Source organism: Streptomyces sp. NPDC058653 (genome assembly GCF_042716895.1).
In the GTDB taxonomy this organism is placed as follows: Bacteria; Actinomycetota; Actinomycetes; order Streptomycetales; family Streptomycetaceae; genus Streptomyces.
Map to the genome: position 1 here is coordinate 21,181 of NZ_JBHXRM010000049.1, position 40,689 is coordinate 61,869.

At 68.0% G+C, this 40,689-nt stretch carries 35 protein-coding genes and 1 pseudogene; 27 read left to right on the forward strand and 9 right to left on the reverse strand.

The annotated features are described in order from the left end of the window. Positions 1-1,739, forward strand: a 1,739-nt coding sequence (locus ACFWU9_RS30930) for a translation initiation factor 2 (RefSeq protein WP_384324311.1), incomplete at its 5' end; no start/stop codon positions are given. Here the strand turns inward: ACFWU9_RS30930 and ACFWU9_RS30935 are convergent. After that, positions 1,736-3,718, reverse strand: a complete 1,983-nt coding sequence (locus ACFWU9_RS30935; protein ID WP_384324313.1) for an NB-ARC domain-containing protein — start codon at positions 3,716-3,718, stop codon at positions 1,736-1,738. The two genes, ACFWU9_RS30930 and ACFWU9_RS30935, sit on opposite strands and share 4 nt — an antisense overlap. A 1,172-nt stretch (positions 3,719-4,890) precedes the next feature. Here ACFWU9_RS30935 and ACFWU9_RS30940 point away from each other — a divergent pair. The 4 genes from ACFWU9_RS30940 (at position 4,891) to ACFWU9_RS30955 (ending at position 11,381) form a co-directional block, all read left to right on the forward strand. Then, positions 4,891-5,667, forward strand: coding sequence for a hypothetical protein (locus ACFWU9_RS30940; RefSeq protein ID WP_384324315.1), 777 nt, complete (start codon positions 4,891-4,893; stop codon positions 5,665-5,667). A gap of 200 nt (positions 5,668-5,867) precedes the next feature. Next, on the forward strand, positions 5,868-7,475 hold the full coding sequence (locus ACFWU9_RS30945; RefSeq protein WP_384324317.1) for a Shedu anti-phage system protein SduA domain-containing protein: 1,608 nt from the start codon (positions 5,868-5,870) through the stop codon (positions 7,473-7,475). 658 nt (positions 7,476-8,133) lie between these two features. After that, the gene (locus ACFWU9_RS30950; RefSeq protein WP_384324319.1) at positions 8,134-10,755 is read left to right on the forward strand and encodes a DEAD/DEAH box helicase; all 2,622 of its coding nucleotides are present in this window, start codon (positions 8,134-8,136) and stop codon (positions 10,753-10,755) included. After that, entirely contained in the window at positions 10,752-11,381 is a 630-nt protein-coding gene (locus ACFWU9_RS30955; RefSeq protein WP_384324321.1) for a 2'-5' RNA ligase family protein, read from the forward strand. The genes ACFWU9_RS30950 and ACFWU9_RS30955 overlap by 4 nt, the downstream gene beginning before the upstream one ends. Positions 11,382-11,391: 10 nt before the next feature. Here the strand turns inward: ACFWU9_RS30955 and ACFWU9_RS30960 are convergent, their stop codons facing one another. The 4 genes from ACFWU9_RS30960 to ACFWU9_RS30975 form a co-directional block, all read right to left on the reverse strand. Continuing rightward, positions 11,392-12,585, reverse strand: a complete 1,194-nt coding sequence (locus ACFWU9_RS30960; RefSeq protein ID WP_384324323.1) for a hypothetical protein — start codon at positions 12,583-12,585, stop codon at positions 11,392-11,394. A gap of 1,217 nt (positions 12,586-13,802) precedes the next feature. Next, positions 13,803-14,153: a helix-turn-helix domain-containing protein gene (locus ACFWU9_RS30965; protein WP_384324325.1), complete on the reverse strand. Its 351-nt coding sequence runs from the start codon at positions 14,151-14,153 to the stop codon at positions 13,803-13,805. 26 nt (positions 14,154-14,179) lie between these two features. Next, entirely contained in the window at positions 14,180-14,533 is a 354-nt protein-coding gene (locus ACFWU9_RS30970; RefSeq protein WP_384324327.1) for a tyrosine-type recombinase/integrase, read from the reverse strand. Beyond that, the gene (locus tag ACFWU9_RS30975) at positions 14,533-15,270 is read right to left on the reverse strand and encodes a hypothetical protein (protein ID WP_384324329.1); all 738 of its coding nucleotides are present in this window, start codon (positions 15,268-15,270) and stop codon (positions 14,533-14,535) included. Before ACFWU9_RS30975 ends, ACFWU9_RS30970 begins: the two co-directional genes overlap by 1 nt. Before the next feature lie 187 nt (positions 15,271-15,457). Between ACFWU9_RS30975 and ACFWU9_RS30980 the strand changes: the two genes are divergently transcribed. After that, positions 15,458-15,580 (forward strand): hypothetical protein, encoded by a 123-nt coding sequence (locus tag ACFWU9_RS30980; protein ID WP_384324331.1) that lies wholly within the window; start codon positions 15,458-15,460, stop codon positions 15,578-15,580. A 40-nt stretch (positions 15,581-15,620) separates the two neighbouring features. Continuing rightward, complete coding sequence (locus tag ACFWU9_RS30985) at positions 15,621-15,881, forward strand: hypothetical protein (RefSeq protein WP_384324333.1); 261 nt, start codon at positions 15,621-15,623, stop codon at positions 15,879-15,881. A 493-nt stretch (positions 15,882-16,374) separates the two neighbouring features. Here ACFWU9_RS30985 and ACFWU9_RS30990 read toward each other — a convergent pair whose 3' ends face one another. Beyond that, the gene (locus ACFWU9_RS30990) at positions 16,375-17,184 is read right to left on the reverse strand and encodes a helix-turn-helix transcriptional regulator (RefSeq protein ID WP_384324335.1); all 810 of its coding nucleotides are present in this window, start codon (positions 17,182-17,184) and stop codon (positions 16,375-16,377) included. 1,436 nt (positions 17,185-18,620) lie between these two features. Here ACFWU9_RS30990 and ACFWU9_RS30995 point away from each other — a divergent pair. The 10 genes from ACFWU9_RS30995 to ACFWU9_RS31040 all read left to right on the forward strand — a co-directional run bounded on the left by ACFWU9_RS30995 (position 18,621) and on the right by ACFWU9_RS31040 (position 26,621). Further along, the gene (locus tag ACFWU9_RS30995) at positions 18,621-19,535 is read left to right on the forward strand and encodes a helix-turn-helix domain-containing protein (protein WP_384324337.1); all 915 of its coding nucleotides are present in this window, start codon (positions 18,621-18,623) and stop codon (positions 19,533-19,535) included. A 2-nt stretch (positions 19,536-19,537) separates the two neighbouring features. After that, positions 19,538-20,236, forward strand: a complete 699-nt coding sequence (locus ACFWU9_RS31000) for a hypothetical protein (protein WP_384324339.1) — start codon at positions 19,538-19,540, stop codon at positions 20,234-20,236. Between the two features lie 76 nt (positions 20,237-20,312). After that, positions 20,313-20,969, forward strand: coding sequence for a WhiB family transcriptional regulator (locus ACFWU9_RS31005; RefSeq protein WP_384324383.1), 657 nt, complete (start codon positions 20,313-20,315; stop codon positions 20,967-20,969). Beyond that, positions 20,966-22,528 (forward strand): hypothetical protein, encoded by a 1,563-nt coding sequence (locus ACFWU9_RS31010; protein WP_384324341.1) that lies wholly within the window; start codon positions 20,966-20,968, stop codon positions 22,526-22,528. Before ACFWU9_RS31005 ends, ACFWU9_RS31010 begins: the two co-directional genes overlap by 4 nt. After that, positions 22,525-22,716: a hypothetical protein gene (locus ACFWU9_RS31015; protein ID WP_384324343.1), complete on the forward strand. Its 192-nt coding sequence runs from the start codon at positions 22,525-22,527 to the stop codon at positions 22,714-22,716. Before ACFWU9_RS31010 ends, ACFWU9_RS31015 begins: the two co-directional genes overlap by 4 nt. A gap of 65 nt (positions 22,717-22,781) precedes the next feature. Further along, on the forward strand, positions 22,782-23,015 hold the full coding sequence (locus ACFWU9_RS31020) for a hypothetical protein (RefSeq protein ID WP_384324345.1): 234 nt from the start codon (positions 22,782-22,784) through the stop codon (positions 23,013-23,015). Positions 23,016-23,311: 296 nt separating this feature from the next. After that, positions 23,312-23,626: a mobilization protein gene (locus ACFWU9_RS31025; protein WP_384324347.1), complete on the forward strand. Its 315-nt coding sequence runs from the start codon at positions 23,312-23,314 to the stop codon at positions 23,624-23,626. Beyond that, positions 23,623-25,317 (forward strand): mobilization protein, encoded by a 1,695-nt coding sequence (locus ACFWU9_RS31030; protein WP_384324349.1) that lies wholly within the window; start codon positions 23,623-23,625, stop codon positions 25,315-25,317. The genes ACFWU9_RS31025 and ACFWU9_RS31030 overlap by 4 nt, the downstream gene beginning before the upstream one ends. A gap of 81 nt (positions 25,318-25,398) precedes the next feature. Further along, a complete protein-coding gene (locus ACFWU9_RS31035) occupies positions 25,399-25,848 on the forward strand; it encodes a hypothetical protein (protein WP_384324351.1) in 450 nt (149 codons plus the stop codon). A gap of 77 nt (positions 25,849-25,925) precedes the next feature. Continuing rightward, positions 25,926-26,621 (forward strand): hypothetical protein, encoded by a 696-nt coding sequence (locus ACFWU9_RS31040; protein WP_384324353.1) that lies wholly within the window; start codon positions 25,926-25,928, stop codon positions 26,619-26,621. A gap of 155 nt (positions 26,622-26,776) precedes the next feature. Here ACFWU9_RS31040 and ACFWU9_RS31045 read toward each other — a convergent pair whose 3' ends face one another. Then, positions 26,777-27,598 carry a DUF317 domain-containing protein gene (locus ACFWU9_RS31045; RefSeq protein WP_384324355.1) on the reverse strand — a complete coding sequence of 274 codons (822 nt, stop codon included), beginning with the start codon at positions 27,596-27,598 and terminating at the stop codon, positions 26,777-26,779. 15 nt (positions 27,599-27,613) lie between these two features. Further along, positions 27,614-27,916, reverse strand: a complete 303-nt coding sequence (locus ACFWU9_RS31050; RefSeq protein ID WP_384324357.1) for a hypothetical protein — start codon at positions 27,914-27,916, stop codon at positions 27,614-27,616. A gap of 332 nt (positions 27,917-28,248) precedes the next feature. On the opposite strand from ACFWU9_RS31050, the gene ACFWU9_RS31055 reads away from it, so the two are divergent. The 7 genes and pseudogenes from ACFWU9_RS31055 to ACFWU9_RS31085 all read left to right on the forward strand — a co-directional run bounded on the left by ACFWU9_RS31055 (position 28,249) and on the right by ACFWU9_RS31085 (position 36,450). Then, the gene (locus ACFWU9_RS31055; RefSeq protein ID WP_384324359.1) at positions 28,249-29,622 is read left to right on the forward strand and encodes a hypothetical protein; all 1,374 of its coding nucleotides are present in this window, start codon (positions 28,249-28,251) and stop codon (positions 29,620-29,622) included. A 472-nt stretch (positions 29,623-30,094) separates the two neighbouring features. Continuing rightward, on the forward strand, positions 30,095-30,859 hold the full coding sequence (locus tag ACFWU9_RS31060; RefSeq protein ID WP_384324361.1) for an NYN domain-containing protein: 765 nt from the start codon (positions 30,095-30,097) through the stop codon (positions 30,857-30,859). Between the two features lie 323 nt (positions 30,860-31,182). After that, positions 31,183-32,000, forward strand: a pseudogene (locus ACFWU9_RS31065) (serine/threonine-protein kinase); the annotation flags it as partial. Positions 32,001-32,110: 110 nt separating this feature from the next. Next, positions 32,111-33,313, forward strand: coding sequence for a tyrosine-type recombinase/integrase (locus tag ACFWU9_RS31070; RefSeq protein ID WP_384324363.1), 1,203 nt, complete (start codon positions 32,111-32,113; stop codon positions 33,311-33,313). After that, on the forward strand, positions 33,310-33,645 hold the full coding sequence (locus ACFWU9_RS31075) for a helix-turn-helix domain-containing protein (protein WP_384324365.1): 336 nt from the start codon (positions 33,310-33,312) through the stop codon (positions 33,643-33,645). The genes ACFWU9_RS31070 and ACFWU9_RS31075 overlap by 4 nt, the downstream gene beginning before the upstream one ends. 17 nt (positions 33,646-33,662) lie before the next feature. Next, complete coding sequence (locus tag ACFWU9_RS31080) at positions 33,663-35,945, forward strand: hypothetical protein (protein ID WP_384324367.1); 2,283 nt, start codon at positions 33,663-33,665, stop codon at positions 35,943-35,945. Between the two features lie 37 nt (positions 35,946-35,982). Continuing rightward, on the forward strand, positions 35,983-36,450 hold the full coding sequence (locus tag ACFWU9_RS31085; RefSeq protein WP_384324369.1) for a hypothetical protein: 468 nt from the start codon (positions 35,983-35,985) through the stop codon (positions 36,448-36,450). Here ACFWU9_RS31085 and ACFWU9_RS31090 read toward each other — a convergent pair. Continuing rightward, positions 36,437-37,309, reverse strand: a complete 873-nt coding sequence (locus ACFWU9_RS31090; RefSeq protein ID WP_384324371.1) for a SigB/SigF/SigG family RNA polymerase sigma factor — start codon at positions 37,307-37,309, stop codon at positions 36,437-36,439. The genes ACFWU9_RS31085 and ACFWU9_RS31090 overlap by 14 nt on opposite strands. Before the next feature lie 312 nt (positions 37,310-37,621). Between ACFWU9_RS31090 and ACFWU9_RS31095 the strand changes: the two genes are divergently transcribed. From ACFWU9_RS31095 to ACFWU9_RS31105, 3 genes are all read left to right on the forward strand, one after another. Continuing rightward, the gene (locus ACFWU9_RS31095) at positions 37,622-37,882 is read left to right on the forward strand and encodes an STAS domain-containing protein (RefSeq protein WP_384324373.1); all 261 of its coding nucleotides are present in this window, start codon (positions 37,622-37,624) and stop codon (positions 37,880-37,882) included. Positions 37,883-38,155: 273 nt separating this feature from the next. Further along, positions 38,156-40,147 carry a GAF domain-containing SpoIIE family protein phosphatase gene (locus tag ACFWU9_RS31100; RefSeq protein WP_384324375.1) on the forward strand — a complete coding sequence of 664 codons (1,992 nt, stop codon included), beginning with the start codon at positions 38,156-38,158 and terminating at the stop codon, positions 40,145-40,147. Between the two features lie 30 nt (positions 40,148-40,177). Next, entirely contained in the window at positions 40,178-40,492 is a 315-nt protein-coding gene (locus ACFWU9_RS31105; RefSeq protein WP_384324377.1) for a hypothetical protein, read from the forward strand. The last annotated feature ends 197 nt before the right edge of the window (positions 40,493-40,689 follow it).

The window sequence follows — 40,689 nt, forward strand, 5'->3', positions numbered from 1 at the left end:
CGGGCGACGGGCGACGGGCGACGGGCGACGGGCGACGGGCGACGGGCGACGGGCGACGGGCGACGGGCGACGGGCGACGGGCGACGGGCGACGGGCGACGGGTTCTGTTCGCGGCCCGGTCCGCGGTTGCCCTGTATCGCCTGCTCGACATACTTCCCGTCTTTTCGGGAGACGCCAGGATCACTCGTCTGTTTGCGCTTGTCCCCGGTTCCGACTTCGGGGCCGATGCCCTCTCTGAGATCGACGCGCTCGGGGGCCGTACTGTGCCTTGGAACGAAGCGCGAGGCAGGTCTTACGACCTGGTCATCGCCGCGAGCCCCAAGGGCAACCTCAGACTCCTGCACGGCCCGCACATCCTCCTTCCTCACGGCGCGGGTTTCAACAAGTCGCTCAGCACCGAGGGTTCGAGGGACTCGCCATCTGGTCTGGATCCGGCATTCCTGCAGCGGCCCGAGGACCATGATCAGGTAGCTTTGCACGCCCTGGCCCACCCGGATCAGGTCGCGAGGCTGGCCGCAGCGGACCCGAGGGCAGCCCGCCGCGCGAAGGTGATCGGCGATCTCACGCTGGAACGCGTCCTCACCTCCGTCCCGCTGCGTGAAAACTACCGCGCGGCGCTGGATACCGGGGCTCGCAAGCTGATCGTCCTGGTCTCCACCTGGGGACCAGAATCCCTCGTACGGCAGCATCCCGGCCTGGCCGCCGAGCTGGCTGGGCAACTTCCCTACGATGAGTATCAGTTGGCGTTCGTGATCCACCCCAATGAGCGCAGTCTGCTGGGGACATACGAGCTGGCCGAACGTCTTGGGCCGGCCCTCGAAGCGGGATTGGTCCTGCCGGATCCGGTCGAGGAGTGGGCCTCGGTTCTGGTCGCCGCCGATGCTCTGGTCACCGACCACGGCTCGACCGCCCTGTACTTCTGCGCCGCCCAGGACCGACCGGTCGTGAGCGTCCACCCAGGTGGCGGCGAGCTGATTCCGGCCAGCCCGATGGGCGTACTTCTGGAGCGGATACCGCAGGTGGAGCGTGCCGAGGACGTGATCCGGGCACTGAGCGCATACCGGCAGGGCCCCGGACACGCCGCCGCTCAAGCGGCGTTCGCGCACACAGGTGATGCCGTGGACCGGCTGCGATCCGAGGTCTATGCCCTGCTCCGCCTTGCGCCCCCCGCTCACGGCGTCACCCCCCGGTTGTTGCCCGTGCCCGCGCCTGCTGTGCGTGTGCCCGCAGCGTTCGATGTCCATGTGGAAACCACTGCGGGCGGTGTACGGATCGAGCGGTATCCCGCCGGTATCGGGCTGCCCGGCCACCACCTAGCCGTTGAACATGGTGCTGCCGGCGAAAAGCTCGCCCGCTCCGCGGGCCTGTTGTACCGTCGCCAACTTCCAGAATCCGCCGCACCCGTGAACCTGGCCTGGACCGCCGGCGGGTGGATCCGGCACACCCTGACCGCATATCCCGGCTGCCGCTCCGCAGCGGCTGTGCTGCCGTCCGGTGTGTGCCTGCTCAGAGTCCGCGGTCAGGAGCAGACGTACGCCCTGCGGGTGGAAGTCCGGCCTGAGGGGGGCCGGATCGTGCAGATCGACCCCGCGATCGCCCTGTCGGCGGTACATGCTCACTTTGTCTCGGGTCAGCCGGCCCCGGACAGCGATTGCGTACTGAGATTCCTCGTGGGAGACCGGATTTTCCGTGTTTCCCTCAGTCCGGCCACGGACGCCGAAGAGGCCCAGGTGATTTAGCCAAGGCCGTTGCGACTCCGGAAGTTCCGGGCCGCGACGCGGTGTTCCTCGGCCTGGTCCTGATGTCCTTCGGCTGTCTCCAACTCGGCAAGGGCATCGTGGACACGTGCCAGATCGATCCCTGAGCGCCGTCTCTCGGCCTGCCCGAGCGCCTTCTGGTAGAATTCATGGGCATCTTCCAGCCGGCCGAGACGGTGCAGGACGCTGGCGAGAGCGAACGCCGAGCGCCCTATGAGCCTCTCACGCTTCTCCTCCACGAACCCGCTGTGCGCCCTGGACAGCAGATGGTGCGCGGCTTCAAGGCTGTCCGCTTTCGCGCTCGCCTCTCCCATCCGATAGGTCTGAAGCAGCACGCCGTACGGGTTGGGGATCGCGCGATGCCGGTCGCGGGCGGCGGTGAAGTCGGCCAGAGCTCCGTTCCAGTCGCCTCGTGCGCCCTTGAGCATTCCGCGGTGTTCGACGGCCGACGCCGCAAGTATCCGCTCTCGCGGGGAGCCGCCGAGAAGCTCGAGGGCAGAGATCGCACGGTCGATCTGTTCCTGGGCCGCGTCCAGTTCCTCCGACTCCCACAGCGGCCTGGCCAGCTGGCAGCGGGTGCGCACCAGCCATCCGGCATTCCCTCCGTGCCGAACTGCCGCGTCAACAGCCCGCCGGAAGACCTCAATGACTCCGGACTGCTGTGGATGGTCCAAGGCATGCGTCCACACAGGCTCGGAAAGCGCCACCACCTCGGTGTCCATCCCCCGGCTGTAGGCGAGACGAGAGCACGCGAACAGCACATGCCGTTCCTCCTCCAGCCAGCGCGCCGCGCGTGCGGCACGTTCAGCCCGCGCGCCGTCGTCGACCGCCTCTTCCGGATCCACCAGAGGAATGTCCGGCACATCGCCCACGGGGTCGAGAAGGTCCACCACGGTCAGCCGGGGTCCGGCCGTGAACCGGTCGGCCAACTGGGCCTGCCGGACAAGCCAGCGCACCAGCCTCATCTCCGCCTCGGCGACATCGCCCTCCACAGCCTCTCGTCGAGACCGGCGCAGGGCATGCGCGCGCAAGGGTCCCGGCAGCCTCATCTGGCCGGCCTCTGTCAGAGCCACCTGACGCAGGTCCAGCAACCCGGCCCGGTCCAGCTCCTCCAGGGCATCCCGGCAGCCCTCAAGGCCAAGTCCCGACAACGCGGTGGCGGAATGGAGCGTGAACGTCTCACCGGGATGGTGGGCCAGCAACTGGTACAGCAGAGCCGCGGAGGGGGAGAGATCGTCATAAGCGGTGTCCCAGAGCCGCTCCACACCGGACACGCCCTTCTCGTCCAGCTCGGTCCTGAGATCAGCAAGGAGACGAGAGAGCGGACGCAGCCGGTGCGTGCGCACCCACCGGCCGGCCACGTGCAACGCCGCAGGAAGCCCGTTGCACAACCGGATCACCGCCCGAGTCGCTTCCGGATCTGCGGCCAGCCGGTCGTCACGGACGATCAGCTCCAGCAGCTCGGTTGCCGCCCGTTCGTCCAGCGGGGGCAGGGCAAGCTCCACCGCAGCGCCGGCCTCGAAATCGCGCAGCGGACCGTGACTCGTCACGATCACCACGCTGGAGCCCGACGCCGGAAGAAGAGGAATCACCTCCGAGGCGTATCGAGCGTTGTCCAGCAGGAGCACCAATTTCACATCGGAGGTCCGGTTCCAGTACTGGCGGCACCGAGCCGCGTACTGCGCCTGCACCTGCTCCGGCGCCACGTCGAGGGATTCCAACAGCTGCGAAAGGACATCACCGGGGTCAAGGACGCTGTCCGCCCGGAATTCATCCAGGTCGACGGAGAGCACACCGTCGGTGAACGGGTAACGGTCGCCCAGAGCACGCGCGATCAGGGCGGCCAACGCCGTCTTTCCCAGCCCGCCGGGCCCACTCAGCACCAGCACCAACGGCCGGGTACGGCTCTGCCAGTGCCCCACGGACTGCAAAGCGCGTTCCCGCTCATCGTCACGGTTCACGAAGTGCACTGGCTCCGGCGGAAGTTCGACCCTCACGACAGCCCCCTCGACCCTCTACTGCGCCCTGCACGAACTATCTGACGATCATGCACTCTAGAGACTTTCACCCCTCACCGTCGGCGTCTGGTGGAACCGCTGTCCCAGCATCCTGGGATACCGCAAGGCGGTCCACGGCATGGCTGCCAGTGGCTCTATTCACGCCTGCTTGACAGCGCTGGAGTACTTGCCAGGCCGGCGTTGGGGTGTTCCTACGCCCGGCGCCGCAGCTTGGAGCGCCCCGTCCGGGTCTAGCGGCACGCCGAACACCATGTCGTCACCGGTCCGGAGGAGGGTGACACCGAAGCCCGTCTCCACCACGGTGCCGGGGGACATCCCACCCAGAGGCCGGCGGCAGGAAGCACTCAGGGCGCGGTGCTTGGGGCCCGTGGGGTTGAGTCCGGCCGCGTGCACGGCGACGAGAATCTCCGGAACGGTACGAGCGGACGTTGCGGCACTCCAGTTGCAAGTCGCTGAGCCGGAGGACGGCCCTCACGTGTCCAGGACGAGTCTGTGCGGATGGTCCGGGGGCGATCTGCCGCCTCAGTGACCCACGCGACGCGGGGCGGGCCGACGAGGGTGCCCCGGGGCTCGTACGCTTACCGGCCGCCGAGCGGGACGGTCGCGAGCCGTTCCCAGGTGATCGTTTTGGCGATGCTGTCCGCGGTGACGTCGACCAGCTGTACCTCGGTGACACGCAGGGGAGCGTGGCTGGGGCGGACCCGGCGCAGGATGCGCTGGGCATCGTCGGAGGACGCCTCCTCACGTGACGGTAGCGTCGGATATTGGAACCCTCGGAAAACGCTGATGTTCGTTGATTGGGCAGTCTCCTGGTGCGGACGGCGGCCTGACGGTTGCTCATCGTTCGAAGCGAAGTGAGGGTGTTCCCTGACCTCGCTCCTACTGTCGACCGATGCAGGGGTGATGACAGCGGACTGGACTGTAGGCGTCTTGGACCAGGTCCTGTGCTCGTCGCCCCTAGTGAAGGTGTGTTTTCGCCTTGTCCTCATGGGTGAGCGTGAACGACGACGGTCCTCGTGACCATGGGCAGAGGCCTTACGCAGCAGGACATCCCTGATGGCGTCGGATCTGGTCCCGCCCCTCATTGTCGGTGGCGGATGGCAGGATGCCCGGCCATGAGCACGAGAGACGAGAGCGACGAGGCGTACGTTGTCGACCTGTGCAACCAGGCGCTCGGTGAGACGGCCTTTACTCAGCACAAGTTCGACTGGCTGCTGGGAGACCCGGGTACCGGCGGGCGGCGGGTGAAGCTGCCCGTCGATGCGTACTGGCCGGGCCACCAGCTCGTAGTCGAGTACCGTGAGTTGCAGCACGACCAAGCGATGCCGCACTTCGATAAGCCGGACCGGCTGACCGTCAGCGGCGTTCACCGAGGCGAGCAACGAGCCCTGTACGACGCCCGACGCGACGTTCAGATCCCCGCTCACGGTCTGCGCCTGGTCGTGATCCGTCCCGCCGATCTCGACGCGGACAGTCGAGGGCGCCTGCGCCGCAACCGGGAAGCGGACCTCGCGGCACTGAGAGCGATCCTGGTACGTGACAGCGACGAGCATCGCGTCACCGACAGCTTCCGCACCTGGTTGCTGGCCCAAGGGTGGACACCGGTCACCCCCATGGACCGCTGGACCGACATCGAGGCAGTACGCGGCAAAGAGCGGCTGATCTGTGAGGCCAAGGGGCGAACCAGTGAGAAGGGAATTGACGCAGACATCGCCTACGGACAGCTTCTGCGCCGGATGACGAGCGAGGCGCCGAACATGCGGTACGCACTGGTCGTGCCCTCCTCGTCCGTCAAGGCCGTTGAGCGCGTCCCCCGGTACGTCCGCAGGTTGCTGCGGATCGATGTGTACGAAGTGACCGACGATAACCAGGTACGTCACCTGTCGGCATAGGTGTTCTGGGTCCGCGGAATGCTCCCGAAGACCACCGGCGTGGGAGTCGTCACCCTGGCATAGCCGTTGGCGCTGGTAGTGAGACCAGGGAGGGCACCGCCCTGGGACGCGCCCCGCGCCATCCCGGCCGCCTGCTCAGCGCTGGAGGAATCGGACGTTCGCATGCCCTGAGACAGAAGCTGAACCGAGAAGGGAGCGGTATGGGGTACTGGCTGATGACCCCCGTGGCCAAGTGGGTTCTGTACGAAAGGGCCAAAAAACTCAAGAAGTGGGAGCCATCGCCGACTGGGTGGACGTCTTCCGACATCGACGCCGGCGATGGTGTTCTCCTCTGGCGCTGCGGGCGAGGCGGCGGGGTAGTCGCCGTCGGGAAGATCGTCAGCGTAGACGGTGCGGCAAGAACAGCCTTCGATCGACTCCTGTTGTCCACCCCGCTCTCCGCCGAGGTCCTGCGCGGGGCGGACCTCGGCTCTGTAGTGGAACAAGCTCCGGCGGCTAACGGGCGGGGCGAACTCACAGCGATCAACCTCACTGATGGACAGTGGCGCGAACTCTGTCAACTGGCCGACGACGCCGAGCCGTCGAACGATTGGCCCGCCATGTGGAACATTCCGCCTGGCTCTGTCGTGAAACGAGCTGAGATACACGCTGTCTACGGGGGGAACCCGCGACTGGCGGCCGGCGCCAGTGGCACGACACACAATGCGTTCCTCTTCCTTGAAGACAGCCGCCCAAGTGAACCGACATGGTCCTGGGATGGGTCTGTGCTGCTGGCTCCCGGGCAGAATCAGCAAGGCGGCGGCGTGTCTATGGACCACCTTGCAGTCCTATCCCATCGCCATTGCGGAATACCAGTACGGGTCTTCCTCGAACGTGGTGAGGATTGCTTGTACCTGGGAGAATTCGCTACCGACCCAGATCGCCCCCTAGAACGTTGGGCGCTGACCGGGCAGCGCGTTCACAAACTCAAGGATGGCGGCCAATACGTAAACGAGGTGCGAACGCCGGTCTTTCGATTGCATCCGCTGGGCGGGTTAACCATTCCCTCGGACAGTGAGAAAGCGTTTCAGCACGGCTTTCGGGTCCGCCTAAAGCTGCAGCCGGTCGCTGACCAGTCGGCTGTCGCAGCCATTCGCGGAGTGCTGAAGGTCCTAGAAGGCGAACCGGCACTCGCTGCATTACTTGGGAAGCTCGATGATGCCCAAGTGCTCGCGACCCTGATGCAAAGGGCCCGTCGACAGTCAGACTTGGCTGAGCTGCGGACGGCAGTTGAGGACCCCGTCACCAGCGAAGGTGACCTTCAAAAGCTCCTGCAGCGAATGACTTGGATCTTCGGCGGCGAGTTCCTCCCGGGCACCGCCCGGCGGAATCTCACGCTCCGCGATCAGCTCGATTTGACGCTGCTGCGCCCAGACGGCAGCCTGCACGGCGTCGAACTGAAACTGGCTAACAATAGACACCTGGTCACCGGCCAACGTAATCACTTGATCGTCGGAAGCGAGGTCAACAAGGCCGTAGGCCAGGTCATGAACTACCTGCGCGAATTGGACGAGAAGCGTGCCCAGATCCTCGTCGATCTAGGCATCGACTCCCGACGTTCCTCGATGACTGTAGTGATCGGGCACAGCCGATTCGTCGCAACGGATGCCACCCAGGAGGAGGTTGCTGAGACAATTCGCACATACAACGCGCATCTGAATCGAGTAACTATCACCACCTACGACCAACTGATCGACAATGCGCAGCGGACCCTCGACTTGACACCAACTGCCAGGAAATCAGCTGACAGCGATCCGTGGAGCGGATGAGTCGCGCGTCATCGGCGATGGTTTGAGCAGGGCATCCTGTACGTGCTCCACAACGTTCGCGCATACGTCCGATGCGGGCCTGGAGGAAATCCGTACGATCAAGTGCAACGGCCGGATTCGCCCGCCGGGCTCACCGGGTACTACTTCGGCGGGGAGGGGGCTGGAGCATGCGGCGACCGCGCAGGGACCTCAGTGGCCAGGCCGCAGCGGGACCGTCTTCCAGGTCTCCCAGGTGATGGTCTTCCCGGCGTCGTTGGCGACGACGTCGACCAGCGCGACGGTGTCGACGTGAACGGGCGCGTGGCTGGGGCGGACTCGGCGCAGGCGGCGGTGGATCTGGTGGTAGTGATCGAGGTCGACCTCGGCAGTTAACGGTAGCGTCGGATATCAGAACCCCGCTAATACCCTCTGCGGAGAGTACGGCGGGCGGTCCGCCAGGGCGGACTCCGGCCAAGTCGTCAGAGAGACACGCCGTGGCCGGGGGATGCCGTCACCTGGCCCCCTCGTCCCGGCACTGATCTCAAAGCGACCCGTGTCGGGCTGAAGCAGGTGCACTCGCCCACGGGCTGCGAGATACTCCAGCTTCCTGGTCGCGCCCTCGCACACCAGCTCAGCGCGTTCAGGTCCAGTTGCCTGAGCGGAAGGAAGCGGAGACTTCGTGGCATTTCAGCGTCGGAGCGGCAGCGGCCCAGTCAGCCAGGCTGATGACCCCGAGCAGTTGTATCGGCTGCTGGCACGGACAAACAACGGACCGGACTCGGTCTGGGGCCACCAATCAAAGGTCTTGGAGAGGTGGCACGCCGAGCACTACTCCGAAGCTGATGTGGCGATTGAGCTTCCAACGGGCGCGGGGAAGACACTAGTCGGAGGATTGATCGGTGAGTTTCTCCGGCGCAAGGAAGGAAGCCGAGTCGCCTACCTGTGCCCCACTAAGCAGCTTGCCCGGCAGACATCCAGCAGGCTCGCCGACTATGGGATCCCGCAGGTTCTGCTTACCGGTCGGGTCCCGACTTGGAACCAGGCCGACCGGGCCCAGTTTGACTCAGGTCGGGCTGTGGCGGTCAGCGTCTACAGCCATGTCTTCAACTCCAATCCAGCGTTGGTGGGTGCCGACCTGCTGGTGCTGGATGACGCCCACGCGGCGGAGGGCTACGTAGCTGGGCCCTGGAGCTTGGAGATCTCCCGTTCGCATTATGAGAGTGCCTACAAGGACGTGCTGTCGACACTTGCGTCAGCGCTCGACCCCTTGGTCTACAAGCGGCTGGTTACTCCTACTCCGGACGGCCAGTACCTGTCCAGTGTCTACCTTGCTTCGCCGCTCGGTGTTGCGGCACAGTCCGCCGAACTCGAAACGGCGTTGAGCGACGCTGTCGCGATGGGGAAGGTCGGCGAGGATGCAGTTCATGCATGGCGGTTCATCGAGGGCCGGGCGGCCAGGTGCATGGTCTACATCTCGTACAGCCAGATCCTAATCCGGCCCTTGATCTCGCCCACCTTTCAGCATCCGGCGTTCAGCGAACCTGGCCGTCGGCTCTACATGAGCGCGACCCTGGGCGCCGGCGGCGAACTGGAGCGCAGCTTCGGGCGACGCAAGATCAAGCGGATCCCCGTCCCAGCAGGGTGGGACAAAGAAGGCACTGGCCGTCGATTCTTCGCCTTCCCTGAACTGGCCGAAGACCTCGCAGCCGACAACCAGAAACTCGCACCCTTCGTCGCTGGCATCGTCGCCAAGGCAGGCCGTGCCGTCGTCTTGACGCCGGACAGCCGCACCGCCACCACCTTCCGGGAACACTTCCTACCGGCCGGTTACCCCACCCTCAACGCCAAAGAGGTCGAGGACGACCTCACCCGGTTCACCTCCCAGCCTGCCGCCGCGCTCGTATTGAACAACCGCTACGACGGAATTGACCTCCCCGACGATCAATGCCGCCTGGTGGTCCTGGTCGGGCTGCCCGCAAAGGGAGACCTCCAAGAGCGCTTCCTCCACGGATCTTTGGGCGCAGTGGAGGTCCTTCAAGAACGAATGCGGGCCCGGATCCAGCAAGGCAGCGGCCGAGCGACGCGGAACCTTCGCGACCACGCCGCCGTGCTCGTACTGGGGAGGGACCTGACCTCATACCTGACACGCCGTGAGATTCAGGCGGCCATGCACCCCGAGATCCATGCGGAACTCGAATTCGGCGTCGACACCAGTCTGGGCTTCACCTCGACCGCAATGCTGGAGAACCTCGACGTCTTCACCGAGCACGCGGAAGCATGGGCAGCCGTGGACGAGGACATCGTCGCCGCTCGCGAAACATACAGTCGCGCCGAAGCTCCCGGCGTAGCTGACCTGCAGCGGGCAGTGCGACACGAGATCGTTGCCGCCGAAGCCATCTGGTCCGGCGATCAACACTTCGCGCTCGACGCCATCAGGAGTGTCCTGGACAAACTCCGCGGCGACCGGACACCGAAGCGATACGGGGCGCTGTGGAGCTACCTGGGGTTCAGCATCGCTCGCCAACTCGCCGACCAGACTAGCGATCCCAGCTTCCGCGAAACCGCAGATATCTACTACCGGGAGACCTGGAAGAACAGCCAGGGCACCACCTGGCTGTCACACCTTGCGGCCCCGGCCGAGCGCGACGCCGCGCCCCAGCCACCCGAACTCGCCCTCACCGACGAAGTCGCCATGCGTAATGTCCTTGCCGCTACTGATCTGGCTCGCGTCGAAGCCTTCGAGGACGTCCTCAAGGCGCGCGCCGGGCTGGAAGGCACCGAATACACGGCATACGAAGCAGGACTTGTTTACCTCGGCAGGCTCGCCGGCGCCCAGCCCAGCTACGGCAACGAAGGCGACGAAGGCGACGCCCTCCCGGATGCTGTGTGGATCTTCAACGATGCCCAGTGGGTCGTCTGGGAGGCGAAGAGCCAGGCAAAGGACACCGGCCAGATTGGTGCCGACCAGGTTCGGCAAACCGGTGCGCACCTACGAACAGCAGAGAAGGAACAAGAGAAGGCCGCGCCAGGCGACTCGGTGTGTCTACTCGCGTCCCCCAAGAACAAGGTGCACTCCAGCGCCCATGCGGTCGCCGAGGAGAACGTCTACTGGGTTCGCCCGCCCGAAGTGCTTGACCTATTCGACCGCCTGACCCGTGCCTGGCAGACAGCCCGCGCACGAGGACTGGCGACGCTATCGGTGCCCGAGCTGGCATCAATTTTCAAGGCCGAGCAAGCCCTACCTTCCCAGTGGCTGTCTGCGCTGAGAAGTCGCCCGCTTTGGAAGGACCCCGCGTCATGAAGCCATTTGTGTTCCAGCATGCACAGGATGTGTGGCCCGAGGGTGAGACCTTGCTCCACGTCTACATCTGCCCTCGGGAACAAGACCGTGAGCTGACCGCGCTCGTCACACATGCGTACGACGCGCTGAAGGACTTCCCGATCACACCGGTTGCGCTGCCCTGGCTTCACATCACCGTCGACCAGATCACCGACCGTGTGGGCGCCATCATTCCGCCCACCGAACGGTGGGCCCTCGTGGACGAGTTGGGGAAGCATCTGGCGGGCGTCGAGCCGTTCGACATCATGATCGGCTCGCTCATGTCGTACGCGACCGGAGTGATCGCCGACGTCCATCCCGACGAGCCCCTCAACGACCTCCACACCACCGTCCGTGCCGCGATCCAGACGGTGCGCGGGCCCGACGCGACGGGCTACCCCACCAAGGTCCCGCACCTCACGCTCGGATACGCGGCCGCGGAATGCGACTCCGACCAGGTGCAGCGAAGGCTGCGCAACGGAGTACGCCCGGGGCACGCCCCGATGCGGGTGGACGCCGTTCACCTCGTGGACGTCACGGCGGACGCCCAGGCCAAGACGATCACCTGGGACCACGTCGCGGCGATCCCGCTCGGCGCGGGCAGCTGAGGATCGCCGCTCAGGGCGCTGGACGTGAGCGAACCGGGCGGGCGGCGACGTCGGCCGCGTACGCCGCCCAGTCCCCGCCGCTGGCCTGCTGCCACTGCACGGCAACCTGACGGTGGATACCCAGCATGTGCGCCAGGATTGCCGCCGGAACCTGAGCGGCAAGCGTGAACAAGGCGGTGGCTCGGTCTTGGCGCGGATTGATACCCAATGCCCGGAGCCGGAGTACCAGTTGGTCGCTGCTGAGCGGCTTCCCGGGGACTTTCCCGGGGAACAGCCAAATCCCTGGTGCATCCACGAGGGCGTGCCCGCGCCGGCTTGAGATCAGCTCCTCCACCAGGGCGTCGAGTGGCGTGGGCAGCACGATCGGGCGGTCCCCGAGCAGGATCTTCGGGTTGTCGCTGTCGCGATGAATGTGGTCAACGGTGAGGTGGCGAATGGCGTTGACGTGCTGGGCGTAGAGCAGCAGGAGCAGGCCCGCGACCCGGTCAGCGGTCGGCGCGGCGTCATCGTGCAGGAGCCGGCGGGCGACCTCCCACCGCCGGTCCTCATCGTGCGGGCCGCTCGGGCCCACCCACCGCGTGGCGGGAGCGGTGAGATCGTGGGCGTGGCGGTGCGCAACGGCCCAGCGCACAAAGTGCGCCGTCCGCGTGGGATAGGTGGCGCGATGGGCCATGAAATCGTCCACTTCACTTTGGGTGCACGCGCTCAGCAGCATGCCGCGGCCGGCCAGATCGTCGAGGAACTGGACGGCGGCATTGATGTGCGTGCGGACGTTCTGGTCCTGGTCGACCGTGAGCTGTTGTCCGCGTACCCGTTGCCGCAATCGGCGCATGTGGTGCCAGATGGCGTATCCGTGCAGTACCCGCCGCTCTTCGAGATCGTGGCGCCCGGCCAGCTTCTCCTTCGTCCAACGTTCTAGGTTGACGAGGCGCTGATCGCGGGCCGGGAGCGAGCCGGTGGCCATCAGCAGGTCGCGCAGATAGTCCAGGGTCTTGCCCGCCGGCAGACCGTCCAGCAGCGCGTGGGTCACCGGGCGGGGGTCCTTGCCCAGAGCCGTCAGCAGTGCGCGGACCTTCGGCTTGGCCAGCCAGACCATGGCGTGGTCGGGGCGCTCCACCGCCACGAGCGCGCGCCGGAACGGGTCGAGTTCCTCCGCGATGCCGGTGCCGTCTCCGAGTAGTTCCTCAAGCTTCTGATCGACCATGCACCGCTGACAGGGCTCCGTGCTGAACTGCCACGTCGTCTCACACAGAGGGCAGCGGTCCCAGAAGTCCGGGTCCGGGTTCAGGCACCTGGCGCACAGCGGAGCAGCGAGCGTGCCTCCCTTGAGCGGCGACACCGTCCCGCAGGATGTGCACCGGATGTGACGGACCCGGCAGTTGCGACACCATGGCTCGCCCGTCGCGCGTGACGTAGCGCACCATGTGAGCTGCCCGCAGACACTGCACTCCTGGTCCTCCCGCGGGCTGCATCTCTCGCACCAAGGGCCCTCGGCCGTACGGGATTTGATTTTCTTGCGCCGTCGGCATCCCGTGCACGGTTCCCGGTGGGCTGGATCGCTCCTCCAGCAATCGGTGCATACCGGGAGGCCGTCGTGGTCCCGGGAACTCACCTTGCGGCGACTGCCGCAGCGCGAGCAGTCCTCGGCACGTACCTCCTCCTCACAGCGCCAGCAGATCCGCTGGCCGGCGTGCTTCGAAGACAGACGTTCGGTTGCTCCGCAGCGGGCGCATCTCGGCTGCTGCACCACCGTGGTGCCGGCCTCGACTAGTGCGTTGATAAAGGTGAGCACGGACGGGGTGGGCGCCGAGTGCGCGGCGTCGGTGAGCAGCTCGGGCTGGTCGAGGACCGCCCAGGCGACCCGCCAGCGAACGGCGCGCATGTGCGAGCAACCCGTCAGGGCCTCGGCGATCGCGGCCTGGTTCAAGCCGGGATCAGTACCGACCACGAGATCGATCAGCTCCTTGGTCGGGTCCGCGTCGTCGGGGCACCGTTGACAGAGAGGCCGTCCCTTCCGGTCCCGGGTTCTGACATTCCTTACGGTCCCGCAGCCGACACATTCCTCCTTCGGCCGGACACACCCGCCGCAGGTCCACTGCCCACCCTTGCGACTGGACAGGGACAGGGTCTCGCGGTCGCAGACACAGCAGCGCGGTCTCGCGAGTTGCCGTGCCCCCGCCTTCACCAAGGCAGCCAGGAGTTTTCCCACCGCCCAGATGGAGGGAGAGCGGCCTGTGACCAGGACTTGCGGGTTGTCCCACAGCTCTCGGGCGACTCGCCGCCTCTGGGTGGGGCCGCGGAGGATGCCGTGCGTCACCTCCCGGATCTGGTCGGTGGACAGACTGCGTTCCACGAGCGCGACCTGGTGTACGACGGCGCCGAGCGGGTCGTCCTGGATCAGCTGATCGATATCTACGGTCATCATTCAATTCCGGTGATGCGGGCCCGCTTGGGCCGTAGGGTTCCGAGCCCCGGCTCTGGTGCGCTGCCACCGGCCGCCGCGGCCCTCTTCTTCGGTCGGCTTCCCGCCCCCACTGCGGCGACGGGTTCGATCAGGTCGTCCAGTCGGCAGTCCAGGATGTCGAGCAGCGCCATGAGCACCTTCATGCTCAGCCGCTCCGGGCGGTCGGTCACCAGCCGGTAGACCTGGCTGGACGAGAGCGTGATGCCGCGCTCGGCGAGCAGGGGGATCAGGTCACTGGTGTTGAACATGCCGCGCTCGGCCATGACTTTGCGCAGGTGCCACTGGTAGTCGAGCTTCGCTGCGGGCATCGGGGTGTCCTTCCTCGGCAGCGGTCTCAGGCGAAGGCCGGGGCCAGGGCCCGCTGCAGGGCCGGGTTCATGAAGTCGTCGCTGACGTGGGTGTAGGTGGCCATCGAACTGCTATTTTCGTGGCCAACCTGCTGCTGGATGAACGCCCGGTCCACCCCGTCCTCGGTGAGATGCGTGACGTACGAGTGGCGCAGCGAGTGGGGGACCAACTCCTTGTGGAGCCCGAGAGCGTCCCGGTACGTCTCGAACCGGTCGTTGATCGAACTGGGCTGGAGCCGACCACCCCGCTCGGTAATCCACAACGCCGGCTGATCTGGGAACCCGAAGCGCGGACGGACGTTCTCGACATAGTCCACGACCGACTCGACGGCCCAGTCCATCACAGACAGAACGTTCCTCCGGCGCGGCGCCTGCCCCTCTTCGCCTTGCCGTAGCGGACGTTGAGCGTGCCGAACCTGCCGAACTGCGGCGCCTTCGCATTGCGCCCGAAGTCCACCAGGTCCAGCCGCGAGGACTCCGTGCGCCGCAGACCCCACCCGTAGATGACCTTGAACAAGGTGGCGTCCCGGTACGCGGCCAGCGCCCCCTTGCGGCCGGCCCGGACCGCGCGCTCCACCTGCTCGTCGGCGTAGTCGAAAAAGAGCTGCAGCTCCTCGCGGGTGAAAGGACGGGCCTCCGGGTCGCCCTCGTAGTCCTGCAGATGCGGAAGCGCGTTCCACTCGTGGCAGATCGCCACGGGATACGTACCGAACGCGTCCTCACACGCAGCCGCCCACCCGTACCGCTGGTCAATGAGGAACTCGGTGAACAGCCGCACCGTGCCCTGGTAGTTGCGCACCGACGCAGGGGAAAGATGGTCCTCGCTCGTGAGCGTGGCCGACCACTCGTCCATGTGGGCTGGTGCCCACGCCCACGGATAGTCGTTCACGAACATGAGGAACCGGCGGATGAGCTTCTCGCGGTCGCTGATCGTCTTCGCCCTGAGGTTGCGGGCGAGCTGCTGGTTCCGCCAGCCGCGCACCATGGCGTCGAACATAGCGTCCTCGGGACGCATGTGAACGACCCCCGAGATCAGCTCAAGATGAGCCGCCCCGGCAAGGTCCACGGTTCGCTGCACGACAAAGATCCTCTTCCCGTCTGGCGGGCATATCTTGCATCAGACGGGAATAGGCTTCAAGAGTGGCAGGTCAGACGGCTAGAGCGTAGGCTCCTCGGAGTTTCGACGCGCCGCCCCATGACCTGGCGACCAGGGCGTTCTCACCCGTCTGATGCAACTCCCGAGGGTTCGCATACGAGATCGTGAGGTGCTGAAGGCCCCACGGATAGCGCACCGCATCGTCTCCCCTGACCGTGCGGATGGCCTCACGGACGGCGCGGTGGAGGGCGGCGAGCTGATCGTCCGGATGGAGATCCGCGATCACCCCTGAGTGATATGCCAGAAGAGACCCCACTTGGACCTCGAAGGGCGTGAAGTCCGCGGCGCTTGATGAGTTCGCCGACCAGCTCGTCGCTTTCATGCTGAGGGATGAGAGCCGCATAGCAGTCAGTGATCTGGTCGAGCGTGACATGCAGACAGGGCAGCGGAACGGGGGTGAGCGGGAAGTGCTTCAGAGCGTCGTTCGCGCTGGTGACGAGGTCGATGAGGGCACCATCATGGTCGGATACGGCCAGATATACATGTCGAAGACTGCCGCCACCCGGCACCCGGGGAACGTGGCCATGAGCTGATCCAGTACCAGCCCCGCCGGACGGCCCCTCGCGTGAGCGGACACCACCGACGCGGACCCGGCGGCAGAGCAGCCGTCCGCTCCCGCTCCGAGCCGCGTCGTGGTGCCCACGCACGCGCCGGGCCGCAGATAGGCGGCCAGATGCAGCGTCAGGTCCGGAGCGCGGACGAACTCCTGGAGCGCGGTGGCCGGGTAGGACGTGAGGTGGATCCTCGGCACCCCGTCGGTACCAAGGATCGGGTGGGTGTCGACCTGGGCCGCCCCCCTGCCGTCCGGAGGGCTACAGGGCGTGAACCCATTCGGCCGGTGTCAGCATCCCCATACCCTCCAGCATCCCATCGCCCGAACGCGACGGCGGACGATCCGACGCAACAGCGCCGCCTCCTCAACTGAACCCCGCGCCACTTCAGCGGCGGGTGTATCGCGACGGAGCCCCACCACTCGGCGCGGATGTCAGGTTTCACGGCCAGACCCCAGGCGCATCCGGCCCGGCGTCACAGACGGGGGGTGAGGATGACGAGGCGGCTGCCGGGCAGCGAGGCCGGGTAGAGGGTGTGGCTGACGACCTCGATGGTCTTCCCGCCCAGGGTTGGCAGTCTCATGCGGTGGATGTGGCCGTCGCGGTTCTCGGCGACCTCGGTGGTCGTCTCCCACAGGCGGAGCACGTCGGGGTCCGCGCACACATTCTCGACGAGCCGGGCCAGTACGGCGTTGTCGGGCTGGCCCGCCAGGGCGAACCGCAGCAGCCTGATCGACCGGTCGGCGTGCTCGTGCCAGTCGAGGTACTGGTCGCGGGCTTCCGGGTCGAGCAGGAGCCACGTCAACAGGTTCGGGCCGGGTTTCGTCACCCACGGCCACCAGCTCGCCATGACAGGGTTGCAGGCGAGGACGTTCCAGTAGCGGTCGCACAGGAAGTTGGGTGAGGACTGCCCGTCGATCAGCACCCGCAGGGCCTCGGGGACCCGCGGTCCGGGCGGGGCGGCCGGCAGACCGAAGAAGCCGCCCGCGTTGTGGAGCAGCAGCGCGTGGCGCTCGTCGCGGTCCAGCAGCAGCGTGTCGGCGAGGGCCTCGCACTGGCGTCTGCTGAGCGGGCGCGTGGAGGCGCCGTTCTCCAACTCCCAGTAGAAGCGCACGGAACGGCCGATGGCCCCGGCCGCATCAATCTGGGTGACGGGCTGGCCCCGGCGCTCGCCCGCCGACTGCCGCCACGCGAGCAGCATGCTCCCGGCACTGGCACGCCCCGCCGGACCGCCGCCCGCCGATATACCCCCGGTGCCGCCGCGACCACCGCCGTCGAAGCCCATGCCCCCTCCTTCACTTCCTTCGTCCCCGGCACACGCCGTGCGGGTCCGGCCATGGAAAAGGAGACCGGTATGCGTCACCGGTCCCGCCGTGCTTCCGCCGTAGCGTAGACCATTAAAAACTGATCTGGAATAAGAGCAGACCGCCAATGGACTCGGGGTTCTTAAACTTTGTTGCTTAATGCGGGACTACCGCCTTCGCAGACAAGAAGGGGCCTACGCCGAGGAATCGGACATCCCGGCAGAGTGGAAGTCCGGCATGCATAGGACCGGCAAAAAATTGCCGGTCTCCAATTTCCGGCCCACCTACGCCGGTGCGGCGGAAAGCGGTTGCCCCCCACCTGAATGTGAACCCCCTTGCGGGAGCGGCGAGTTACTCCACGCGCCCCGCGTACGGAGGAGCGCTTACCATCGAATCTACGCGCGTATAGCGCGCCTTGACGTGCTCGGCCGCCGTCGCTTCAATGCTCTGACCAGCAAAGTTCAAAAGCACGCGCGAATGATCACGACGGGAGCGTAGATGAAGATCATCACCAGCGAGCAAGGGAGCGGACGCCGCCCCGCCGCACCGGACACAGCCCGGCATCCCAACCCACCCCAACTTCCCTGTGCTTACTGGGGAGTTCCCCGAAATCTAACTTTGCGCATCACCGCCACGCGCGGTAGCTTCACGTCGCGAAAGCGGCCTGCGAATTACGAAGCGGTCACCACTTTGCAGCGCTGCATTCTTGGCGCGTCCCACCAACGGGCACACAAGCCCTTCCGACTACTTTGCAGCGCTGCATTGTTAACGGGTTCAGAAGCGACGGAACGTACGCCCCCTCGGGTCGGAGCTGCCTCTCCGGCACGCTTCTCAGCTATTTTCCCGCGGGCTTCCCTCCGAGTGCGAGCCTGACGCCTCTGCATTCGCTTTCATTGCCACCCCTCCGAGCGGCCCACCGGATGCCCATTGAGGACATTCGCAGGTCCCGGACGCGAGCACGCCCTCACTGAAGCGTCACGCTCTGCGACTAGTACAGAGTTTGAGACCCAACTCTGGATCTCCGCAGGGGGTCCGTGCCATGTTCGTCGTCGCTCGCCGGGCAGCCCGCCTGACGAAGACCAACAGAAAGGAGCGCACGTTGCGGACCCCGCATAGCCGGGACGGGTAGCCGGCCCGCAGACAGCGACGGCGTCCGGGAGGTGCAACTCTCGGACGCCGAACGCTCACAGGTACTCCCGCCCGTGCAAGGGCCGGAGATTCACCCGCAGCACCGCACCGGCCCTTCACACGGGGCACACCGGTACGGCTTCATCACAGGAGAGTGTTCCATGCCGCCTGCCCTGCGTGAAAGGCCGAACGTCCCGGCCCGCGCGGCAGCCCGCCCCACGTCGCCGATCCCCACCCCGCAGCGGCCGTCGCCGTCCGGCCTGGTCACGGCCGGACGCCGGGGTGACCGATGAGCAGCGACGCCCGTGAGTGGGTGTGGGAGCACAGCTCCAGCCGGGGCAACGCGCGCCTGGTGCTGCTGTCGATCGCCGACCGGGTGCCGGACGAGCAGTGCGTCGCCTGGGCCTCGGTCGCCTCTCTCATGGAGCGGACGAACGCGAGCCGCACCGCGGTGCGCGGCGCGTTGACCAGCCTGGTGGAGAGCGGCGAGCTGGAGTCGCTGGACGCATTGGCCGGTCCGCAGCGCAGCACGGTCTACCGGCTGCCGCGCACCGCCGCACAGCTCGCCAAGGTCGCCGCGGCGACGAAGGACGACCGTAACGCGTTTGTCGAGCCACCGGCCGCATCCGATCCGGTGCCTGAGGTGGACGGGAAGCGGCTGCGGAGGCACGGAATCTGGCCCAGGGACGGGTCGGAATCCAGCCCCCCGCATCAGAATCCGACCGGGTCGGGAGCCGACCCCTCATGTCGGAATACGGCCCCCCGACGGGTCGGATCCCGACCCCAGGAGGGGTCGGAATCCGGCCCCCAGAACCGTAGTGAACCGAAGGTGAACCGTAGGTACAGCAGTAGTAGGGCTGCTGCCGGTCCCATCGCGGCGGCCGAGTGGCAGGGCGGTCCGGACGCCCACACCTGGGCCCGTCGCCAGGGTCACCTCGACCGTCTCGGCGAGGACGGCCTGGCCGCCGCCGACGCGAAGTGGCGGGCGCACCGCGCCGGCTTCCAGCCCCGTGCGGATGCCGCCTGGGCGGCTGACTGGCGGTCCTGGATCGCCCGGGAGCACAGCCCCGCCCCGGGCCAGGGCCGCCCGAACCTCTACGCCCTGTCAGGCAACGGGCCCTCCCCCAACGGCGGGATGACCCGGACCCAGGCCCACACCGCCGCCCTCCTCGCCGCGCTCGACGAGCCGACCGGAACGGAGTAGCCATGGACCGCACCGAGATAGCCGCCCTGCTCGCCTTCATCGGCCGCCTCGACCCGCGCACCATCCGCACTGACAAGGGCGAGGCCCGCGACCAGATCGCCCAGTGGCACGAGCTGCTCGCCGAGGTGCCGATGGCCACCCCGCACGGCTGGGACGCGAGGACCGCCGTACGGCAGCACATCCGGGAATCGCCGTACCCGATCCTGCCCGCGGACATCGGCCGTCCGTGGGAGGACTACCGGCGCGACCGCCTCCAGCGGCACACCGACCCCACCCCGTCGGCGGACCCGGACGACCAAGCCGCCTGGACCGCCGAACTGGCCCGCACACGGCGGGCTGTGGCCACCGGAAGCGCCGAGCCCGCCCGGCACCGGGCCCTCACCAGCGGGCGCGACGGGATCGACCCGGCGCTGGAGGCGCGGCTGCGGGCGATCGGCTCGTGCATACCCCCGGCGGTCCGCACACAGATGGCCCCCTACAGGCCCGCCCGCGCGGCCCGCGAGGCGGCCATCTCCCACGGCCAGCCCGACGCTCTCGGTGTCCGCTGCGAGTGGTGCCACGCCCCCGAGGGACAGCCGTGCCGCAACAGGCGGGTCGGCCCCGACGGCGGATCCAGGGGCAACGCCCCCCGCACCAAGCCTCATCCCTCCCGCTTCGACCTCGCCGCCGCCCGCCACACCCAGCAGCCTTCGACGGCCTGAAGGGCCGGTCCGGCGCAGCGCCGTCGGACACGGTCCTCCCGGCCCCACCGCGTACCGCAGCACACCGGAGATGACGTTGCGTCACATCACCACCCACACCACACCGGCCACGGGCCTGCGTTCCATCGCCGACACCAGCTGGCACGTACACGGCGCCTGCTACGGCATGGACCCCGACGAGGCGGACGAGCTGTTCTTCCCCGCGCCACGCGACCACTGGGCCACCGCCGAGGCCAAGGAACTGTGCGCCCTGTGCCCGGTCCGGCGCGACTGCCTCAACTACGCCCTGGAGAACGGGCTGAAGGAAGGCACCTGGGGCGGGCTGACCGAGGCCGAGCGGCGCCCCTGGGAGAACGGGCTGCCCCAGCGCATGGACTACAGCCGGGTAATCGCCTTCTTCAACGGACGCGACGTGCATCTCACCAGCGGCGAACGCGAGGTCGTCGTCGACCACGCCTACGTACGCGGCTGGCGCCCCTCCCGCCTCGCCACAGCCCTGCAGATCAGCCCCCGCCACGCCCGTGACCTACTGCGTCAGGTCGCCAACAAGGTCTTCGACCGCGACCTGACCCTCGGCGTGCCACCGAACCCCTACAAGAACAAAAAGAAGAAACCGCCCCCGGAAACCGACCCGCCCCCGCCCAACAGACCAGGAAGACCCGGCACGAAGCAGCCGCAGTCCCGTCCGGCAGCACCGGACACGGCGAAAGCCCCTCTCGGAAAGGCAGCATGAGCAACCTCCTGTCCCCCGGTTCGATCACCGACCTCCCCGTTCTCCTCGCGGCCGGGATCACGGTCACCGGTGTGCTTGCCCTCGCCCTGGCAGGGTGGACGAGCCGGCGGCGTGCCGCACGAGAGCCGCGCCGGGCGGGCAGCCCGGCGGTGAAGGTCGCGGCGCTCGCCGCGGTCGGCTGCACCGCCTACAGCGCCGACACCAGCTGGCGGTTCGCCGCCGACTACCTCGACATGGCCGGCACCGTGGAGCGGGCCATGATGTTCGGCGCCGCGGAACTGGCCCTGTTCGCCACCGCCCTGATGGCCCGCCAGAACCTCTCCACCCAAGGTGCACCGGGGCTGCCCGGCACCCTGGTCTGGGTCATCACCGGCGTGCAGATCATCCCCGCGTACGCCGAGTCCGGCCCGGTCGGCGGCACGGTGCGGGCCTTCGTCGGCCCCGTCATGGCCGCCATGCTCTGGCACCTGGCCATGGGCATCGAACTGCGCCTCCACAAGCCGGACGCCACCTCCACCGGCCTGCTCGCCACCCTCGGCCGCGAAGCACGCGAGCGCCTTCTCTCACGCCTGGGCATCGCCGCCCGCGACCGCGACGCCGCGCAGATCACCCGCGACCGCGCCACCGCACGCGCCGTCACCCTCGCCACCCGCCTCGCCGAACACACCCCCGTCCAGCGGCAACGGTGGCGCGGGAGGAGACTCGCACACCGCCTGTCCAAAGCCGTAGGACGAGCTTCAGTCGGCACCGACCCGACGCAGCGCATGCAGCTCCTCGACCAGCTCGCCGCCCGACGCCACGCACACACCCTCGCCACCGTCCCCCTCCCCTCCCCCTGGTCCCCACACCACGACAGCGGGTATGCCGGCACGGTCCCCTCACCAGAGGGCAGGAACGGCACGGTCCCCGACGACGGTCCCCGCACAGACGCCGAACCCGCCGGGGACCGAGAGGGGACCGAAGGGGGACCGGTCCCCGAAGACGCTCACCACAAGGCGGGGACCGACGTGGGGACCGGAAGGGGACCGGTCCCCGAAAGCCGACACCAGGACGCGGGGACCGAAGCCGTCGAGCCGGGGACCGAGACGGGGACCGTTGCCGTCGAACCGGAGCCAGACGGGAGGCCCAACAGCTCATCGGGGACCGAGCGTTCCGCAGGTGAAATGCCTGCTCACAGCCCCCAACCGCACCGGGGACCGAGCGGGGCCGACACGGGGACCGAACCCACCGGAGACCGGGGACGCATGGTCGCTCCCCGGCGGAAGCCGACACCGAAGACCAAAGGAAGGGGCAAGCGAGGGGGCCGGTCCCGCCGCGCGCAGGAGCAGCGTACCTCGCGCGCCGTGGAGCAGTCGGTGGACCGGCTCGTCCAGCAGGTCAGCCCTCACGTCCCCGCTCTCCTCGAACGGGACGGCAACGAGACCGTCACCCGCGTTCAGCTGCGGGAGATCCTGCGGCGCGAGGACCTCAAAGGCGGCCGGAACGACCGGCTGAGCCTCGTCCTGCAGCAACTGCGGGCCAAGGACACCACTACGACAGCAAGGAGCAACGTCCGATGAAGACCTGCCACCGGTTCGCGGCCGTCCGCAAGGAGTACGAGCGGGACATCAGCTACCTGACCGCCCACTCCGTACGGCACAAGGGCAGGCCGTCGGGGAAAGCCAGCGCGAAGAACGCGATCGCGGCGAAGCAGCGGATGGCCAGGGCTCTGAGCCGGCACCTCAGCCGCTGCCCCGAATGCGGCTGACCGGCCAAGCAGCAGCTCAAAGCCCCCTGTTCCGTTACCACGCCCCCGCAACGAAGGAGATCGCCATGGCGCATGCGGCCGTCCCAGGCCAGTTCGAGGACCACCTGGTCTGGGCATTCCTGCACACCTTCCTCAAGTTCGGGCTCATCCACTCAGCTGTCGACGGGCCCAACGGACAGTGGTTCGTCCAGATGGGCGCCGGCGGGCGGATCCATCACCTCACCGATACGGAAGATGCCAGAGGCTTCGTCCTCCACATCCTGGAGACCGTTCACGAAGTGCAAGGGGGCGGACTGTGACGAACCCGAACCCCTCCACCCCGGAACATGGCGCCGGGCCCAACTCAGCTTCAGGCGGAGCAAGATGGAGGTTCGGACACTCCCCTGAGGGGGGAGTGTCCGAACCAGGGCCCGCCCCGGGGGTGGCGGGCACCGTCCGGCGCCAGGGGGCGCTGGACGGGAAGGCTGCGACCGGGGGCGGATCGCAGCCGGGCACGACCCCTCGCAGGGGCCGGGCCAGGGGGAAGTCGCGTCCGCGCGACAAGAAGCAGCGGCCCGCGTGCAGCGTCCGTCTCAACACCGCTGAGCGTGCCCTCATGCAGGCGGGTGCGGACCGGGCCGGTATGAGCCTGGCCGGTTTCCTCGCCTACTCCGGGATGGCCATGGCCCGCGACCAGTCCCGTACCGCGGCTGCCATCGCGACCGAACGCGACGTGCTGACCGAGCTGTTCGCCATGCGCCGCCAGCTCGGCTGGGCCGGCAGCAACCTCAACCAGGCCGCGAAAGCCCTCAACTCCGGCGGCGACGTGCCCCACCTGGCGGAGGTGATCGCCGATGTCCAGCGCGCGGCCAACGCGGTCAAGACCGCCGCCGACCGGGTCGCCAACCGCGAAGCAGGCCGGGCGAGTTGATACCGCAGATCCACAAACAGGGCAGCAACACCCTCGGTCTGCTGAACTACCTCTACGGCAAGGGCACCCACGAGGTACATGTCGACCCGCACCTCGTCGCGTCCTTCGACCACATGGCCCCCGACCCCGGCCGCGACCCGAACGCGACGAAGCAGGATCTCCAGCAACTCCTCGACCAGCCCCTGCACCTCCTCGACCCCGATCAGCGGCCCGAGAAGCACGTATGGCACTGCTCCGTGCGCGCCGCCCCCGACGACCCGGTCCTGACCGACGAACAGTGGGGTGACATCGCCCGGCGGATCGTGGCCGCGACCGGTATCGACCCCGGCGACGGCGCCGGCTGCCGCTGGGCAGCCGTCCGCCACGCGGAGGACCACATCCACATCATCGCCACCCTCGTCCGCGAAGACGGCCGCCGCCCCGACCACCACCGCTCCGGCAAACGCGCCCAGGCCGAAGCCCGCCTCATCGAGACCGACTACGACCTGCACCGCGTCAACCCCGGCGACGGCACCGCCGCGAAACGGCCCACCAGTGCCGAACGGCACAAAGCCGAACGCCACGGCCGGACCACCACCCCACGCGAACAACTGCGCGAGACGGTCCGCCGCGCGATGGCCGGCGCCACCAGCGAGAGCGAGTTCTTCGGCCGGCTTACCGCCTCCGGGTTGGTGGTCCGTCAGCGCCTTGCGCCTTCGGGTGATCTGCTCGGATACAAGGTCGCGCTGCCGGACGACCTCAACAAGGACGGGCATCCGGTGTTCTATCCCGGCTCCAAACTCGCCCCGGACCTGTCCCTCCCCCGCATCCGGGAACGCTGGTCGGCCGGCCAACCCGACCAGGGAGCCCCCTTGCGCACGAGTGCGGACGGTCCGTCGGCCGCCCGACGGCGAACCGCATCGGCTGCCTGGAGCGCGATCATGCTCATCGAGGACGGTGATGACGGCGCCGCCGCCGCGGTCATCGCGGCAGCCGGTGAGGTCCTGGACGCCCTCGCCACCACCTCCGCCGACCACACCGGCCGTGAACTGCGCGACGCCGCCTCCGCGTTCGAACGTGCCTCCCGCTCACACATCCGCGCCGCGCGCGGCCACGACCGCGCCCTGCGGCAGGCCGCCCGCGACCTCATGCACAGCGGGCCAGCCCTCGGGCAGGGGGAAGACGGCGCGACCACCGCGATGGCCATCGACATGCTGTTCTTCCTGGTCACCACCGCCGTTCACTGGCACGCGAAACACCACCACACCCAACAGGCCGCCGCCGCCCGGCATACCGTTCAACACCTGCGTGCCGCCTACCAGACCGCCGCCGCTCAACCTCTCGCCTCCCTCCACCAGCAGGGCCGGCGCCTGAGCCGCCCCCTGCGACAGCGGCAGACCGCGCTGCTGCGCGAAGCGGTGCCGGAGCTGGCGGAACACATTCTGGCCGAACAGGGCTGGCGCGTCCTCGCCGTGACCCTCGCGGAAACCGAAGCTGCGGGCCACAACCCCGTCACACTTCTCGCCGACGCCGCCGCACGCCGCGAACTCGACACCGCCCAGTCCATCAGCGAGACCCTCGCCTGGCGACTGCGCCGCACCGCCGACCTGCCCGCCGACACCAGCGAAACGGCAAACGACAAACAGACCACAGCGCCCGTGCCCCGAACGGCGCCCCCAGAACAGTCCGGGCCCCGGCACGGCCGGAGATGAGTGTGCACTTTGTGAATTGAAACCGGCTCAGCGTCCAGGGCACGATGATGACGCGTACAGGACGAGACGAGGGAGACCAGGTTGTTCAACCGGATAGGCCGCCGCCGCGCGGAGCGGGAGTTCGCCGAAATACGCCGCCAGCACGCGGAGTTCCTCGCGCGGGTGGCCGACGAGCCACTGAACCCCGCACAGCCGGCCGACCCGCTGGCGCCGCCCGCCGAGCCGGGGGCCGTGGTGGACGACTTCCTCCCGCCGGAGCTGCGCGTCCCGAGCCACGACCAGGTCGACGGCCGGGCGATGCCCTGGGCGTGGCCGGTCGTCCTCGACGGCGAGATGGTGGCCTGTGCCGTGTGCGGCGCGTACCGGGACTGGCTCGTCCTCTCCACCCGCGACCAGATCTGGCTGCGCTGCCGGGCAAGCCATCAGCAGCACGAGACACGTCTGGACACCGCCTGGTACAACCGGCATGCTGGCCCGGCGGACGCGATGCATGCGACGTTCGAGGAATGCCTGCGCCATCTCGGCCACTGACCACCTCTCCTACGACCAACAGGGCCCATGGGCCGGACTGACCGCCCGTCACCTAGCACCAAGGGGTCAGTTTTCTCATGCGCGTTCGCGTCTCCATCAGCACCGTCCTCGGCGTCACCGCCGCCCTCACCCTGACCGCGTGCTCGCCCAGCGGCACCGAGTCCCGGCCGGCCGCAGGCTCCTCCGCCAGCACCGACAGCCCGGCCGACAACGACCGCGACGACGCTGTGTTGTCGTCTCCCGAGCTGGTGTCGCGCCTGCTCGGCGAGAGCGACCTCGGTACCGGATACACCCGTAAGCCCGAACAGCCCTCCGGGAACGACGACGTCACCGTTCTCGGCTGCCCCGCGCTGGATGAGCTGGGTGCCGACGCGGCCACCGGGTCCGGCGGCGGGCTGGGCTTCCCCCGCCGTGCGAAGGCCGCTTTCACCTACACCGGCAACGGCGAGGTGACCGAGGAGTTGTACAGCGACACCGGTAGCAAGCTGTCCGACGCCACCGGCCGGATCCTCGACGCCATGACCGGCTGCCCCGCCTACCAGGTCCTCGCCGGCAGCACCCCGATCGACATCACCACACAGGAGGTGCCCGCTCCTCGGCTCGGGGACGAGCGGTGGAGCCACCTGCTGACCTTCTCCTCCGAAGGAGCGGACATGGTGGTGAAGCAGACCGCGATCCGGGACGGCAGCGTGCTGCTGATCGTCTCCGGCTCCCCCGCTCTCGTCAACCGGCATCTCGACACGGCGCTCGCCAAGGCCACAGCCATCGGCTGACACCCGCCGAACACGCCCTGCTCCTCGACCTGCCAGGGTCGACGGGCAGCGCTGCGTTCCGCGCCGGAACGCCGCATCTGGAGAGCGCGAGAAGCCCGGCGCCCCTCGCGGGTGCCGGGCTTCGTACGTCGAACGAAACAGGCTCCGGGGGCTGTTCACCCGGCCGGGGCACGCAGGAGCCGGTCCCGTGTGCTCTCGGGCCCCACCCGGCGCAGGACCGGTGCGGTGGAGCTGAGGGATGCGGCGAATGGCGCGACGAGATCGTGCGGCACGCCGGCGGAGAACGACGCCGCCCACAAGTACGGTGCGCCGAGAGCGGGTTCGGACCACGCCTGCCACCCCTCGCGTCCCGCCTCGTCCGGCGCGACGGTCAGCGTCCGGGGGTCGCCGTCCTGGATGAGGGGCGGCACCCCGCCGAGGCTGAGGCGGGTGGTGAACGTCGGGTCCGTCGCCCTGGCATCGAGTTGGTCGATGTCGCGGAGCCAGCCGTGCGCGGTGACCGCGTCGAGGACCAGCTCGGGGCCGCCGAGCGACACGGCGGGCCGGTTGTGGGCGTCGAGTGCGTGGAGGAAGTCGCCGAGGACCTCGCCGGGGATCTCGGGGGTGAAGTAGGCCGACCACGCGGCGAGCGGACTGCCCGCGTCCGTACGGGCGGAGACCTGCCAGGCGACCGGCAGCTCCCCCAGCAGGAACGGCTCGTCGGCCAGGACCCACTGGGCCCAGCGCAACGTGTCAGGGCTGATGTGCAGGACGGTGCTGCGCAGGACCTGCCGGTCCTCCGACGCCTCGTCCGGCTCCTGCCTGCCACGGACAATCGTCAGGCTCGTCCAGCCGAGGCCGGTGAGCGTGTCGGCCACCGCGTCGTAGAGCCGGCCGTCGTCACCGGCCAGATGCCGGGGACCCACCCAGTACGCGGCCGGCGCACCGCCCGGCGGTACCGGGCCGAGCGGGAAGTTCGGGTTCAACAACACCTCCATGAGATCGGACGGGCACTAGTGCCCATCGGTACGGCGCGCGGTGCGGCGAGCCCGTCGCGGGGGCGCCTGGACGGGCCCCTGCCAAGTCAGGGCAACAGCGGCATCGGACGGCAGGGGCCCGAGCTGACTGCTCGGATCCGGGCCCTCGGCCAGATAGACGACCGGCTGTCCTCTCCCATCGTCGGCCTGGACCACTTGGGTGAGGCGGTGCGCCATCGGGAAAAACGGGTTCATCGCCAGACGCACCAGCGTGCCCCGGTCGCAGGTGGACAGCAGATCGATGAGATCGCCGACGGTCATCTCCGGCTGAGCTTCCATGAGCATTTCTCCTCGTGGCGAAAGGGGGACGGGGTCGGCCGGATGTGCCCAGCAGATCGCCCAGAGGGCTGATGGCATCGGGCGCGGGTCTGGACAGGTCACGGCGCATCCAGAGCTGCATAAGGGCCGGCACCGAGAGAAAATCTCTCTGACCTGGGGTTTCCGGAGAAGGTCGTCTACGTTGACATGCCGTCACGACCGTTGGCCAGTCTTTGCGGGATCTCTCCTGTCTGCCTCCGGCGAACTGCTGTCCCTTGTCATCCAATCGAGTCGCTTGACAGCGAACTCACGAAGTGGCGCTCCCGAAGTCCCCAGGCGGTAAGGGGAAACGGGTGGCCGATCGCGGGCCTGTGGGTGCATGCTGGTCTGTTTCCCACGGTGAGGAGGATTGGATAGAGATCCGGTCGCTTGACGATTTGCGCACTGCGGACGGTCTGTCGCTGGCGTTCAACCCGTATGGGCTCGGCAGCCGCATGACGGCCGAGGATGCCGCGGAGTTCCAGCAGCGGCAGATCGCTGACTGCGACTTGGGGAAGGGTGTCGCGGCAGGAACACGTGACTCGTTTGAGCGGCTGCGTACCGTCTTCGCCTATGGCGTGTTCTGCTACGACGTGTACACCTTGGTCGGAGATCAGGCGCTCCTCATCTACGAGCAGGCGTTGCGTGACCGCTTTATGGAATGGTGCGCCGGCACCATCACCTTCCGAATCCCCTTGGCTCCGGACGCCTCTTTCACCGTCACGTCGTACGACGATGTCCAGAAGCACGCGCTGGGGATGAGGCAACAACGCGGAAAGCTGCTCGTCGCCACGAACGTCGTGGAGTTCAACGGCATGCTGCACGGCCTTCGCGGGTGGGCGCGTGCGGCAGGTCTGCTCAGCGGGCGGCGCAGTCGTGTGGTCGAAGATGCGCTGGCGAAGTTGCGCAACCATGTCGCCCATCCCTCTGGCCATCATGTTGACACGCCAGTCGAGGCGGCACGGACGGTGAGGGATCTGGCGGAGCTGATCAACCAGTTGTGGGGGCAGGCCACTCCCGGAGGGCGCCTGTATCCGGCGCCTCTGCGCCGGGAGATCGCCGTGCTGAGCTGGAATGGCGGCGTGCGGGTGCGAATGGAGCCTGCCGAAGCACTCGTCGACCGCGCCGCCGGGGAGGAGCAGAAGGAGGACGAGTATCAGCACGTCGTGGTGCGGGCCATCCCCTTCATCCCAGACAGCCGTTGGAACGACGACCACTGGGCGGAATTCGACACCCGCTACGAGACCACGCGGTTCCCGATAGATTACCTGTGGGGCCCAGGTACCCGCGAGGAGGCCCGGGCGTGGCTGGAGCACGAGCAACCCGAGGGAGACTGCGTCGACTTCACCAACCGGGTGTTCCTCGTCCAGGACCACGGACGCCTGCTGCCACCGATGCGGCCAGTGGTAGCGGCCGGGCTGCCCGACCATGAACACATCGGGGTCTGGTATGCCGTGCGGGCCGACTTCCCTGACGACGCCTTCGCACACGTCCGGGGCACCGGGGATCGCAGCGCCGGCCACGTCCGCCGTCCCGGAGACTGTCGTGTCTGTTCGGTTGAAGTCCTTGGCTCGGGTTCCTATGAGGAAGCCCTGCGCGCCACGGCAGCCGTGCTCGGGCCGATCCAGGCGCTACAGCTGCCTTCCGTCCGGCTTCCCATGTCGATGTTCTGGCCCGACCGCGAGTGAGCAGTGCACTCAGAGGAGTCGGGTGGCGGGCCAGCAATGGGCGTTTACTCGGCTCCACCCAACTCGGGACAGCACAAGGGCCCCCTTCAGACCTGGAGCGATTCAGTCGGGGATACCCCGTACGAGCCGGACGAGCATTGACATTCGGTCCCGCCGGCACACCGACGAGCACGAGCGGTGGCTGGCTGGACGAGATCCTGCTGTCGCGACCATCCCTCCAGCCCAGCCGCGCACTAGGCGGCGTTGGCATCAGGGGACTGCGGTGACGCGGAGTGCCGGGCTAGAGCCTCCACGCCGCGGTCATCCAATCCAGTCGTCGCAGTTCAGAACTCCGTCGTCGACTAACTGTCCCGGCCTTTCTTCTATCGATCTTGGAAAAGCACGGCCAGAGAGCCGGAGTCGTGAAATCTCAGCACTACTCTGTAGCCCTGCGTTTCGTTCGACCGCGATGGAGAGGACTCAAGGCGACACGATGAAGCTGGCGGTACTGATCGACGCCGACAACGCTCAACCGGGGGCTGTCGAGGAATTGTTGGCGGAGGTTGCCAAGTACGGAACCGCGCACGTCAAACGCGCCTACGGCGACTGGACCGGTACACGGCTCAGAGGCTGGAAGGATCATCTGCTGGCCCAGTCCATCCAGCCGATCCAGCAGTTCGCTTACACCAGTGGTAAGAACGCCACCGACTCCGCGATGGTCATCGACGCGATGGACCTTCTATACTCGGGGCGCTTCGATGGGTTCTGCATCGTCTCCAGCGACAGCGACTTCACTCGCCTCGCCGCCCGCATCCGGGAGTCCGGCCTGACCGTCTACGGATTCGGCGAACGCAAGACCCCCAAACCCTTCGTCGCGGCGTGCGACAAGTTCATCTACGTCGAGAACCTCAAGAGCGCCGCCATCCAGACGGAGGCCAAACCGAGTGCGCGCGCCTCGGCAGCCACGCTGAAGGGTGACACCACGCTGGTCAACCTGCTTCGCCACGCCGTGGAGGCAGCATCAGACGACGACGGCTGGGCTCACCTCGCAAGCGTGGGCAACATCATCACGAAGCAGCGTTCCGATTTCGACTCCCGCACGTATGGGTACGTCAAGCTGAGCGACCTCCTCACCGCTACCGGCCTGTTCGAGATGGAACGCCGTACGCCCGGCGCAGGCAAGGCATCCGTTATGTACGCCCGCGACAGGCGGCGCCACAACGGCGGCACTCTCAAGCAGACGATGCCGCAAGGCTGATCTCCCGCTTGGCCGTGAACCCGGAAGCGCGGGATGGGTACCGAAGCTGTGCAGCCGAAGCAGCTGAGGGCAGGCAGAAGTCCGTGGTCGGGCCGTGCACCACGCGCGCATCACGCGGACCGGCTCCCGGCCGTCTCGCCTAAGACACCCCACGCGCCGGGTGGGGGCCCGATGGGGAAGCCGGATGACGTGCTGTCGTCCGGCACCTGAGGCATGGGGCCTGTCTGCCCCGTGCAGTTGTAGCCACCGCCCCCGCACGTCCTTCCGCGATAGCGTGAGAACGTGTGGGACCCGTCCTGAAGCACGGCTTGGGGGATCAGAGAATGCCGCTCAGTACGGAAGATCCGGAGTCGATCGGCGGTTACCAGCTGGAAGACCGACTTGGATCAGGCGGTATGGGTATCGTTTACCAGGGCCGGTCGGGCTCGGGCCGCAAGGTTGCAGTAAAGGTGGTGTACCAGCAGTTCGCTGACGACGTCGAGTTCCGGGCCCGGTTCCGCCGGGAGGTCACTGCTGCGCGCCGGATAAGTGTAGCTTTCACGGCGGCAGTTGTCGATGCCGACCAGGGTGCCGCACACCCGCGGATGGCAACCTCGTACATTCCTGGCCCCACACTTGCGCAACGGGTCGCCGAAGATGGCCCGCTGGACAGTGCGGAGTTGGGGAAGCTTGCGGTCGGGCTGTCCGAAGCGCTCCGGGATATCCACCGTGTGGGGGTGGCGCACCGTGATCTGAAGCCATCGAACGTCATCCTGTCCGAAGATGGTCCCCGCGTCATCGACTTCGGAATCTCCCGCGCGTCCGACGAACAGCACCTGACGGCGACAGGTCAGGTCATGGGCACTCCGCCGTTCATGTCACCGGAGCAGTTCGTGTGCCAAAGGATGTCGGGCCTGAGACCGATGTCTTTTCCTTGGCCTGTGTCCTGGTGTATGCGGCATCCGGGCATAGCCCGTTCGAAGCGGAGAAGGCTTACATGACGGCGTACCGCGTAGTCCATGATCCGCCCAGGCTGGGTGACCTGCCTGAGGTGCTGCGAGGCATCGTTACGGACTGTCTGGAGAAGGACCCGTCGAAGCGACTGGCTCTGGATGAACTGCTGGAGCGTTTACGGGAGCTCTCAAGTGGAGTACGTACGGGTTCGTCGGTCCTCAGTGAGGGGCGATGGGCCCATGTCAGCAGGTCAGGTTTCGGTGTTCGAGCGCTCCCTCAGCCATGTGGGATTTCTGCAATCACTGGCAGATTTTGCGAGTGGCGCTCGTAATCTGCGTGTTCGTAAAGGATTTCGAAACTCGTCGCCTCGCGCTGGTCTCCGGGGAGAGCGAGGTCGGCGCTTCTGGCGCGCCCGAGAGTCTCGCCGACGTCGTGACTCTTCACCGGGGCCGCAGCGCTGCCGCCGGTGCCCGGGACGAGCGGGGGTACTTCTTCGACACCTTGGCCGAGTATCAGTGGGCGAGGGACGCGGCCGGGCTGATGCCGAGCAGCATTGATCAACTGGTCAAGCCGGTGATCGAGGTCTGCGAGTTCTACGACTTGGTGCCGTGGAGGCTCGTCTCCAGGGACCTGGACAGGTACTTCGCCGGTCCGGGGAAGCGGGCGCGGTCCACGGTCCGGGCGAAGATCAGCAACATCGACCGGTACTTCGCGTTCCTGGAGCAGCGGTACGCCGGGGAGATCGCCCGGCTGTTCGGCGCGGTGGTGGAGTCGCCGGTCGACCCGTTCAACCGGCCCCGGCACCGCGGGGACTTCGGGCTGCGGGTTCCGCCGTCGCAGCGGGCGGTGAAGGTGTTCTTCGCCCGGTGGCGGGATGCGTTGTCGCTCGCGCGGAAGGTGGCGGTGGCCTGCCGGGACTACGTCATGTCGAAGATGGCGTACGTGTCCGGGGTCCGGGCGGCGGAGCTGTGCGGGGTGAGGCTGACGGACGTGCACTGGGAGGCCGGGCAGTGGGGGCGGTTCCTGGTGCACGGCAAAGGGGCGCGCGGTTCGGGTCCCCGGCAGCGCGAGGCGTTCATGTTCGAGGAGGGCCGCGCGCTGCTGTGGTGGTACGTCGAGGAGGTGCGCGGGATGTTCGGGGACGACCCGGAGCACCCGGCAGAGGTGCTGTTCCCGTCCGAGCGGCTGCCGGGGCCGGTGGCCGCGCTGAACATGCCGGTCGCGCCGGCGATGGTGCCCGCGACGTTCCGGCGGGCGCTGAAGACGACGTCGCGGCTGTATCTGCCGGGCCCCGTCCCGGAGTTGTTCCCGCATCTGCTGCGTCACGCGTGCGCGACGCACAACTTCGAGCGGGGGATGTCGCTGTGGGAGGTCCAGCGGCTGCTGGGGCATCAGTGGACCACGACGACGGTCCGGTACCTGGCCACGACGCAGGCCGATCCGGAGAGCGCGCACCGGGCGCGGTCGGCGGCGGAGCGGGCGGGGCAGCGTCTGATCGGTGACAAGGGGAGTCTGCGGTGAAGTGGAATCTTGGCTGGGCGGCGGCACGGCAGGACATCTGGCGGCCGACGGATCTGCTGGCCGCCTTCGAGAAGGTCGGGTTCACCCCGTCGCTGAGCAAGGTGGCCGCGCTGTGGGGCGGTACGCCGGTGACGGTCCGGCTCGATGATCTCGACAAGATCTGTCAGGCCCTGGACTGCACGGTCGCCGATCTGCTGGAGGCGGAGACCATGGCGGCGACCGGCACGCTGACACAGGAACCGGAGGCGCGGGCGGTTGGCGACGACCGGGGGCCGGTGCGGCCGGTCGCGCGCCGCGGGGGGGGGCCGCGCCGTCTGAGGCCGCCGAATTGACGGGCTGGGAGCCAGGCGTGGTCATGCACCCGCGGCAGTGCGCCGCCTGCATGATGTGGGGTCTGTTCCCTTTCGCCCGTGACGGCATGTGCGCCGGGTGCGTCTCCTGGGCCGACCGGACGGCGGCGGGTCTCTGTGTGCGGTGCCGCGCCGTGCGGCACGTGGACGGTGACGGGCTGTGCCGGGCGTGCGTGTTCGCCGTCCGGGTGGAGGTGGGCGCGGGATGGGAGGCCCGTTTCCCGGCCGCGACCCAACTGCTTCTGGGTGTGGAGGGGTTGGGGCGGCAGGGGTACGACCGGTTGCCGCGCCGCTCGCGCGGCGACGCGCCGCCCGCGCTCTCCCCGCCCGTTGAAGCCGAGGAACGAGACGACCCCCGGATCTGCCCGCCTGCTGTCCGCGGCCAGCTGGTGCTGTTTCCCGTGACGCGGCGCCTGAGCCGCGCGGACGCCCGGCGGATCGACGCCCGGCACTGGCCCGAGGAAAGCGAGCTGGCCCGGCACGCCGCGGTGATAGCCACGGCGTCGGGCGTCGGCAGGTCGTGGGAGCATATGGTGATGCGGAAGGTACGGTGCGCGCTCGCCCTGCGGGACACCAAGGGAACGGACCTGGTCGCCGAAGAACTGCTGGACCAGATCCGCCTGCCGCTCACGCAGACGGCGCGGGAGGTCCTTGACCGCGCGGGACTGCTCCTTCCCCGCGTCGCGCCGCCGGTCGTCGCCCGGAAGGTCGTCGCGCGGCCTGTCGGCGGGTGTCGGCACTGCGGGAGCTGGGGGATCACGAAGAGCCTGTGCCACGGGTGTTCCTCCTGGAAGGGCAATCCCGGCCGCCACCAAGAAGGAACGTGCGGACGGTGCCGACGGGGTTCGCTGCCCGTCCACGCGCGGGAAGACTTGTGCCGGGGCTGCCTGGGATACGTCCGTGAACTGCGGCTAGACAACGAAGGGTCGTTCACTCAGCTCACGTTCGCCGGCCCTCTGGCCCACCGACTCTCCCGGCAGACCGGTGTGCTGGGGTACGCCCAAGTTAAGTCGTCACTGTCCGTGCGGGTGAGGAACCGCGCGCGCATGCCCACACCCGGTCGGCCGCGCAAGGTCTCCGTGCATCTGGTCGACCCGGCGCAACTGCCCCTGTTCTCCCTGCGCCGGGACTGGCGCCTGCTCGGGGAACTGCCCGCGGAGGAACTTCCCGCCCTGACAGAGCAGGGCCGAGCGCTGGTCGAGATGCTCGCGGCGACCTTCTCGCAGCCGGTCAGCCCTCGGCGCTACGCCCCGCGCGGCGCCGTCGTCGTGCTGCGCACGCTGCTTGCCTGGCTGGGTGCGAGCGCGCCCGTCCGCGAGAGCGACGTCCGGGATCTGAGCAGAGTCCTCATGCGCGGCAACACTTCGACTCCCCGCCTGCTGGCCTTCCTCACCGAACACGGCCTGCTGGGAGACGTTGGCGAGAGCGCTGCGGAACAGGGCGCGGACCTTCCCCGTACGGGCAGCCCGAGCGTGCTCCTCCTGCACGAGGAACGCCGCAGGTGCCATCAGGTCCGGGCGCTGGAGGAGAGAATCGCCTTGCTACCCGAGCCGATGGCCGGACAGATCCACGCCTGGGTGAGCGTCATGCGCGGCGAGGGCCGCTTCCCCCACCTGTCGGCTGGATACGAACGGATCCACCGGTACCTGTACATCCTGTGGCCCGTCCTGACCGACTGGGCGAACGCTGGCCTGGACCTGCGGCAGATCACCAACGACCTGGCTCGTGCCGCACTCGCGGCCCGGCAGGGTCACCAAGCCCGCGGCATCCACAACGCCCTGCGCAGCGTCTTCCGCGCGCTCAAGCAACAGCGCATCGTCTTCACCAACCCCATGACCGGCCTGTCTTTGACCACACCCGTCCGCCTGCCGGCCCAGCTGCCGAGCGACCGGCTGCACGGAGCCCTGGAACGTCTGGCTACACCTTCCGCACGGCTCATCGTCGCCCAGGTCGCCATCCACGGCCTGATAGCCGTCGACGTGGCCCGCCTGCAACTGGACGATGCCGACCTCGCGCACCACACACTGGCCGTGCGCCGCCGCGACGGCATCCACACCGCTCACCATCCGGCGGGCCCGCGCCTGAGCTACACCGGCTTGCGAGCCCCCTTCGAGCGGATCGGACTCAAGCCGCGCGAGGTGTGGGCCGACCGCGTACTCGACGAAGCCCGCCAAACAGCCGACCCCGTCCATCTCGTCCGCCTGTTCGGACTCCACCCGCACACCGCCGTGAAGTATGTCCACGCCGCCCACCCCGACAAGGCCCTGCCCCGGATCCGCTGAGCAGGCCAAGCATCAGGCCGGAGCCTCCCACGTCGAGATGAGCGGGCGCCTCAAGACCGAGCGCGGTGAACACCTTCCGGTGCGGCTTCCATCCAGAGCCGACGACCTGACCAGCCTTCACGCCTTCGTCAGCGGCCTCGAACGGGACCTCGCGGCCGTCACCGCCGGCCCAACGCTGCCCTGGAGCTCCAGCGTCGTCGAAGGCCACGTCAACCGGATCAAAATGATCAAGCGCCAGATGTATGGCCGGGCCGGTTTCAACCTGCTGCGGAAGGTGATGTTGACGTGGCCGATTGTCCCGGTGCCCGGCCGCCCGGCCGCAGCCCTGCCCGCCGGGCCCGGCGAAGGTGCTCCAGTAGAAGATGGGTGGGTTCGGGTGATCGTGTTCCTGAGGGCCGGCCAGCTGATGCTCCGGTCCGGGCATGGCTCCGTCCTCACCCCCGCCTTTCCCGGCCTCGCTGCAGCCCCCGGGCGCATGAACGGGGAAGGGGTCAGTGGTCGGTGAGGAGACCGGTGCGGAGTGTGGCCAGGGCGCGGGCGAGGAGGCGGGAGACATGCATCTGGGACACGCCGAGTTCGGCACCGATCTGGGACTGGGTCATCTCCTGGCCGAACCGCATCTCGATGATCCGTTTCTCCCGCTCGTCCAAACGGCCGAGGAGCGGGGCGAGGGAGTAGAGATCCTCCATCAGTTCCATCGCGGGATCGCGTTCGCCGAGGGCGTGGGCGTAGGTGATGTCGCCGCTGGCCTGTCCGTCGTCACCGGCAGGGGTGTCGAGGGACCCGGCGGTGTAGCCGGCAACGGCCACCAGGCCCTCGGTGGCCTCCTCCTCGGAGATGTTCAGGTGGCCGGCGAGTTCCCGGGTCGTGGGGTTCCTGCCGAGACGGCTCGCCAGCTCCTCACGGGCCCGGGTGATGTCACCGCTCAACTCCTGCAACCGGCGCGGTACATGCACGGCCCATGTCGTGTCGCGGAAGAACCGCTTGATCTCCCCGACGATGTAGGGGATGGCGAAGGAGCTGAACTCGACCTCGCGGGACAGGTCGAACCGGTCGATCGCCTTGATGAGCCCGATCGTTCCGACCTGGATGACGTCATCCATCTCGCCGCTGCCGCGGTTGCGGAACCGGCGGGCCGCGAACCGCACGAGCGACAGGTTCATCTCGATCAGGGTGTTACGCGCGTACTGGTACTCGTGTGTACCTTCTTCCAGCACCGTCAGCCGGTCGAGGAACAGCCTGGTCAGTACCTTGGCATCCTTCGGCGCGATCCTTTCCGCGTTCTCGATCAACGGCAGAGCGGTGCCTGGCGCGCCGTCCGTTCCCGTGTGCGTAGGAGAGTGTGCGAGCTGCGTGACCGGCATGGGGGACAACCCTTCACGGGGTGAAGAAACCAAGTGACGCACGTGTGCCCGCGTTTCGTTCCCACACACGCGGCAGAAGTACCCTTCTCTAGAAACCGGGGAAGCCTCTCAGAAGTGCTTCGCACAAACTCCGAGTTTCGAGAGGCCCTCTGTGAACGGCGACCTGCGGAAACGTGATCGCTCCGGGGGCTCTCGTGGACCTCTCACAGATGAATCATTCCTGGCAGGGGGTGGACTTCCACCGTTGGGAGGGGCGCTTCTACGATGAGGCCCCGAGCGTTCTGTACCAGCAGGTGGGAAGTGTAGCGGCGGATGTTTTCGGTTCAGGTCGGGACGGCGGCGGGAACTGCGGTGCTCCAGCTCCGTGGGGAACTGGATGTCGAAAGCGTGGTGCAGCTGGACGAGGCCGGGGAGATTGCGGTGCGGTCCACATCGGCGCTGGTGGTGGTCGACTGTGCAGCTCTATCCTTCTGCGATTCATCCGGTTGTATCAGAGTCTGTCGGCCCACGGAGGGCGGCTGCGGCTGGCGTCGGTGGCCAAGGTCTTCTCGCTCACCGGGCTGGACATGGTGATCCCCGTGCATACAAGCCCCGAACTGGCCTTTGCCGCCGACCAGAACGAGCGTGACAGGGCGGCCGGTGCCAGAGCGGCCAGCGGAGCTGCTGGGTCCTGGGTTGGCGGAGGCATCTGCCGAAGAGGCGAATCTGCGCGGGCTGTTCGGTGAGTCCACCGCGCTATTCGCCTCGATGGCCGGGCCTGTCCACCTGTTGGAGGCTGCGAACCCGGCCTTCTTCACCGCTGTCGGCCTTAGGGCGTAACGCACCGGGCTGCCGCTCGGGCAGTTGATGCCCGAGCTTGCCGAGCAGGGCTTCATCACGCTTCTGGACCGTGTCTACCGCACCGGTCAGCCCTACACCGGCCGTAACGCACGGGTGCTGCTGGGCGAGGGCGCGCAGCTGCGTGAGGCGTTCTTCGACTTCACCTACGAGCCTCGCCGGGATGTGGGCGGCAATGTGATGGGGGTGCGGATGATCGGGGTGGAGACCACTCAGGTCATCCGCACCCAGCGGCTGACGGCCGAACACCGTGCCCTGCTGGAGCAGATCGCCCGCGAGGCCCCTGGAGGAGGTTCTGGAGGGGATGGCGAAAGTCATCTCGGACCTGTCGCCGGAGTTCTTGTCTCGGTCCTGCTGGCCGACGAGGATGGTCTTCATCTGCGGCACGGCGCCGCCCCGAGCCTGCCCGCCTTCTACAATCAGGCCATCGACGGTATCGCCACTGGCGACGGCATCGGGTCCTGCGGCACCGCCGCGCACCGCCGGCAGCGTGTCGTGGTCTCCGACATCGCCACCGACCCGTTCTGGGACGACTTCCGTGACCTGGCCGAGCACGCCGGCCTTGCCGCCTGCTTGTCCACCCCCATCCTGGGCCGTGAGGAGCAGCTGCAGGGGACCTTCGCGATGTGCCACCGCGTCCCGCGTGTTCCCGTCGAGGCCGACCTCGCGCTCGCCGGTGTCTTCGCCGGCACCGCGGCGCTGGCCATCGAACGCCACCACGCCGAGAAAGCCCGTCTGGCCGCCGAGGCGGGAGAGAAGGCAGCCCGTGACGACCTGGCGTTCCTCCTCAAGGCCAGCACCACCCTCGGCTCCGACCTCCACTACGCCCAGACGCTTGAGCGGCTGGCCGCGCTATGCGTGCCGGCCCTGGTTCCGCTGTGCGCCGTCGACGCCATCGAGCAGGGGCGGGTGCGCCGTATAGCCACCGCTGCCCCGACCGAGGAGGCTCGGCAGTTGCTGGCCTCCCACATCCCGGTCTACGACGCTGCGGACGACGCGGTGGCCCGGGTCCTCGCGACCTCGCTGACCGAAGTCGCCCGCCGCACCCCCACCGGACCCGGCCCGTGGCAGGAGCTGGGCGTGACCGGGTACCTGTCCGTGCCGCTGGCCGACCGCGGCCAGACCTTCGCCACCCTGACGTTGCTGACCACCGGCGACCACGTCTTCGACGGACATGCCGTGGCCCTGGCGGAGGAACTGGCCCGCCGCGCCTCTACGGCCGCCGGCAACGCCCGCCAGTACACCGAGCGTGCCGCCCTCGCCCGCGACCTGCAAGCCGGTCTTCTCCTGCCCGACCTGCCCACCCTGCCCGGCGCGGAGCTGGCCACCTACTACCACCCCGCCGGTGAAGGGCTGGAGATCGGCGGCGACTTCTACGACGCCTTCCCCCTGGAGGACGGCAACTGGGCTCTCATGCTAGGAGACGTCTGCGGCCGCGGCGCGCTGGCCGCCACCACCACCGCCCTGGTCCGGCACACCGTCCGCGCCGTCGCCTCGTTCCTGCCCGGCCCCGAAGCAGTCGTCCAGGCCGTCAACCACGCACTGATCAAACGGCACGGCAGTCACGGCACCGGCTTCGTCACCCTCGTCTACGGCCACTTCACTGCCACCGAGGGCGGACCGGAGATAGAACTCGTCCGAGCCAGCCGCACCCTCCCCCTGCACCTCACCACGGACGGCGCACATCCCGTCCACATCGACGGCCCGCTCCTCGGCGTGCTGCCACGCCCCCGCCTGGACTCACGCCGCATCAGCCTCGCCCCCGGGCAGAGCCTGGTCCTCTACACCGACGGCATCACCGAAGCCCGCAACAGGGCGAACCAACTGTTCGACGAGGACCGGCTCATCCAGGCACTCAATTCCGCACCACGCCGGGCCCCGGACGTCCTGGGCGCCCTCACCGCCGCGGTCCGCTCCTTCACCGATGGCCGCGACATCGACGACGACCAAGCCGTACTCGTCCTGACCGTCACCCATCCCGGCGCGGACAGGGGGCAATGAGCCATGCAGTCGAGGGGCCCCATCGCGCTCATGAGCGAGTGGACACACCTGTTCGTTGTCCTCCTGGAGGGCGAGGGGGGCGAGGCAAAGGACCTCGCTCTGGTCGAGCTTGCTCTGGAGTCCGCCCAGCGCTCCGGCAAACAGGTCGTGGTCAACCTGTCCGGCGTGCGGGTCATGGGCGTACACCTGCTGGGCGAACTCCTCAAACCCGTCCGCCTCGGGAAACCCACCCCGTGGCTCGCCGGACCGCTGAACAGCCATGCCGAAAGCACTCTGACGGTGACCGGGGCAGCTGACGCGTTTCGAATCTTCCCCACGCTCATGGCCGCAGCAGCGGCCTCCTGACCGCCAACCGGTCTGCTGGGGAGGAACTGCGCTCACGGTGCGACCGGGGGCAGCGTCGGGATGGGAGCGATTCGACGAACGCGGTGGGGCTGTGGTTCGTCGACCGTACGTCCACTTGTATCGCCCACTTGCAGCTCCCGTAAGGAGAACCCGAAAGTGGTGGGGGGCGCGCACCCACACCGAGGTTATCTGCGCGA

Bases quoted from the DNA above. Each gene is read 5' to 3' on its own strand.
- ACFWU9_RS31060 (WP_384324361.1), top strand. From the start codon at position 30,095: ATGAAGCTGGCGGTACTGATCGACGCCGACAACGCTCAACCGGGGGCT.
- ACFWU9_RS31015 (WP_384324343.1), top strand. From the start codon at position 22,525: ATGAAGACCTGCCACCGGTTCGCGGCCGTCCGCAAGGAGTACGAGCGG.
- ACFWU9_RS31000 (WP_384324339.1), top strand. From the start codon at position 19,538: ATGGACCGCACCGAGATAGCCGCCCTGCTCGCCTTCATCGGCCGCCTC.
- ACFWU9_RS31020 (WP_384324345.1), top strand. From the start codon at position 22,782: ATGGCGCATGCGGCCGTCCCAGGCCAGTTCGAGGACCACCTGGTCTGG.
- ACFWU9_RS31085 (WP_384324369.1), top strand. From the start codon at position 35,983: ATGAGCGGGCGCCTCAAGACCGAGCGCGGTGAACACCTTCCGGTGCGG.
- ACFWU9_RS31040 (WP_384324353.1), top strand. From the start codon at position 25,926: ATGCGCGTTCGCGTCTCCATCAGCACCGTCCTCGGCGTCACCGCCGCC.
- ACFWU9_RS31045 (WP_384324355.1), bottom strand. From the start codon at position 27,598: ATGGAGGTGTTGTTGAACCCGAACTTCCCGCTCGGCCCGGTACCGCCG.
- ACFWU9_RS30945 (WP_384324317.1), top strand. From the start codon at position 5,868: ATGGGGTACTGGCTGATGACCCCCGTGGCCAAGTGGGTTCTGTACGAA.
- ACFWU9_RS31105 (WP_384324377.1), top strand. From the start codon at position 40,178: ATGAGCGAGTGGACACACCTGTTCGTTGTCCTCCTGGAGGGCGAGGGG.
- ACFWU9_RS30940 (WP_384324315.1), top strand. From the start codon at position 4,891: ATGAGCACGAGAGACGAGAGCGACGAGGCGTACGTTGTCGACCTGTGC.
- ACFWU9_RS31100 (WP_384324375.1), top strand. From the start codon at position 38,156: ATGCCCGAGCTTGCCGAGCAGGGCTTCATCACGCTTCTGGACCGTGTC.
- ACFWU9_RS30955 (WP_384324321.1), top strand. From the start codon at position 10,752: ATGAAGCCATTTGTGTTCCAGCATGCACAGGATGTGTGGCCCGAGGGT.
- ACFWU9_RS31010 (WP_384324341.1), top strand. From the start codon at position 20,966: ATGAGCAACCTCCTGTCCCCCGGTTCGATCACCGACCTCCCCGTTCTC.
- ACFWU9_RS31025 (WP_384324347.1), top strand. From the start codon at position 23,312: ATGCAGGCGGGTGCGGACCGGGCCGGTATGAGCCTGGCCGGTTTCCTC.
- ACFWU9_RS31095 (WP_384324373.1), top strand. From the start codon at position 37,622: ATGTTTTCGGTTCAGGTCGGGACGGCGGCGGGAACTGCGGTGCTCCAG.
- ACFWU9_RS30970 (WP_384324327.1), bottom strand. From the start codon at position 14,533: ATGGACTGGGCCGTCGAGTCGGTCGTGGACTATGTCGAGAACGTCCGT.
- ACFWU9_RS30960 (WP_384324323.1), bottom strand. From the start codon at position 12,585: ATGGTCGATCAGAAGCTTGAGGAACTACTCGGAGACGGCACCGGCATC.
- ACFWU9_RS31050 (WP_384324357.1), bottom strand. From the start codon at position 27,916: ATGGAAGCTCAGCCGGAGATGACCGTCGGCGATCTCATCGATCTGCTG.
- ACFWU9_RS30965 (WP_384324325.1), bottom strand. From the start codon at position 14,153: ATGCCCGCAGCGAAGCTCGACTACCAGTGGCACCTGCGCAAAGTCATG.
- ACFWU9_RS30995 (WP_384324337.1), top strand. From the start codon at position 18,621: ATGAGCAGCGACGCCCGTGAGTGGGTGTGGGAGCACAGCTCCAGCCGG.
- ACFWU9_RS30990 (WP_384324335.1), bottom strand. From the start codon at position 17,184: ATGGGCTTCGACGGCGGTGGTCGCGGCGGCACCGGGGGTATATCGGCG.
- ACFWU9_RS31090 (WP_384324371.1), bottom strand. From the start codon at position 37,309: ATGCCGGTCACGCAGCTCGCACACTCTCCTACGCACACGGGAACGGAC.